This is a genomic window from Corynebacterium sp. HMSC068G04 (genome assembly GCF_001814885.1).
Taxonomy (GTDB): Bacteria; Actinomycetota; Actinomycetes; order Mycobacteriales; family Mycobacteriaceae; genus Corynebacterium; species Corynebacterium hiratae.
In genome coordinates, this window is the sequence record NZ_KV818305.1 from 57,287 (window position 1) to 104,040 (window position 46,754).

Below are 46,754 nucleotides of genomic sequence, written 5' to 3' on the forward strand. Positions count from 1 at the left end.
AAGGCCCTCACCGCCGCAGCAGCAAAGGAGCATTCGAATGACTAGCCTGCAGATTGGCCTCATCCTCCCCGATATCCTGGGCACCTACGGCGATGACGGTAACGCCCTCGTGCTGCGCCAACGCGCCCGCATGCGCGGACTCGAGGCAGAGATCGTGCCCATCAAGCTGGGTGAGCCGGTGCCGGAGTCCCTCGACGTCTACACCCTGGGCGGCGGTGAGGACACCGCGCAGATTCTCGCCGCGGAGCACCTCATTGCTGACGGTGGCTTGACCCGCGCGGCGGCCGCTAAGCGCCCAATTCTGGCGATTTGCGCAGGCCTGCAGGTGCTCGGCGAATCCTTCCGTGCGTCCGGCCGCGTGGTGGATGGCGTGGGGCTTATCGACGCCACCACGGCCTCCATGACCGAGCGCGCCATCGGTGAGGTAGCCACCGAACCCACCAAGGCCGGCATCACCGCTGAGCTCACCGAGCCTCTCACCGGTTTTGAAAACCATATGGGTGCCACCATCCTGGGCCCCGCCGCCCAGCCGCTGGGAACGCTCACGCGCGGAACCGGCAATGCGGATACCGCTGCCATCCTGGACCTCTCCGACAGGGCCGTCCAGCGCGGCGCCGAGGGCGCGGTGCAGGGCAGCGTCATCGCTACCTACATGCACGGTCCGGTCTTGGCGCGCAACCCGCAACTGGCTGATCTGCTGCTGGCCAAGGCCATGGGAGTCGCACTCAGCGAACTCGAGCCCTTAGACATTCCGGCTATTGACCAGCTACGCACCGAGCGCTTTAACGCCTCGGAGCCGCCGCGCTCGCAGCGCTAGATATCAACAGAAGTAACTAACTGAACCTATTGACCAGAATCTTCGGTACACGGTACAGTAAGCAACGGACGCACCAAGGTGCTCCACTTCCGAAGCTCGTGTGAACAACACGAGCTTTCGCGTATCCAGGGGGGAAGATGTACATCGGATACTTTGACGAATTTGGACATAACGGGGCTTATGGCTCCCGCAGTTGTTTTTCCACAACCGAAATCCCCATGAGTCCTACCGGCATGGAAGCTCTGGAGAAAAAGTTCAACGGTTAATTCTCTGTTTCCTGAAGCGCCGGTTTAAACCGTTAGGCGGCCGCTCAACGCACGCGAAAGCGTCAGCTCATCAACAAACTCAAGGTCGCCTCCCAGCGGCATGCCGGAGGCCAGGCGCGTGATCTTCAGTCCCGGGAAGTCGCGCAGCAAGCGCACGAGGTAGGCCGCGGTAGCCTCGCCCTCGGTGTTGGGATCGGTGGCGAGGATGACTTCGGTGATGTCCGGGGAGTCGTCGTACAGCGGCGCTTCCGGGGTGGAATCCGCGAGCTCTCGATCCGGTAGCACGCCGCCGAGGCGCTGCAGCAGCTGCGAGATGTTGAGGTCCTTCGGGCCCACATTCGCCAGCGGGTCGAGCGCGCCACCCAGCACATGGTAGCGGCCGTCATATTCGCCGGTGCGCTCGATAACCTGGATGTCCTTGGGCTCTTCCACCACGCAGATGGTGGAAGCATCGCGCTGCGAATTGATGCAAATGCGGCAGACTTCCTCGCGGGAAATATTGCAGCAGATGCGGCAGAACGTCACCCCATCACGCACTGCTCCCAGCGCCTTCTGGAGGCGGTCAATCTCCTCTGGGTCCTGATGCAACACGTGGAAGGCGATGCGCTGCGCTGACTTCGGGCCAATACCCGGCAGGCGCGAGAACTCATCGATGAGATCCTGCAGAGGTCCTTCAAACACGCAATGCTCCCCTCACTCAACAATCCCTCAGACCTCGACGGCCGGGGACACAATAAAAGGCCGCGCTGCTCTCCACGAAGAGAGCAACAACGGCCTTTAAGTCTAACGCGCGGCTTACTGGTTGCCGCCGAAGACATCCTGGAAGGACGGACCATCGTAGTTCTGCTGGGACTGGCCCATGCCCTGGGACAGCGGACCAATCTTCTCCTGGGCCAGGCGGCCAGCAGCAGCGTGGGCCTCCTTGAAGGCACCAACGATGAGGTCCTGGAGGGTATCGATGTCCTCCGGGTCGACCACGGACTTATCGATGGTAACGTTCTGCAGCTCAGCGCCACCGGTCATAGTGACCTTCACCAGGCCGTTGCCGGCGGTGCCTTCAACGGTGGAGGCCAGGATCTCTTCCTGTGCCTTCTGCAGTTCTGCCTGGACGCGGGCTGCCTGCGCCAGGATCTCGTTCATGTCATTTGCCTGCTGCATCGGGTCGTTCTCAGTCATGCTAAAAATCCTTTCACACGATTATTTTCACTACGCGCCAAGTGTACAGATGCCACGCTAGAGCCGCCGCGCTCCCAACTCCTGTGCGAGGAGCTCCATGGCCACCTCCGTGGCGTTGCGGTGGTCCATCTCGCCGGCATTCTGCGCGGCCTCCATCATCTCGCGCTCCTCATCCGCGCGGGTGTACTCCGGCTGCGGAGCGGGAGCTTGCTGAGGCACAGGCTGCTGCGGCGCGGCAGGCGCTTGGCCTGCGCTTTCCGACGCCCCACCCATCCCCGCCGGCGGACCGTACTCCTCCGGTGGGGCTTCGAATTCGCCTTCCTCCGGGCCTGGCTCCGGCGGCAGTGGAACGCCGTTGCCAAACTTGGGAACTTTGGAAAACTCTTCGTCCCGCTGGGCCGCTACTTGGCTCGCTTGCGCGATGCGTGATCGCCATTGGCTACCACGGGCCTCCCTCTTTGGGGGCACCATCGCCCCGCGCGGGGCGACGTCCGGACGTTGTGGTTCTGCCGGCGGCTGCGACTCAGCTGCCTCACGCGGCTGTTCCGTCGTCGTTTCAGACGACGGAGCCTGCTGCCCAATCTGGCGCGGCGCGCCCCACGGGTCATCGCTAGCGTTGCTGGGTTCCTTCGCCTCGGACTCGCTGGGCTTGTCTACTTCTTCAGATTCTGTTGCTGCCGCGGAAGCAGGCACAGTGTCGGAAGAGTGCGAATCAGTAGCGTTGTCCGGAGTCTCCGGACTCTCTGCCTCCTCGTCGGGCTCGGCGGCCTCGCGTGGTGGCTGGTTGGGGTTCCACTGGGTGCGCTGGGCTGGCTCAGCCACCGTGAAGCCGTGGGCCTTCGGGTCTGTGCCGATGACGCACGTGACCTTCAGGTTGCGGTTGAGCTCTTCCTTAAGGACGGTCACGATGACCTCGTTGGTGCCTGGCGAGTTGATGCGTTCCGCCAGCGCGCCGGTGGTGTGCCCAAGAACCAAGGTGTCATCACGCACGCCGAGGACACGGGCTTCGGCGAGCATGATTTCAGCGACCTTGTTCCGACGCCCAATCGTCGCCCGCAGGTCAGACCAACGCCCGCGAATTTCCGCGGCTGGGTCTTGAGGCTGCTCGGGCTCAGGCTGCTGTTCTTGTGGCTGTCCTTGAGCCTGTTCTTGCCGTTCTTGTTGTTCCGGCTGTTCCGCTTCCTGCGGTTGTTCGTGCTGCTCCTGTTGCTGGTGTTCCGGTCGCTCTTGGCGCTGTACAGGCTGCTCTGACTGCGGCTCAGGCTGCGCCTCCGGCTGTGCAGGGCGCTCCACCGGTGCCTGAGGCTGCGCAGCCTCAGGGGTTGGGGTCTGCTGCGTCTGCTGGGCTGCTTCTTGAGTCCTTTCGACCTGCTGTGGTTGCTGTTGCTGGGCCTCCTGTTTTGCAGCCTGACGGCTGCGACGCTGCGCGATGATAGCCGCGGCGGCGGCCGCGGGATCCTGGGCGCTAGCGACCGCAGATTGCTGGCGTTGCGCAGGCGGAGTTCCCTGCCCAGCGGGAGCGGAAGGCTGCACGCCCGCCCCCTGCGGGGCAGCAGTGGGCATCTGACCAGAGGCTGCCGCTGCAGGCCCCGAGCCAACGATGAGGTGCGCACACAGAATTTCTAGGAGCAGCCGTGGGGACGTCGCACCACGAAGGGAGGACACGCGCTCGTTGACGGTTTCCGCCAGGTAGGCCAGCTGTGGGCCGGAGAAGCGCTGCGCCTGGGCAGTGAGGATCTCACCGCGGTCAGTCGGCGCCGAGACTAACCCCTCCTCCAACGCTGAAGGGACGGCCTGCAGGATCATCAAATCCCGCAAACGATCCAAAAGGTCAATGGCAAAGCGGCGAGGGTCGTGGCCGGCCTCAATGACATCGTCGACAAGCCGGAAGAGCCCAGCCTTATCCTGGTTCGCCAGGGATTCAACCGTGTTATCCAGCAGGCCTACGTCCGTGACACCCAGAAGTGGACGGGCCACGTCGTAGGTCAGCCCATCGGGGCCTGCGCCCGCCAACAGCTGGTCCAGGATGGACAAGGTATCGCGGGGCGAACCGCCGCCGGCCTGGATGACCATGGGGTACACAGTGTCATCCACGTGGACGTTCTCCGAGGCCACGGTGCGCTCCAACAGCCCTTTCATCGCCGGCGGGGTCAGCAGGCGGAAGGGATAGTGATGGGTACGCGAACGGATGGTGCCGATGATCTTCTCCGGCTCCGTCGTGGCAAAAATGAAGATCACGTGCTCCGGTGGTTCCTCCACCACTTTGAGTAGAGCGTTCGCGCCGGAGGCGGAAATCATGTGGGCCTCATCGATGATGAAGATGCGGTAGCGCGACTCCGCCGGCGCGTAGTAGGCGCGGTCACGCAGCTCACGCATGTCCTCGACACCATTGTGAGAGGCGGCGTCGAGCTCCGTGACGTCGAGGTTGCCCGGCCCACCCGGGGCCAGCGAGACGCAAGAGTCACACTGCCCGCACGGCGTTGACGTTGGCCCCTGCTCACAGTTCAGCGAGCGGGCCATGATGCGCGCGGACGAGGTCTTTCCGCAGCCACGCGGGCCGGAAAAGAGGTACGCATGGTTAATGCGCCCTGCGTCGAGGGCAGCGGATAAAGGCGTGGTGACCTGCTCTTGGCCAACCACTTCCGCGAAGGTTGCTGGACGATATTTCCGGTAAAGAGCCACGGTTAGTCAGTGTAGCGTTTCATCCCGACACGTCACTCCGAGCGCTGCCAATCCAGCAGATCGATGCCTTGCTCTGCCACCGCCTGCTGCAGCGCCGGCACGCCTTCCTCGACGGCGTAGGCATACTCGGCGTCGCTCAGCATGAGCAGTTGGCACACCAGCGTTAGGCGGCCTTCCTCCGCCACCTGCGGGGTCTGGCCGCCCCACAGGTACGGGGCGATGAGCATGCCATGACGCACGCTCAAGTGAGCGAAGCGCTCATCGTCTTCGGCAAAGAGCTTGGGCAAGAGCAGGCCCGGTTGCGCGGGCAACAAGCCTGCAGCTTCCGTGAGCAACGCCGCCGCAGCACTCACTGCGGCAGCCACCTCCACCTGCCCGGTGCGGGCGACGGTGAGGAGCTCACAGCGCACGTCGATGCCTTGCTCGGCGTGCGCTAGCCCGGTGTCGACGGCGGCAAACTCACACGTGACGGCGAGGGACTGATCCCCCTCCAGTGAGGCTAAGCCCAGGCGCTGCCCCTCGACGTTTTTAAACTCGAGGTCAGTCGGGATGATCTGGTCAAGCCAATAGGCCGTCTCGTCGGAGTTGATTGCCTTATGCCCCCAGCTTCTCCAGTGCGGCGAGCAGCACACAGGTGGCCACGCCATCCATGGCTGCCTCAACTTCTTCCTGCGGGGGCAGGGACGGAGCCAAGCGAATGTTGTGGTCCTTGGCATCCTCGCCGTAAGGGAAGGCAGAGCCGGCCTGAGTCAGGAGAATGCCGGCATCGCGGGCCAGTTCCCAGACTCGGGTCGCGGTACCCTCCATCACGTTGAGGGAGATGAAGTAGCCGCCCTTGGGGTGGGTCCAGTCCGCGATCTCATGGTGGGTGAGGTTCTTATCCAGGATGCGAAGAACCGACTCGAACTTCGGCGCCAACAGCGCAGCGTGGCGGCGCATCACCGCGCGCACGCCCTCGGCGGAACCAAAGAACTCGTAGTGTGCCAGCTGGTTAATCTTGTTCGGGCCAATGCCGCGGATACCGGCGTGCTCCAGGTACCACTCGAGGTTGTCTTCGGAGGAGCCGAAGAAGCTCACGCCGGAGCCAGCGAAGGTGATCTTCGACGAAGAAGACATGGCCCAGAAGCGGTCCGGGTTTCCTTCCTGTTCCGCAATCTCCAGAATCGGCAGAATCTCCGGGAAGTCCTCAGTCAGCGTGTGCACGGCATAAGCGTTGTCCCACACGATGCGGAAGTCCGGTGCGCCGGTCTCCATCGCAGCAAGGCGGCGAGTCTTCTCTTCCGAGATGACGGCACCCGTGGGGTTGGAGAACATCGGCACAACCCACATACCCTTGACCTGCGGGTCCTTGGCCAGCTCCTCGACTGCTTCGATGTCCGGGCCATCTTCTTCCATCGGCACCGAAATCAGCTCGAAACCGAAGGACTCCGTGATGGCGAAGTGGCGGTCATATCCCGGGGTGGGGCAGATCCACTTGATGGTCTCCTCCTTGGACCACGGCTTCTCAGAGCTGTTAGTGCCAAAGGTGTAGGCCCACAGGATGAGGTCATACATGATGTTCAGGGAGGAAGAGTCCGCCGCAATGAGGAGCTCTGGGTCCATGTTGGTGAGCTTGCCCCACAGATCGCGCAGCTCCTTGATGCCCTTCTGGTTGCCATAGTTGCGCAGGTCATTACCCGCAGCATCGGTGTAGTGGCCGCGCCCCGGCAGAACGAGCAGATCGTTGGACAGATCAAGCTGCGCCTTGGACGGCTTACCGCGGGTCAAGTCAAGATCCAACCCCTCAGCCTTGAGGGCCTCGTAGTCCTTGCGCACCTGCGCGGCAAGCTCATCAAGCTCGGACTTTTCAAGATTAAGAAGAGACATCCGTCTTCCTTCCGGGACGTAGTGCGGACATATGGCAACCATACTAACGCCCCGTCACATCCCCCGTGTGAAAGCACACAAATAAAAAGGGGACCCCGCGCACCCGCCAGAGCCTCCTGACCCTTGCTGCATTCCTGCCCTGGGGGAGTTCAGAGGATGGACGCCACGCGGAATCCTGCGGTCTAGCCTAGCGCGCCTTGCTTGCCGACGCCAAACCGCTCCCCCACCACCCAGCTCCCCACTCCGCTTCCAAGCGCGCTTTCCGCCTCAAGCCACTACATCCTTAACTTTTTCGCCCTGACCTGGCGATTTTGCTTCATTAGGGGGATCATGTAATGTTTTCCAGCGGAGGATTCGACTAGCGGCCTATGTCACACGCCTGGAACGCGTGCGGGAGTCACATCCCTCAGGGGTTCAAATCCCCTATCCTCCGCCACTGGGAAGTCCCCCTGGATGTCATCATCCAGGGGGACTTCTTCTTTATCCGGAGCCAAGCCCCCGTTTCACCACGTATAGAACTCCAAGATGTTTCCGTCTGGATCCGAAATGTAGGCGGAATAAGAACCCCATGGCATTTTCTTCGGTGAGGCAGAAGCCTCGCGATAGGAATCTGGAAGTTGACTCCAGTACTCGTCGACGTCCTCGACAGAAAACTGGATTACTGCTCCGCCGGGGGTCGCCGGACTAGTGTTAGTGGCTGAAGCAAAAGCTGAAGAATCGAATACGCCAATTACGCTGCCATCAAACGACACTTCAAAATATCCTTCTTCAGCAGACAATGGCTTTGCTTCGGAGTTTGGAAGTTGATGGTAGAACTCCCATGAGGCTTCGATATTGCGGGTCAAGATGGTCAAATGATCGAATCGCATGATTGGCATAACCTTTCTCGCTGGGCCAAAGATTAGTCGCGATTATTCCAAATGCCCTTTGCCCGTGTGCGGTATTAGAAATCGAGGCTATTGGATTCTTCATGCGGTGGCTTGGAGCCTTCAAGCAAAGGAACCAAAGCAAAGGCACCATTTGCGGGGCCTAGGATGAAAAACCCCAGGTGGTTGCATGCAGATCTTTGCATAAGGTGCCAGTACTTTGGTTCCTTTGCGGTTGGGCACTCGAGCTGGGCGCCTCCATCGAACACCCACAGCTGCACACCCCTACTCGAACTCGGGGGCCTCGAAACCGTCTTCCTTGAGCCACTCCACGTGCGGCGGGGTGTTCATGCCCCACTCGGTGCGGGCAAGCAGAAAAGCCTCTTTCACCTCGGCCTCGCCATAGCCGCCATCGCGCAGGAACTGGCGGAAGCCGCGGGGACCAGGTTCTTTGATCCACAACCAGACGTAGTCTTCCAGGGTGTGGTCGCCCAAAATGTCTTCCATACCTTCTGGCAGCAGCTCACGCCCGGCGCGCACGCGCTCCTCCAAGTCAGCGTCGAAGAAGTCGTAGAGGTAATCCAGGCCGTCTTCCAGCTGGGCGTACTCATAGGCGTCCATTGATTCGCTCCTCTCGCCACCATTCTTAGTCACGGATCAGCACTCCCCCTCAACTGTGTTTCTTTGCGCCGAGGGACATCCGGTCAACGTCGGCAAGCACTTCATCCACAATCATCGGGTTGAATTCCCTATCGCGGCGCAGGCGCAGCAATTCTTGCTGGGCGCCTGCGAGGGCTGTTCGCCGTGCCGCGAGGGCCACCTCACGGGCCTCGATAGCCATGCGCAGACGCGTTGTAGCGTCCTCACCATCCTCGTCCTCACCGAGGCGGTCCTCAAACCATTGGGCAATATTTGCCGCAGTGTCGGGGTCCAGTTCCTCATACTTCGCGCGCATCGCAGCAATGCCGGCTTTACGCGCGCGGGAGGTAATGGTCGCGCGCATCTTATCCGTGGCTGCCTGCGAATACGTAGTGAGGTCGAGCTGACGCATAAGCCACGGCAGCAACAGGCCGGGAATCACCATGGTCATGAGCAGCACCACGAGGGCGATAACGGTCAACTCGTTATAGAAGCTCAAACCACTTGGAACAGACAGAACCAGCGCAAGAGTCACCAGACCGCGCATGCCGGACCACGTCATAAGCAGCACTTCTTGCAGGCGCAGCGGCGCCAGACGCGGCTTTCCGCGGCGCTTGTTAATGAGATAGAAGGCGTACATCCACACCAAGCGCACGAGGAAGGCAACAACGGACAGGATGACGCCGATGATGACCGCATGCCAGAGATCCGCGCCCGCGGCGTCGATGGCGCTGAACACGGTTAAGCCAATGAGGCCGAAGGCCACACCCGTGAAAAGCAGCTCGACGGTCTCCCAGAATGACTGACCGGAGAGTCGGTCCTCGGCTTGAATCGGTGCGCGGGAGTGCAGTTCCACCGCAGCAATCACCACAGCGATGACACCGGAGGCACCGAGCTCCTCCGCGGCGATGTACACGGCAAAAGGAATCACCCACGTCAACGCGTTGCGAGCGATAACCTCGTGAACCGCGCCGACGAACCACGAAGACACGCGCCCCACGACGAGCCCGAGAATGGTGGCTACCGCCGCGGAGTAGAGGAAACTCGTCACCGCTTCCCCGGCGTGCATCTCCCCCGAGCTCGTCACGGCTTCCAGGGCGAGGTGGAAGGCCACAATAGACGCAGCATCATTGAACAGGCCCTCAATCTGCAGCACGGAAATGATGCGCCGCGGGATACCGGCTGGTTCTGCCACGGCCTCGACGGCCACCGGATCTGGCGGGGCAATCGCGGCGCCGATAAGGATGGCGGCAGCGAGCCCCAAGCCCGGCATGAAAGCACGGGCGGTGAATCCCACCGCCAGGGTCGTAGCCACCACGAGCAGCACGGACAGAGCCAGGATGGTCATCCACTGCTCACGAATGACACCCCACGATGTTCTCCTTGCCAGCGCCCACAACAATGGCGGCAAGAAGATGGGAAGAATGAGGTCAGCAGGCACGGAGAATTCAAATGTGCCATTCGAGAAAGTGGCGTACACCGAAACCGCCACCGCCGTAAGGATAGTCAAAAGCGCCGGCCAGGGAAGTCCTATTTTGTCCCCTACCGCCTTGACGATGACGGTCAACAGCATCAGGCCAATAAGGACAAACAAAACTTCCATGCTGAGCTTCTCTCTCCGTTAAATTTTTTGTTCTCAGACTACCGCTGTACAGCCGGCGAGGGAGAGGAGTTACACAGCACCGTCCCAAACGAAGGCCTCTCGCGGCAGCTTCTCCGGCTGAAACTGATGGCGCAGTTCCTCTACTGAGGAAGCCTCATATCCCAAGGAACGAGCCAAGAGCTTGACGACGTCCCCCGCATCCCTACCGTGCCCATCGAGCAGCTGACGCAGGGTCACCGCCCCATCGCGCTTGGACAAACGCACACCCTCAGCGTTGAGCACGAGCGGCACGTGGACGAACTCCGGCTCCGGATAGCCCAGCTTGTGCGCCAGGTAGGCCTGGCGCGGGGCGGAAGACAGCAAGTCATCGCCGCGCACGATCTGATCTACGCCTTGGAAGGCATCATCAACAACAACCGCCAGGTTATAGGCCCAGTCCATGCCCTGGTTCGGGTCGGCCGGGGGCTGCCCGCCGCGACGCAAAATGAAATCGTCCACCTCCCCGGTGTACTCGCCGGCGAGGGCATCGTGGATGGTGAAGGAGGAGGCGTCGGCACGCAGGCGTATGGCTGGCACGCGGTTTTGAGCAGCCAGCTCGGCGCGCTTGGCGGCCCGTTCATCGTCGCTAAGCGCGCGGCAGGTGCCCGGGTACTGTCCTGGGATGGCGTGTGGGGCGCGGGAGGCTTCCTGGATGTCCTTGCGCGAGCAGTAGCACTCAAAGGTGGGAAGCTGGGCGAGTGCCTTCTCATAAGCCGCGTAGCGATCCTGCTGGTAGATGACCTCCCCATCCCAGTCCAAGCCGAGCGCGGCGAGGTCCTCCAGCTGGCGCTGCGCCGACTCCCGCGAGGAGCGCTGCGTGTCAATGTCCTCCACGCGCATAAGAAAGCGGCGCCCGCTGCTCCTGGCGTAGAGCCAAGCCAGCAACGCCGTGCGGAGGTTACCCAGATGCAGATCGCCGGACGGGCTCGGGGCATAGCGCCCGGCGGGGCTGAGAGAATCCATGCCCACCAGTCTACGAGGAGGCCCGCGCGCGTCGGAGTCCTCTACTAGAATCTCCCCCATGGCTTCTGACGCGACGTATCCCCTGCTTGATTCTGCCGACGCCGAGCGTATGCTCGCTTATGCGCGTGCCCAGGCGCCGGGGCTTTCTCTTCCCACCGTTGAGTCCGCCCACATTGACAAGCAGATCGACCGCGTGCTGTCCAACGACACGTTCCAAGGCTGTGCGGAGGATGCCGTCCCTGCCGCCCACTACTTGGAGGCGCGGGAGACACTTCGCGTGGCTGCTGGCACCATCGAGAACATCGACGATTCCCTCACCATTGCCTCGATTGGAGCGCTGACCGGGCAGCCGTCTCTCGTAGCTACTGGCTATACGCGTGTGGCCCGCGCATGGTTGGATAACGACAACACCGAAGAAGCAGAGAAATTTGCGGCCAAGGCAGCAGCGGCTGGTGACGACACCGCGCTGGGCGAGATCGCCGCAGCTCGCACCGCGGCCAGCCACAAGGATTTCTCCGAGTCCGCCCCCGCTAGCGAGAATGCATCAATCAGCCCCGGCAGCACGACGTCGCTCTCGGATCTGCAGGAACTTCTAGATTTCGCAAAGAACGGCGATGCAAAGGCGCATGCGGCCGACTTCGTGGCTGTCAACGACGCTGTGACCGGAGGCAAATTCGACGGAGCGGGTGCCACGATGGCCGCAATCCTTCAAGCCATCCTCGAATCGGCCGTGGGCGCACTCTGGGCATCCAACTCTGCCGCCGACTGTGAACGCGTGGCTGCGCAGTCCTTCACCATCCTCTCCAACGCACGCAGCGACGAGGATTACCAGCAGCTCCCAGCGCCCATGCTGGCCCGCTTCTACAGCGATGCCGCACAACACTCCCCTGACGATGTAGAGCAGCGCGTGGCCTGCTTTGCCGCCGCTGCCCGCGAGTACCAACGTTGCGGCGACCTCGACGGTGAGCTGCACGCCCTCCTCAAGACCGTGGCCCTCGATGTTCGCCACCGCGATCCGGAGGAGGCCTACGACATCCTGGCCTCACGCTATGTGGACTCCACGAAGCTCAAGAGCCTCCCCGTAGCCGCCAAGTGGACCGTTCTGTATTCCGAGAGCCTGCGCACGCAGGCTCAGGACATGTTTAAATCCACCCAGGTGTTGCTCGACTTCTTGGAGAAGCACCCCGCGTCCCAGGCCACCACGTCTTCGGAGCAAAACGCCATGGCGGAGGTAGCTGAGCTTCTTGGGGATCGCTACACCGCCGCCAACGCGGCAGACCGCGCGCGCAACATGTATCACTTTGCGTTTAACCTGTTTGCCGCAGCGGGCAATTCCCGCGCGCTCGAGGAGCTGCGCAAGAAGGCCTAGGTTTGTGGCGTTTGTCCACCGAACCACTGCCGGTTCGCCGGCAACCACAGCAGAACGATGACTGCCGCGGAGACGATCGACGCGGGCATCACCGAACTCAGTGGAATGAGCAATACCACGATGGCGCTGATAGCGGTCAAGGCAATCCGCGCCGACTGCTGCGCGTGCAGCACATAGGTCGTGATGACACACACGAGAAGGACCAGCACGCCCAGCAGCACGCCGAGCTCCGTGGAGAGCTGGTCCGTGCGGCTTACCGCCGCCGGGCTGTTTTCAAAGGCCACGAGCCGGCAGATGTTGTAGACGGCGTAGCTGGTGATGAAGATCTCCAGCACCGCTGCGACCTTCAGCGGCCACGGTGCCCACTGTGCCTTCATATCGGCGGCGCGGCGGGCCTGGCGGACGGTGTCGCTGACCTGCCCATAGCGATAGTCCGGCGCGGTCCCGGCAGGCGAGCCCGGCTGCGGTGCTCCTGGGGACTGCGGGCTGCCGAAAGTCATGACACGTCCTGCACAAAAACGCCGCGGCGGCTGAGCAGCCAGCGGATGGGATCCAGCACGCGATAGGGCGCAATGCCGCTGCGCGCCAGCTGGCGGCCCGTCGGGGCCTCCCCCAAGGCGGAGACCACGAAGAAGCTGCCATCGCGCGGCGCGGCTGAATAGAGCTTGTTGATCAGATCGTTGGCGCCCAAGAAGCGCAAGAGCGATTCCGCTTCGAGGTGAACCATCCAACGGTCCGAATCGCGGAAATTCCACCCGGTGTCGCGGCGGAAGGCAGCACCGCGGTTGGCCATGAGCTTCTTCCACCGCACGTCATCCACCTGCTCTAGCTTCTGCACCGTGTCAAACTTCGAGATGGTCACCGCGAGCGGCGGCGGGGTATCCGTATCGAGCAAATCCAGCAGGTTATCCAGGACCCGCAAAGAGTCCGCGCCCAGTTCACCAATGTTGGGAATCAGGCCGTGGATAAAATCCTGAATCTGCTGCACGCGGAGCGGATCGAAAAGGAAAATCACCAAATCCGCGTGCGAGAAGAACGCCAGGTTCTCCCGGTCCGCCTCGTTTTCCGGAGGGTTCTCCAAGTCCTCACCCGCCACGTCACGGAAGACCAGGTAATTCATGCGCTCGTGGCCCTGCTCATCCGGCCACTTGCCGAGTTCAAAAATCAGCGGATCGCGCTGGTAGGCGTCGGTAGCCACCGCACTTGGTGTGGGGTCCATGGCACGCATCTCCTCAAAGAGCGGCCGCTCATAGACCTCCGCGTAGCGCTCGCGCGTGGATTCATCCGCCGCTTGGACGGAGCGATTGTGCTTGTGCGCCAGCTGCTTGAGCTGCTTGATCATCACTGCGGTGTAGAGCGACTTACCGGAGTTACGCGCACCGGCCATGGCCACGCAATGCGTCACGGCGTCGGTCCATCCCTGCGGCAGCTCGCGGTTGGTGTACGGGCTCACCGTCACACCATCCTCGAGCGGTTTAAAGGTCCACGGACAACGTGCCTGGCTCATTAGTTCCTCTCTTTCAGCATGGCGGTGACGCGATCGGTCAGTTCCGAAAGCTCCGTGTTGGCGCCGGTATCGAGCTGCTTGACGACGTCCCCGTCGATCACCGCGTACGCCACATGAGCTGGGGTTCCGTTGATGTGCGCAAGCTCCAACTCCTGGCGCCCGATGGCGCTCGTGATGAGCACGACGGTGGGCACCTGGGTCTCCAGCATGGAAGCCACTGGGGAATCGGTGACGTAGATAGCAAGAGAGGCTGTGGAAGCCACCGTCGGCCCACGCCACGGGCGCTGTCCGACGCGCTCCGCTCCGTTATCGATAACGCCCGCGATGAAGCGCGTGAGCTCGTCTACCTTGTGGGTCTCGATGCTGTCCTGGCCGTCGGTGGCGCGGAAGTGCCGGAAGGCATCGGAGAGCGCATCGATGTATTTGGCGGCCGCCTCAACGATCTTCGGTGTGACGTTGACCTGCATGGAGGCGGAACCATCGACGACCACGGTAACGGCATCGAGGCCAGCGACGTCCAGCTCCGCGCGGCGCATCTTGGAGCGCACCTCGCGGGCGGAGTCGGTAATTCCGGCGCCCTCGGTCGTGCCGAATGCTTCCAGACGGTAGCTGCCGGATTCCGGGGTGACCTCGGCGAGGCGCTCGGCGGAGTCCTCGGCGGCGTCGATAAGCACGCGCGGGAACGTCACCGAGTCGCCCGCGTTGCTCACCGTCAGGCGCACCTCGCTGCGCAGGCCGAAGGTCCCATTCCCCTTCGGGCGCACAACGATGGTGGCGCGCTCGGGAAGGGAGTGCACCATGAGGGAGAGATCGTGGACGCGCACGGCGTCAACGCCCTCCCCCAGGATCGCCAGCTCCATCGAGGCGCCGCCGGTTCCCATCTCGAAGGCTTCGACGCGCAGGATGCCGTCTGAGCCGATGCGGCGGGACTCGCCGTCCCGCAGTGTGTATTTAGCCATGACGCTTCTTTCCTTCTCTTACCTTCCGTGGAATCCCGTGTTTCGCCCGTGCTCATTGGGAGCTGCGCCTCGGTGCTGCCACGCTGTGTTCTGTGCACGCTGCGCTGGACCCGGCCGTTGCTGCAGGGGAGCTGAGCGCTCCGCCAGCAACTGTGTCGTACCATCCAGCAACATGGCGACGCGCCCCGTGGCGTAGCGCTCGCAATGCTCCAGCGCGATGACTCCCGCAAAGTGCGTAGCGGTGAGGTATCCGATGTGCTCGAGCTCGCGGTTCTCCCAAGGCTGCAGTGCGTCCTCTGCCAGGAGGTTGAAGTCCCGCGGGAAGTAGAACACCCAGGAGGCCACTATCGCGGACATCAACACCTTGTCCAGCCCCTCCCCCAACGAAGATTTATCAAGGTAGGCCAACTGGATTGAGCGGCCGCGGTTGACATCAAGGTGCTCGATCCACCAGCGCGGATCGAATTCCCGAAGCTTGTGCCACTCCTCGGCGCTGAGCCCAGGAACGTTGGCATTGCCGCCGGCAGCTCCTTGTGGCTGCGCCTGGCCGGCGGATGCTTCTCCCCCGGGTTCTGGTGCGGCCTCCGGTGCGGCCTCCGGTGTGGTGGCGAAGGGGTTCTCCTGCGGTGTGTTCGGCGCAGGGTTATCAAGCGGATTCGGCGGAATGCCTGCCGGGGATTCGGCCGACGCCGCAAAAGGCGAGGAATCCGTCAGTGGTGCCCCGAAGTCCGCCGGGTCCTGGCCCCAGGAATCATCAAATCTCGGTGTGGTGGCCTGCTCGAGCGTGCTGCTGGCCGCAGCACCCTGCTCGGCCTGCTCCTCCTGTGGCTCCGGGGCCACAGCCTCAGCTTCTTCCGCAGCACGTGCTTCATAAGCGCTGACGTCTGGTAGGGCTTCATCGAGCGCAAACACGACTGGATTGCCGGGGATCGCTGTCTCCGCTAGACGCTGCTTTTCACTCGGCGGCACCACGAGCATGGTGGATGTGCTCAGCGGGAACTCGTTGATGGCAGCTGCCTTCTCAAACGTGGAGAACCCGAAACCGTCCTCTCCCACCTCGCGGGCGGTGGCAGCAATCCACAACGCAGCTTGGTTGTCGGGCGCGACGAGAATAACTAAGCCATTGCGGGAGTTCAACACCGTCGCCATGGCAGAGACCAGCGCGCGGTTGAAGGTTGGGTTCGGGTTCGGGCTCACCGCTTTGAACGGCGCGGGAAGCTTGTCTGGGTGGCGGAACTCCCCATCCAGGAATTCCTCCAGCAGCACATCCGAGTGCAGCGGGCCGCGCGCCGAGATCTCCTCCGGTATCTGCACCTTATCCACCTCATAGATGGAAAAGGGCGCTGGAACGTCGGGAGAAAACAGGACCGTCGCCGGTGCCGGCGGGGTTCCCGTGCGCGAAATCGACGTGTACGTAAAGACGTTGCCACCGCGGCCGGTCGCATCCAGCCCGGCAGGGACAGACACCATGGTGACCCACTTTTCTGCCTCAGGAGTCAACGCGAAAACCGCGGTACGGCGGACCAGCTCCGCGCGCTGCTGGGCGGAGGGAAAATCCGGGATCGTCGTGCCGTTGTTGAGTGATGTCGGTACGAAGGACACCAGCTCGGCCAACTCCTCCTGGGTGATATCGCCGGTTTTCTGCCCTACTCCCCAGCCGCCGGCGCGGCCGTTGGCGCGGGAGAATGATGCATAGCTAAATGCGCCGCCCATACCTACTGGCCCCCTTGGTAGTACTGGTCCTGGCTGTAATCTAGACCGTAATTCTGCTGGTCATAGCTCTGCTGTTCATACTGTTGCTGACCGTAGTTCTGGTCATAGTGGGGAGTCTGATTCTGCATTGGTGGGTACAGCACCAGCCTGTAGGACACATCGCCTTCCACCACCACGGCTTTATCCAGTGCGCTCAGCGTGGGGGCGGGGTCGCTGTAGCTTTCGGAGAAACTGCTGAAGGCATCCTGCCCGCCGAAGCTATCGAAAGAACTATCAACGTGGCTGTCAAAGCCCTCAACCGCAAAGAGGCGGATAAACCCCCCGCGCTGGACGTGCTCACCAATTGACACCGTGAAATCCGGATGCTGCCCACGCATCGGGCCTAAACCATGAGCAACGTGCGTGGCGCTCTGCAGGTTGGTCTCCACGATGCCGAGTGCCTCACCGTCTTCGGGGAAAAGCGGCAGACGGTCAGCACGGTAGACCACCTGGCAGGAGAACTGGCGCTTATCACCGTTACCCAAACTCCACAGGAACACCCGGACCTGGCCTTGGGAGTAATCGACCTCGAAGTCATACGTCACCGGGCGCAGACCCTCGTACTGAATCACACGTTCATCGCCCTCGGTGCGCTTACCAGCGAAGACCGCATAGGGCCGCAGCCGCACGGTATCGCCATGCTGATCCAAGTGCAGGCGGATGCCTCCCTGGAGGTCGTAGTCCTCTTCGCGAATCTGGTCGTGCTCGCGGTTGGTGGAGTACTCCACGGCGGTCGCGCCCTTCGGCCAGTCGAAGGTAACAAGCTGGCTATCCACGCGCTCAATGAGACGGAACTGATCATCTCCAATGGACTGCACGCGCTGCAACACCTTGGATTCGCCGACCCAGGCATCAGCGTCGTTGAAGTTCACTGGGGTGATGTAAACCTCGTACCAATCCGGCGGCCACGGCACCGTCGTGGTTTGGAAGGAGCCCGGCTCAGACACGCCGCGGGTCTCGCTGATAGCACTCGACAACGCACTTTCGACATACGTCTTCGGCACCGCCGACGTACGCAGATCCGCCTGCGGGGCGGTCGGCGTGAGATAGATCTTTACCTCACCGGTCTTGGGCGAATACCAGTCCACCTCAATGGAATCTTGGCCATAGTCACTGCGCCGCTCGCAGCGTGAAAGCTCCAGCTTTTCAAGCTCGCTAGCCAGCTTCACCGAACGCTGAACGGCAACCTCGTCCTGGCTCTGCTCGGTAGCGCCGTGAAACTCCGCTTGGCCCAGCAGGGAAATGACCACGGTCTGCCCGGCTTCCTGCACCGGAATGGTGGCCTTGCGCCCGCTGCTGTCCACGTCTTGTTCGAAGCGCGGTGACAGCTTTTCCTTCTCACTATCCCGGCACGCATAAACCATGGCGCTCGAGTGTCCCGGCAGCAGGTCCCAGGACACTTGGATAGCACCCTTGATAGTGGAAACCTGGACGTTGACCGGTGGGAAAACCACGCCGGTGTCTCCCATAAAGACTGGCTGGCTGTTGATGAGCTCACGAAGGTCTCGGCCCTTGTAGGCCCACACCGCGTAGTGGCGCAGACCTGCCTCGCCCGGGGTGTGGTCACGGTAGGCGGTTCCCTTGGTGTAGACGAGGGTGTCGCCCGCGTCGGGTGAGGCAACCATCTCAGAATCATCGGCTACCACTCGGTAGAAGACCACCTCATCCGGCGTGTGGTCCAGCTCAGGCCACCACAAGCGCACCGGATGGCGCTGGTCGGTGTCCTCTGGAACCGGTTCTGGTTCCACGCCATAGCCAGGCTCTTCTTGAGAATCCTGTTCCGGCTGTGCCTCAAGCGGTACCTCAACCTCGAAGTTGATGCCCGGTGGAACCCAGTCTGGTTCTTGGCGGTACTGATACTCCGCCCGGATACCGAAGCCCGGGATAGTGATGTAGTCCTCTTCGTTGACCTGAGTCTTTTGCTCCTCCTCAGCCTGCAGTGCTTCCCACTCAGCGAAGAAGTCGCGAGGACCTGCCGACACAGACTGTGCCTTCTGTGTCTGCTGTGGCTGGGGGAATGCCGGGGCTGCCTCCACTCGTGCCGCTTCTTCTCGCGCCGCCTCTTGTTGTGCAGCGCGTTCACGCGCGACTTCTTCTTGTGCCGCGCGCTCGCGCGCGGCACGTTCACGCGCGGCACGTTCTTCCTGCGTCACCGCAGCGTTGCGCGCCTCCGCGCTCAGCTCCGGATGCGTTACCTCTTCGCCGTTGAACGTGGCGGCGATCTGTTCAGCGAACTGCCTAAACGGTGCTGATACGGCGTCGCGCACATCATCGGCGCTCACGCGCTTGAGCTCGTGCAGCGTCCTCAGCTCACTCAGCGGTACGTCCGCAATCGAAGGTTTCGGGTTGTGTGTCATCAACGTTCCTTAAAGAGGTTCCGTCAGAAGGTTTCGTCGAGGTCTGAGAGGTCCGGGGCTGCCGGCTGACCAAAGAATGGCCGCGCGGCTGAGCCCTCGTTGTTCTCCTGCACCGGCGACTTAAAGTCCATGTGATTCGTGTCATCCAGCTCATCCAAGGACAGATCCGAGGACTGAGCAAAGGGCTGTGCGCTAGACGACGCATCCGGAATCAAGTACTTGAAATCCGTAATCTTTCCGTACTGCACTACCGTCACAGAACGTGAAAGCTGGCTGGTCAGCGCGGTCTGGCTGTCGACCTCCACGATGCGCGTGCGGGAGCCATCAATTTCGGTATAACCTTCAGCGCCGCCAGCGCTGGTGAGTGCGTTGGAGCTAAAGGCCTGGAGGGCTCCCTTTTCCTGGTTCATTCCGGCGAGGAACTCGGAGGTGCTCTGCACGCGGCTGCCGCCCTCCTCGCGGAAGGTCACGCGGCTTAGGTAGCGCTGCAGGCTGCGGGTCATCCGCGGGTCCGTGATGACCTTCTGCCATTCCTGTTGCTTCAGGTCACGGTCCTGCATGTACGCGTGATCGAGGTTGCGCGACAGGTTATCCAAGGCAGTGCTGGACCCCAGTCCAGCCATGCCCCACATCTCATTGAGCGCCACGGCCGAGTGGCCAGTGCGGTTGCGCTCGAAGGTGTTATTCATGTCGTCGAGCAGCGACTTAAGCGAACGGTGCGCCCATTCGGTCTGGAAGATGTAAGAGCGGATTTCATCCGTCATGCGCACAGCATCGTCGCGGTTGAGCACGGCCTGGGCGATGCGAGCGTTTTCTGGAAGACCCGCTTGCGGTGTCCGCAACCGATCGCTCGACGTCTCCTTGCGGCCGAAAGGTGCGTAGATCGCACGGCCCAGCAGCGCCGACCAGCTCAGGAACTGGTTATAGGCATTAGAGATGCGCGAGATCTCCGCGGAGGAGGTTGCCAGATTCTGGGCGGCAATTTCCTGATTGCGGTTGAGCAGCTTTCGTCTCTGCACGTAGTCAAAGATTTCACGCTGCGCCTTAGTAAAGACCGCCCAGGAGCAGACGAGGAAAAGCACGACCGCCAAAATGATGCCCACGACGTACCACGGCCAGTCGAACCACTGTAGGTACTCACCCAGCGGCAAGTCTGGATTGTAGCGCCCGGCCACCATGTAGGTCATGAGGGCAAGCGCCACGAAGAGCACGATCCACATCGTGCGCAGCTTCCGGGTCAGTGCTTTGTTTTCCGCGTTGAAATCACGCGCTTGGAAGTTATTGGCCAGCTCTTGCAGCTCGCGTGCTTTGGCGTGCGCGTCGCGGTACTTCTGCTGGGCATGCCCCAGCTTCTCCCATAGGCCCTGGCCCACCTTCCAGGCGAAGGTGGTGCTGTTCTTTGCTCGCCACGACGCAAACTCGTGCTTCTTGCGGCTCACCGCCTCGTTGCGGGTTTGCTGGCTGGTGTACTCGATGTCTGCGGCAAAACGCTCGGCACCTACCGGATCGAAAGGCGCGACGGTTGCTTGGGACTCGTGTGTATAGCCCAGCGTGCTGGTCATCAGCGGGTGGAAGCCTTGGAAGGAAGCGCTGACATCCTGCACAGACTGGCCACCGTATTGCACGATGTACATGTTGCCCTGGTTATTGCGCAGCCCCTTGGTGTCGATGCTCTCGCGCCACGAGCCATCGACCAAGCCGAGTGCATAGTCGTGGTATGCCTCCCACGTGCGCGACAACTGCGGTTCTTGTCCCAGAGAAAAGTGCTGCTCCCGGGCGACCCGCATGGTGTGCTCGCTGGCTTGGCGCAGCTCTTCGACGCTCGTCGCGCCGCTGCCCTTGCCGGAGTGCCCCGCCAAGACGACCTCCACGCTGGAGTCCTCACCGTAGAGCATCTTCTGCAAGAAGGTAGCCGCGTTCTTGTTCATCGCACCGCGCTGGCCCTCAACCCAATCCTGGGGCTTGCCGACCACCGTGGACCAGTACAAACGCAAGTTATCCTTCAGTGCTGCCCAGCCGCTGACCTTGTGGGACTGCAGCTCCTCATAGCCGGTCGGGGCGCTCACCAACGGAGTAATCTCCTGGTTGATGAACATCTGTGCGCACTGCTCCGTGAGTTGCTCCGGGTTGGCATAATGCACGGCGCGCGAAATGTTGTTGACCTGCGGCTGCGGCAGGCGCTGGGCGGGATCGAAGACAGCCTTTTTTACCTTGTCCTCGATGTCATTGGCATCGATGGTGCGGTGGAAAGCGCGCACGAGACGGAAGCGTTGCCGGTCACCGGTTTCGATGACGCGGTGCGTCTCCGGATCCAACACCGCCGGTTCCGGCATGCCGCGCCACAGACCGAAAATGCTGGCCACGGCCGGGGCTGCGAACTGTGCCAACTCGAAGCCGTCCGCGGTGCGCTTAATGGGACGGATACGCGACGACGCCGGGGTTCCGCCCTCCTCCGGGGAGAGCACGAGGTTGCTCCAGCCCTGCAACGGGGCAATGTCCACGCTTTCGCGCGGGAGGGCGGAAAGCAACAGGCGCACGCGCAGATTGGAGGCCTGGATGAGCCGCTGATCGACGGCGCTGACCCACTCCGTGAGCTTGTCGACGTCCTGCGGTTGTTCCGCGTCCATCGGGTCAATGGTGGCGAGGAGGACGTCCCCGCTGAAGCTGCGGAGGGCCTCGTCGAGTGTCGACAAGCGCGCCGTTCCCTCTTCCGTAAAGGAGCGCACGACGGCCCCACTGGTGGGGTGGGCATAGTCGATCCAGAGGAAGTTCTGCAGGAGACCAACCGCACGCAGATCGCTCAGGCGGGAGCGGATGTCATCCGCGGTAGCGCCGTGTCCAAAGATAATTACGTTCGTCATTAGAAGGTGTCATCCAGGTCGTTGAGGTTGAATTCCGGCGCGGTGGGCTGGGCGAAGCCTGACTCGGAGCTACGCACCTGCGGCTCCGGCTGGGCCACGGGATTCTCCGCCACCGTCTTAGCCTGATCCAGGTAGTTGCGGATGACCGGAACCATCGCGATGACGTCCAGCGCCAAGTCACGGTAGTACGGCGTTATCGAGGCAACTTCGCGGGAACGGATCTCAGCGAAAGGCTTTTCCTTCCGGCCCTGGCCCGGCAGAGCATTGGAGTGCCCCGGCACGAAGTGGTCTGCGCCGCGAGCAAACTTGTCCAGCTCGTTGACGAAAGTTTCGTAGCGATCCTGAATAGAAGTGCCTACAACTCCGCGGTTCGGGACGTCACCGTTAGCCAGGAACTGTGCCAGGCGATGCACCACTGGGTGCGTCGAGGCGCCAGAGTGGGCGAAGTCGAGGCCGTCGTCGAAAAGCCCACGCAACAGTTGGTACGGGTACAGCGAGGAGGCGAAACCATAACGCCCGGTTTCCTGAACCTTGGCGTAGGCGATGAAGATGGATTCCAGCACCGAGGACATCCAGTCCGACTTCTTGATCATGCGGCGTGGTGAGATGAGCAGCGGGTTCGGGAAGTCCACCCAATCGTTGACGCCGCCATCCGTGTCATCGAAAATGTGGGCCGCAGCGTTGGCGGCATCCGGGTTCGAAATGTAGACGCGGCCGGTGATACGCCCGATGATCCAGCCAGCCACCATGGCCTGGCGTTCCGTGTTCGTCAAAGGCAGTGCTGCCGGCAACGGGCGGGTGCGGCGCTCAGACCACCAGGAGCCGTCGAAATTGTCCTGCTTCTCAATGTCCTTGGCAATGTAGTTGAACATGGAGGAGAAGACGATCGGCGAGTAGTTCGGGTAGGAACCAAAGATCTCAATGTGCTGGACGTGGTCCGACATGTTGAGCGAATTGCGCAAAGCCACGGAAGAAGGACCATCAATCTCAGGGCGGCTCAGCACTGACTCCAGCTGAGCGGCAATGCCGGTCTCCGCAGAGCCCAGCTCCGCAAACGGGATATCGGAGAAGGAATAGGTGTACTGCACCGACTTGCCGTGGATACGCTGGACCATCTCATCGTTGACGGCAGCCAGCGGGCGGGCATAGCTCAGGGCCAGCTGGAAAGCCTCGATGAAGCGACGCTGACGCTCCGCGTGCTCGACCTCGTTGATGTCTGGGGTGAGCGTGAGATAGCGGCGCAAGTCCACCGAATTGAACTTCTGGAACTCGTAGTCGCGGCGATTAATCCACTGACGCGAGCGCTCAAGCAGATCAGTTGGGCGAATCTTCGCCCGGTAGTGTGCGCGCTGTGATTCGCGGGTTTCGCCGTTTTGCGGATGGCGCGAGAGGTACTTGGATACCCAGCCGGCCCGGTTGGAGTAGGCATCGTTGGTGCGCTTCTGCGGCGCCAACGTGTCATTCGGCGCCTGGGCCGCATCGAGCGATTCCCATTCGCCGCGGATGACGGCACGCACGGCAAAGGGGTAGGCCTGCTCGTAGTTGGTGACATCCGCGGTGGACTGTTGGCCCTGGATGGTGCGCAGCATCTGGTCCCGGTAGTCCGAGATGAAGGAGTTGACGTCGGTCAACATGATTTCGTTCTCTGCGCCCTTGAAGCGGGATTCCACGACCTCATCGAGCTCCGTCGGCCACGAGTTGACCTCATCGGTGCGGACGTCAGCAAGCTTGTTGGTTTCTGGGCGCTTCGACACGGCTTTCTCCAACACCGCGTGGGCATCCCCTAGCTCGCGCTTGAGGTGGAAGAGGTTCTCATCGGCATAGTCCTGAAGGACGTCCTTGAGCAGGTGCGCAATCGCCATGAGGGCGTAGCTGTAGAACTGGTTGAAGTACAGGCCCATGAGCGCATTGACGGTGGGGGTCGGATCCGTCATCTGTCCCTTACCGGTCAATGGGCTGAGGATGGGATCCGCGCCTTCCGGCTTCGTCAGCACGCGGGTGTTTTGGTAGTAGCCGGAGTACTCCGCCAGGCACGGCAGGAGGCGGTCGGAGTTGGTGAGAACATCCGTGATCTTGGAGAGCATCTCGCGCACATAAGGCACGCCCACCGCGGCCAGCTCCGCCTCCACGGCGGCGAGCACGCTATCGCTGAAGAAGTTGGCGTAGCGGTAGACGATGTCATAGGCGGCATTGTTAAGAACAGATGCGATGGCCTGCTCGTTGCGCGGATCCGCCATGTTGCCCTCGAACTCTTCACGCCATTCGTTGACGTTGCGGCCCTGGCCTACGGGGATGAAGCTCTGCAGGTACTTCGTGGCGCTGTCTGCGGCCTGCTGGGCTTGACCGCCAAACACGCTGTTGAGCCAGTTCCACACGCTGCCGCTGTCGATCTGCCCGCCCTGCGCCCAAGAAGGATCGAGCGTGATGGAGCCGAAAGCATTGGGCAGCCGCTCCTCCAGCTTCTTGGCAATCTGCATCTCGCCGGCCTCGGGGTTTTGCGGGTCGAGGTGCCCGTTGAAGAGGCGCTCGAAGGCACTGCGCGCAAGGCGCTGGGAGGAGTACTCGGCGAAGCGATCGCGGCCCATCGACACCTGGGCATAACCCAGCGAACCCCAAGGCAGGCGACCCCACGGGGTTCCACCCGTCGGGCTATCCCAGCCGAAGAAGCGGCGGCCGCCGTCACCGGCCGGAGTGTTAGTCATTGCATAGGACACCAAGTTATCGCTGGCCTTGGTGGAGGCCATCAGTCCTGCCAAGGCTCGTCCCAGGCCACGGTAGATGGACATGGCGGAGCCGTCACCAAAGCGGGCGCTGGTGGTACCCATCTTGGAGCCGATCGGGAAAATACGGCTGAAGATCTGGCCCTCCGGCGGGGTACCCATGTCGAAGGCCTCAAACACAGCGCGGTCGTGGTCACTGGAGTTGCCCATCTGCGCGGCGACGACTTCACCGAACATGGCGAGCGAGTTCGGCCACGCGCCGGCCATGTCATCCGCCTTGTTATCGGAGAAGATCTCCGGGGTGTACATGAAGACGAGCGTGCCCTGCGGGTTCACGTTCGGAATGGTGGTGAGCACGCGGCACACGTCGAGGAACATCGAAGCACCTGCACCACCCGCCATGGAGGACACCACGAGGACAACCGGTTGTGAATCGCCGGTATCAGAGTCCAGCTTGGTCTGCTTGTAATTAAGGCGGTTGAGCTCCTGGATCGCCTCCTGCGTGAACATCTCATCCACCGCATCCTTGAGGGCCTGGCGAATCTCCTTCAGGTGCGGAAGGGTCAGCATGCGACCGATCGCACGGTACTGGCCGGCACCATCAGCCAGCTTCACGTCATTGGTGGCGGGGTTGCGGGTGGCCCACGTTGCGATCTCCCCAAGCTTGCCGGAGCGGCCCAGGATGCTGGATACGCCTTCATCGAAGGTGTTGTAGTTCTGGCGCGAACCAATGCCAACGTAGTGGCCACCGTTCTGCGTAACGTTCGGCAGCTTTTGTGGGCCGGCTTCCTCTTCGAGCGGCACGTCGATGTTGACGAACTGCCAAGCCTTGGGCAGCTCGGTTAAGTCCGGGTCGATGCTTCGCAGCTCGGCCTTGAGCTGGTCCATCATGAACGCCAGTGTCTTGGCGCCGGAGCCACCGCAACCGACGACGAGGAACTTCTTCATCTCTAATTACCTTTCGAAGGGGAGGTTCGCTTCTGTTCTATTTAGGTTTGGTGTGTGCTGCTCAACCGGCTTAGCCCTGGGATCCGAATCCCGGGCTCGGGGGCCAGCCGCCATTGTTACCAGGGTTACCAGGATTGTTCGGTCGCTGCTGGCCTGGCTGGCCGAAACCGGGGCCTCCACCGAAGCCGGATCCGCCACCAACGTTGGGGCCACCGCCAAAGCCGGGGCGCCCTGGCCCGCCTGTGGGCCCTGGCTGGCCGTGATTCGGTGGACCGGATGGCTGGGACGGCCCAAAGCCTCCGTGCTGCGGCGGTTGCTGCTGCGCACCATTGCGGGGAGCACTCTGCGGGCCGCGCTGCGGCGTAGGTGGTTGGCCAGGGTGTGGACCGCTCTGCGGGGCATTCGGCGGCTGCGGGCCAGGCTGGCCCGCCTGCGGCGGCGTCTGCGGCGGTGTCTGCGACTGTGACTTCTCGGCGGGGAATTCCACTTGGTCGAAGAGCTGCAGGGCCTGGCGGCTGATCTCCTTGGACATCTCGTCGTACGCGCTGGCCTGCGCCAACGTATCGACAGTCAGGACGATCTCTCCGGAGTTGCGGTCCTTCGCGTTGCCCACGAAGAACCACGTGTTCTGCACAGCAAGTGGCAGCACTGCGCGGTATCCGGACTTCTTGCCCTTACCGGAGATAGTGCCATCGCGCTGAACCTCCACGTGGGCGGCGGTAAAGGGGCTCAGGCCCATCTTTACCTTGGCGTCGTTGCCACCCAGGCGAACAGAGCGTGCAGAGGTCTCCACCGGAACAGCCCCCTGGAATTCATCCTTGGACACCGCAAATGGGCGGCCATTATCGGTGCGTATGAGGTTCGCGCCATCGCGCTTGACCGGGATGGTCTTCGCAAACATGCGCGGCTTCTCCGGAATGCGGCCGCTAATCCACTTCATCAAGTACAGAATTCCCAGGGGGATCAGCAACGCGAGCACAACCGCAAGGACGAAGGACAGACCGAACGCGGACTTGTTCAATGGCGCGCTCATGGAGCCCTGGAGCGTCAGCGGTAGCTCCAGCTGTTGGTTATCCTCAGCCGACTGCAGGTTAATCACCGGCTCCACGCGCAGCGGACCATCCGCCATCTCCTCAACGCTCACCGTCACCGGGATGGTCGTCTTCTCATCCTTGGAAAGCTCCAGCGCGGAATCCTCAGAGTTGTGCTTGGAGCTCACGGAAACGGAAGGTACTCCTGCGGGAAGCATGCCGTCAGCGGAATCCACAGTCTGGTCTGCTACCCAGACCTTGCCGGGACCGGTCACGGGGACATCGACGGTAATTTCTTTCTCCGTCATGGTGATCGTCTGCGCCGAGCCCACCGTCGGCATATTAACCGGGGTAACGGTCAGCGGCGTTTCCGCGTTGATGGGATCCAGCTTCGATCCTGGGCGCTCATCGGTGCCCTTGGTGGTGATCTCCACGCGCGTCACCAGCTGACCGGATGCCGCGTTTTCCACTTGGTCCAGCGGAATGTCGACTGGCTGCCCATCCGTGATGGGCGCATTGTCCACGAGGGTAACCGGGGAGCCGTCCTCCGGTACGAACTCGGCGTGGAGGGTGCCTTCACCCTCCAGCGTGCGCGGCTCGCCTTGGCCATCGACCAACTGCCCCTTCAGGACCTGGTCCGAGTTGATGCCGCCTTCCACCTTGGAGCCGTCTTCCGTCTTGAGGTCTAGGTTGAGGCCCGGCACCATAACGACGGACGCGAGGTACTCACCGTCAGTCCCTTCAGCCACCTTGTAGCCAAAAGTCCAGGCGCCTGCCCAGGGGTCGCCGTCCTTCTCCATCGCGATATCAACCATGCCTGGAAGCTTGCTGTTCTCCGTCACGGAGACCTTCGCGCCGGCTACGTGAGTGGTATCAGGCTTGAGCTCAACGGTTTCACCATCGGGCCCAGTCAGAGTCGGGATGAGCTCTCCTTCCCCAACCGAGCTCTTCGGCACCGCCGACAATCGCACTGGGGACACGGAGTTATCGAGGACGAAATCGAATTGGTCCTTGAGGTTTCCCTCCTTGGTCACACCACCCGAGGTGGGGATGAGGTTACGGAAGGCAGCGAACAGCGCCGCTGGATCCTCACCCGCGTCGAAGAAAGCACCGTTAGGGGCGCCCTGGCCGCAGTCTTCGCCCTCCGCCATGCGGGTGAGCTGGCGGACCTGATCTTGTGCTTCTGCAGCCGGCACGAGGCCCACGTTAAAGAGGCGGATATTGGAGTTGCGGAACGCGGTGACAGAGGAATTAACCTCACAGAGCTTGTCCTGCGCTCCCTGGAGATCATGAGCCTCGGCATCGGTGTAGTACTTGCCATCGGTAAAGAACACGATGGCGCGGCAGCTGCTGCCCTGGTGGGAAGCCAGTTCCTTGAGTGCTCCCTTGTAGGCCGCGCCATAGTTGGTCTCTAGATCCGCAACACGGTCCTCCTGTCGGAACTTGTCCAGTTCGCCTTTGAGAGCATCCCCGTTGCCGGAGACATTGGTCCACCCGCCATAGTCAGCCGGATCGCTGTAGTACTCGGAGCCGAAACCGGCGAGCTTGACGTTGATGTCTGCGCCATTGTCCTCCCCGAGGTTGGCCAGCTGCTTGACGATGTCCGCCGTGGCATCAACGCGGAAAAAATCAGCATCCGTCGGCTTCGAACCCTCATAGCCCACCAGCGAGGCCGACTGGTCAAGAACGAACAACAGGTCCGCAGATTTTTCGCTGGCGATGCAGGAGCCAAAATCAGAGAGGTTCTTTTGCGAGACCTCAGAAAGCACCGACTCGGAGCCGATTCCCTCAACGTGCTCCTGTGGCGGCTGATTCTCTCCGCCGTGGTCTTCTGGGTTCTCCCCGTTTTGTTCTTCCGGCTGACCTTCCGGTCCCTCTGGTGCAGGAGCCTCCGGCGCGGGGGCATCTGGGGCCGGAGGAGCTTCCTGCGCCACCGCTCCCAAACTGCCGCCGAATCCGGCGAGTGCCATCGCCGCGGACAGGGCAAGTACACGAGTGAGATTCTTCATTAGACGCCAACCGCCTTTCCTACGTAGAAGGCGATTTCCACCGCAGCGACAATGACAAGGACAAAGCTCCCACCCATGATGAGGCGGTACAGCAAGGTTTGCGTGGTGTCCTCTACATAAAACGTCTCAGCCTGGCGCTGCGTGTTCTTCAACGTGTAAATACCCAAGAGAATAAAGGACACGATTCCAGCCAGAAGCCAGCCGCCAATAGCCAGGCCAAAGAACAGGACCTGCGTAGGGGCCGCCACGAGCGGCGCGACAATCAACAGGATCAGCGCAATGACCGCAGATACGCCCGCTGCGATGAGAAGCGGCCATGGTCCCTTCGTGGGGCCCGTGGGTGTTGCCACCTGGCGGCGGTAGTCCGGCGCCGGGGAAGACTGGCCGAAGCCATCCGGCGAGCCCGGCGCGCCGAAGGAGCCACTGGCACCCGAATCGGAACCTTGGCCAAACCCAGAACCCGAGGAAGGCTTCTGTACGGGATTCTGCGCAGGATTCGGTGCGCCAAAGCCACCGAATCCGCCAGGTCCACCGGGCGCGCCAAACCCAGAGCCAGAACTGTTTCCGGACCCTGTGCCTGGCTGGGGAGCCCCCTGTGGCGGGCGCCCGCCGAACTGTGGTGACGAGCCTGGGGAACCAAACGTCATATCGATGACCTTCCCTAATGCGAAGTTATGCCACCGACTAGCCTCTACCTACTCCATCGCAAGGCGCAGAAGGCGAAAAGACCAGCCGGAGGCTTAAGGACTAGAACCAAGGTAGCCGTGCCCCCTGACACGGCCTGCCCTTCAGTGGCCCGAAATTCGAACGCGCCCGAATCTCTTCGAGCGCGCCGTGGCACAGTAGACAGGTAACGTGCAGGGAACACAAAAACACTGCAAGCAAAAGAATGCCACACTAGGAGCGTTTTTTCTGCCCACTTCACAGATCTTTATGGGTGGACAACCGGAACTACTTCCCAGAAAGGTGCAGCTCAACTGCTCTTTCTTAAGGAACGAGGTGGAATGGGAGCACTCCCCGCCTGACGGGAATCAATTTCCTCATTTCTGCTTCCCCCAGTTTCGTGGAAAGATGCTGTTCCATGACAACTCAATCGGCAACCGCAACCACCGCAAAGGGTGGCGAGAGCATCCGATTCATCCCGGTACATTCCACTTTGTACCCGTGGCTGGTCGCGGTGTTCGTCGTTACCTTCCTCATCTCGAACATCAACGCCACGAAGGGCGTCCAGCTCGGCCCGCTTATCACCGATGGCGCCTTCTTCCTCTTCCCCATCGCCTACATCGTGGGCGACGTTCTCTCTGAATGCTATGGCTTCAAGTCCACCCGCCGAGCCGTGTACATCGGTTTCGCCATGGCGCTTCTAGCCGCAGTTTCCTTTTATATTGCAATCTGGCTGCCCGCGGCTGATTTTTACGAAGGCCAGGAAGCCTTCGCCGCCACGCTCGGCCTGGTTCCGCAGATCCTGCTGGCTTCCCTCGTCGGCTACGTCGTGGGCCAGCTGCTCAATTCCTTCACCCTGGTGAAGATGAAGGCCCGCTCGGGCGAGAAGGGCCTCATCGCCCGCCTTGTTGCTTCCACCGTCGTCGGCGAATTCGGCGATACCCTGCTGTTCTGCGCCATCGCAGCGCCTGTCATCGGTATCGATTCCTTCAGCGGCTTCCTGAACTACGTCATCGTGGGCTTCTTGTGGAAGACCGCCTGCGAGGTCATCATGCTTCCACTGACCACGCTGGTTATCTCTTGGGTCAAGCGCCGCGAGGACTACGTGCCTATCGACGAGGCCGACACCCCTACGTCAGCGCCGTCTAAGTAGCAGCGACCCGCCCCGATCTTTCACCCCCTTAGCACGCACTGTGCTGAGGGGGACTTTTCACTCTTCCCTTCACTTGCCCCAATGAATACAATGTATTCACGATGGTTAAGGAGGAAATATGGCTACTTTGACAATTCGCATGGATGATAACGACGCGGAACTCGTTCGGAATTTAGCCGCCTTTGAAGGCCGGACGATATCTGATTTTGCCCGAGCAGCACTTTTAGAACGGGTCGAAGACTACTACGACCTTCAGGAACTGCGCGCAGCAATGGCAGAAGATTCTGGCGAACGGTTTAGCCTTGATGAGGTCCTCGAGGATCTCTAAAGATGTCGGAGGGAATCACTTCATATCACGTCGAATTCACTTCGAAAGCCCGGAAACAGCTAAAGAAGTTTGACCGATTCGATGCGCGAATCATCGTGACGTGGATCCAAAAGAACCTCGAGGGCTGCGAAGACCCTCGAGCTCTCGGAAAAGGATTGACTTCAAACCGTTCAGGTGAATGGCGCTATCGGGTCGGTTCTTACCGCATTCTGGCGTACATCCACGACCAGAAAGTAACGATTGAGGTATTCGCTATTGGCCACCGGAAGGACATCTACGATGCATAAGCATCTACGAGGTTCCCTCCTCCCCATCCTTGGCCTGGCTACAGCCTTCAACCTTGCGGCATGCTCGGGTACAGAGGAAGTCACCACGTCGTCTGAAACGACGAGCCACGCGGCACCGGAAACGACGGCGGTGAGCAGTGAGGCGTCGTCAAGCGCAGCACCCAGCACCACCCCTCCCCCGCTCAACCAAGGCCCAGCACCCGCTCTGACCGGCACGTTTGAGATGGATGGCCCAGCCACCATCACGGGCGCGACCTATGATTCGATGCCCTTCGTCCTGCCTCTCAACCCGGCCGGACCACAGGAGACCATGGTGCGCTGGGTGCAAGACTGGGGCGAGTCCCCCGCCACGGCAGAGCACGGCACCACCTACGTTTTGGGACACGCCTGGGGCCAGCAGAAGCTGGTATTCAACCCCTTCTCCGAGGTGGTCACCGCCAACGTGGACCTGAACAACCCCATCACCGTGGAGGGCCTCGAGGGTATGGAGGTGCAGCGCTTTGCGACGCCCATCCTCAACGGCTCCCACATCCGCATGACCTCTGAAGGTGATGCCGGGCGCGAGTGGATTGTCGATAACGCTTTCCTGGTGAGCAAGGAACAGCTAGGAAGCGACGCGGACCTGATGAATACCGAGGTTCCCGGGCGCATCGTACTCATTGCCTGCGCTGTCGACGGCGCTACTGACTTGGAGTACAACGTCATCGTCACCGGTCACTTGGCGTAATAGCGCCCCAGGAATTCATCGCGGTAGGCCTCGTAATAGCCGCCGTCGATCGACGCCCGGATGTTATCCACCAAGCGGATCATGAACTCCAGGTTGTGGATGGTGCACAGCGTGCCCGCCAAGAATTCCTTGGCCTTGAGCAGGTGGTGGATGTAGGCGCGGGAATAGTTCTCCGAGACGTAACCGCCGAATTCCTCGTCCACGCCAGCAAAGTCCCGCTTGAAACGCGCATTAGTGAGGTTGAGGCGTCCATCGAGGGTGTACACACCACCGCGGCGTGCTAGGCGGGTCGGCGCCACACAGTCAAAAGTATCGGCACCAGCCTCAACGGCGGTAAAAATATCATCCGGTTCAGAGATACCCAGCAGGTGCCGGGGCTTATCGACGGGCAACTCATCGCATACCCAGCCCACAATCGTGCCCAGGTTCTCCTTCTCCAATGCGCCACCGATGCCGAAGCCACCGAAACCGCGCCGGCCATTCGCCTCAGCGCGATCGGAAAGCTCCACCAGCCCTCGCGCGGCCTGGCGGCGCAGGTCCTCGTATTGCGCACCCTGCACCACTCCCCACAGGGACTGGCGCGGCTTCTGCGGGCCGCGGGCAAGCGTCAAGCGGTCGTGCTCATCCAGGCAGCGCTGCGCCCAGCGGCGCGTGCGTTCGACAGATTCCTCCTGGTAAGTGCGGGTATCTACGAGCGTGGTGAGCTCGTCGAAGGCAAACATGATGTCCGCGCCCAAGCCATGCTGGATCTGCATGGAGACCTCCGGGGTGAAGCGGTGCGTGGAGCCGTCGATGAAGGACTTGAAATCCACACCGTCCTCATCCACGTGCGCCATGCGCTCTTTCTTGGCCGCGCGGATATCGGAGTCCGTCAGCTCCGCCACGTCCATGGCGAGGACCTTTTTGAAACCCACGCCGAGGGACATGACTTGGAATCCGCCCGAGTCGGTATAGGTCGGCCCATGCCAGTTCTCGAAGGTAGCCACGCCGCCGGCCTCGTCCACGATGTCGTGGCCCGGCTGCAGATAAAGGTGGTAGGCGTTGGACAAAATGGCTTGGGCGCCGGTCAGGCGAATCTGCTCCGGGGTCAGCGTCTTCACCGTGGCCTTGGTGGCCACCGGAATAAACGCCGGGGTTTGGATGTCACCGTGCGGGGTATGGATAACACCGGTGCGGCCGTGCTTTCCCGGTTGTGCTGGACCGCCTAAGTCCAGCTCCTTCTTCACGTCGAAGGAAAGGTCGGTCTCCAGCAGCGGCTTAGGGTGAGTCATAGGGAACTATTCTACGGGCTGCGCTGCCTTATCCTCTGCTTCACGGGATGCTGCTGCGTGTTTGCGCTCCCATTCTTCCTCGAGTGCGGTGCCCTCGATGTCCAGCTGCGGGATCAGCTTGTCCAGCCACTTCGGCATCCACCACGTGGTATGCCCCATGAGGAACATGGTGGCGGGGACAAGCGACATGCGGACTAGGAAGGCGTCGAAAAGTACGCCCGCCGCCAGCGCGAAGCCGAAGATCTGGATGAAGGGTAGGGGCTGGCTGATGAAGGCCACGAAGACGGAAATCATGATGATGGCCGCAGCGGTGACCACGCGGGCGCCGGCGGTAAAGCCGGCGATAGTCGCCTCATCGTTGGCGTTGTACTTGCTGTACGTGCCACCGCTGCCCTGTGGGTAGCGGGAGAAGTGCTCGCGCATGCGGGTGACCAGGAAGACCTGATAGTCCATGGCTAGGCCGAAGGTCACGCCGATGAGGAAGATGGGCATGAAGGAAATCAGCGGGCCCGGCGCGGGCACCAGTCCGGTGAGGCCGTCCTGCCACACCAAAACGGTCAGGCCAAAGGCGCCGCCGACGGAGAGCAGGAAGCCTAAGCCGGCCACCAGCGGCACCAAGATGGAGCGGAATACCGCCAGCAGCAGGAAGATGGCCAGGCCCACCACGATGGCGAGGTAAGGCCCCATAGCTTCCTCGAGGCGCTCGGTAATGTCGAGCTGCACCGCGGTCAGACCCGTCATGCCGATCTCGGCGCCGGTAGCATCCTCCAGCTCCGCGCTAGCCGTGCGTAAGGCGGAGGCGGTGCCAATCGTGGCCTCATCCGTTGGCGCTGTGGTGGGGCTGACCATGATCTGCGCAGCCTTCATGTCTTTGCTCATGCCCACCAGCTGGGCGTGCTTAACGCCGCCGACCTGGTTCAGGCGCTGCACGGAGTAGATGAAGGAGGAAAGAGCGGCCTTCTTCTGCTCATCTTCTTCGCCTTCTTGGCCCTGGATATAGGGCTGCAATGCCGCGGATTCCGGGTTGGCGTTGGCGCCATCCACGATCACCAGGAAGGGGCCGTTGATGCCGGGACCGAAGCCCTCGGAAAGCAGGTCCGCCGCCTTGCGCTGGGTGGTATCCGGGTTGGAGGTGGTATCCGCCGGCAGGGCCAGCTCCATGTGCAGGACCGGGGCGGTCAAAGCTCCCAGGCCGAGCACCACCAGCGCCATGACGATGCCTGGGACACGCTGGACCGTGCGCACCCAACGGTTGCCCATCGTTGGCTTCGTGCGGCGAGGGCGGCGCTTCGTGGGGTTGCCGGCTACGCCAGGGATGCGCCCGGCGAAGGCCTTATCACCGAGCAGTCCCAGCATCGCGGGCACCAAGGTCAGCGCCACGAGCACGGCCATGAAGACCGTGCCCGCAGCGGCCAGGCCCATGGCGGTGAGGAAGCTAATGCGCGCCACGAGCAGCGCGAAGAGCGCGATGAAGACCGTCGCGCCGGCAAAGACCACCGAGGAACCCGCCGTGCCAACGGCCATGCCGGCGGCATCCGGCCCATCCATGCGGGAGCGCTCCTGCCGGTAGCGCGACATGATGAACAGCGCATAGTCGATGCCCACGGCCAGGCCAATCATGACGGCCAGCACCGGGGTGAGGTTGTTGAGCTCCATCCAGTGGGTCGCGATCATGACGCCCATCGCACCCAGGCCCACGCCCACGACCGCGGAGATAAGCGGCATGCCTGCGGAGGCCAGCGAACCAAAAGTAATAATGAGGACGATAAACGCCACGGCTAGGCCGATGACCTCAGAAATCGAATTGACCTGGATCTCATCACCGAAGCCCGCGCCGCCGGCCTCTACTTCCAGACCCGCCGCGCGGCCGATATCCATGGCCTCATGGACCACGTCTTTATCCGCGGGGTCTACCGAATAGGGGCTTTCCGCATCGAAGTCGAAGGTGGTGTAGGCGATGGTCTCATCGGCATTGACCATGGCCAGGTTGTCGGCATCCGCCCGCGCGGTCTCCTCCGGCAATCCCATGGAGGTGAACTGCTCGATGACCTGCTGCTGAAGTGCTGGCGATACCTCAAGCGGGTTACCCCAACGCTGCTGGCTGCCCTCTGGGATATCAAGGCCTTCAGCAATGTGGTGCACCACGTCCTCGACAGCTTCTTTGTTCTGCGGATCGCTGAGCTTCTGCCCTTCCGGGGCCTTGAAGACGAGGTTGACCGACGGCGCATTGGCCGGGTTACCGTTCTCCGGGAAGAGCTCCACCGCGCGGCGGGTGGCATCAATAGCGGGCGTGCCGCTGATGGAGTACTCCGTGGTCATCGGCTTCATCAAGCTCAAGGTCGCTCCGCCCGCAGCCGCCACGATGAAGATCCAGGCGATGATGACCTTCCATCGGTTGATGTAAGACCAGCGGCCTAGGTGGTAAAGCAGCTTTGCCACGGAAATTCCCCTTCACATGCGCGATTATTGCTCGCGGAAGCTTTGGTGGTGGACACGAATGTGCACCAGTTTAACCAGTTGGACTGTGAAGCCCTAACGACATCACGCGCCCCAGCAAAGCACCACCACGTGGCCGAGAGTTAAGCAATCTCCGCTACGCCTGAGCCATATCTGCAGTACGCGGCGAACGCGCCACGGGCAAGGACGACGCAACAGCTGCAACTACCAACGCAGCTGCCAAGGCAACCGCCGCAACACCAGGATGAGAAGAAAGTGCCGCGAAAAGAATCATTCCAAGTGGGGTACCGGCGGTAAAGACCAGCTGATCCTTCGTAGCGAACTGATGCACCAGACCATCATCCCCCAAAGACTGCCCGAGAGAATCCCACGCAATGCCTGCCGCAGTCATCAACAAGGACGCAGCAGCAGCAACTGCGGCGATGAGCACGAAGACAGAGGAGAATGCCAAAGCCAGGATCTGCCCGGCCAGAAGAATCAGCATCAGGATTTGCAAGGTGCTAAAGCGCACCCGATCTAATGCCTTCAGAATTGTTGCGGCTGAGCCAATCAGCGAACCGACCGCAAGCGCAGTTGCCATAAACCCCCACGACTTTTCGTCGAAAGTATTCATAATCCATGTAGGTCCAGCACTTCCCAGGAAGCCGTTGACAATTGCCGCGACCAGCCAAGTGCCGAGCCCTACCCGCACCCAGCTCGGGAGTGTTGGGGCCGCAAGAGGCTTGTTCGGGCTCGATGAACCTGCGCTGTCCGGTTCTGGTTCAGCCGCTGCGACATTAGAGCTTTCGCCTGCTGGTTCCCTGCGCACTGAGAGAAACGGAAGAACAAAGAGCATGGCCACGAGGAAAGTGGCGCCGTCGATAAGCAATACCGTGTTGAATCCCAAGGTGAGCACTGCCGCTGTACCGATGAGTGGGCCGGCGATAAACAGCACATCACCGAGCATCGACAGGGTTCCATTGACGCGGGTGCGCTGCTCATCGGAAAACAGCTGCGACAAGAGACTAAACCTTGCTGGCCCAAAGAATGACGAGGCACAACCGTACACGCAGCTTGAGAGCGCGAACGCAGCAATGGAATCGCCGCGAGCCACCACCCACGCCACGGGTCCCCACTGCGCCAACATCCGAACGACATCACTACCCAGAATCCAGGTCACCGGCCGGTGAGGTGGCGGCAGCTTTCGGACCACTAAAGAACTAAGGAAACGGCCCGCCCACAGTGCGATAAGCACCACCGTCAAGCCGCGCCCCGACGGATCTACTCGGTGTGCCTGAAGCGCAAAAGCAATCGGGATGAGGCCGTCACCTAACCCGGAAACGACAGCGGCTGCGAAGACGAGCGAGAACGTAGCTTTAAAAGAAAGACTATTCATCAACCTCAACATTTTATAGTGTTACACTTCATAGTATTGATCTATAGAGAGCCAGAATACATCCCCCCCTGTCCAGTCAAAGTTTTAACCCCTGAAGTGCTCTAGGAGACCCCATGTCCACTTTCGTCATCGTTGCCGTCGCGGCCATCCTTCTCATTGCCATCCCAGCAGGCATGATGAACCGACGGATTCACAAACGTACGGAAGACCACGACCCCGAGGCGCGCCAGGCCGCGCTGGATTTCCAAAGAGATGTTGATAGAGGGCGGGCTGGCTTCTAAAAATAAAAAGACCGGCACCCCAGAGCTAAGAACTGGAGTGCCGGATCTGGCGGTGGCGGCGGGATTTGAACCCGCGGTTGGGGGTTACCCAACAATCGCTTTCGAGGCGATCACCTTCGGCCGCTCGGACACGCCACCGCGTTCCAGATTACGGGAGTCATCCCGAGCGACAAAATCGCTGCCCACACCACGCGGCGCGGACAGCGATTCAGCTAGATGAGGCTAGGAATTAGTCCTTGAGGTTTCCGATGACCTCGTTGGCCTTATCCTTGACGCCCTCAACGGCGTCGGAAGCCTTCTGCTTTGCCTCAGAGGTAACCTGGTCGGCCTTGCCCTCGTTCTCCAGCTTCTCGTTATCGGTCAAGCCGCCAGCGGCTTCCTTAGCCTTGCCAACGAACTCGTCCTTCTTGTTCTCAAAATCACCCATGATTTTCTCCTTACTCTCTACTTCTCTCACGTGGACCACCCAGCCTACACGCGAATCGGAAGGTGGCTCCGGGGCCACTAACCATTTCAAGGGCTAAGCGCCGCTGCCGCGCAGACCCCCGAAGAAGCCCGTGAGCAGCTCCGCGCATTCTTCCTCCAGCACACCGCCGCGTACCTCGGGAACGTGGAGGGCGCCCGGGGCGCGCAATACCTCCACCAGCGAGCCGCACGCCCCCGTCTTCGGCTCAAAGGCCCCGAAGACCACCGAAGACACCCGGGAAGCCTGAATCGCGCCCGCACACATCGCGCAGGGTTCCAAGGTGACAACCAGCTCGCAGCCTTCCAGACGCCAGCCATCGCCATGCACGCGTACCGCCTGGCGGATAGCTTCCACCTCTGCGTGCGCGGTGGGATCATTCAGCTGCTCGCGGCGGTTAACGCCGGTGGCGAGTTCGTTGCCGGAGGCGTCGTAAAGCACGGCACCCACAGGGATATCCCCCGCCGGCGTGGTGCGCGCAACCTCCAGGGCGCGGCGCATGCGGGCCTCTGCGCGCACCAGCCCCGCTGCTGGTTTAAGAGTCATCCGAGTCGAGGCCGTCGATGAAATCCTCCAGCTCATCGCCAAAGCCCAGCTCGCCGGCGATGCGCAGGAGCATATCGGAAGGCCAGTCCTCATCGTTGTCGATGATGTAACCCAGCTGGTCCTCATCGAGGCCGAGGTCCGCGAAGATATCGAAATCGCCATCACCGTACGGGTCGGCGTCCTCCCACTCGTCCTCGTCCAGATCCGGGATCTCGAGATCGCGCAAGTCCAGGAAATCCGCGGCGAAGTCGTCCTCGGAGGCGTAGGTGGCGTCGGAAAGCAGCATGCGCACATCCCCCGGAACCGGGCGCACGACGACGAAATAGTCATCCTCCACGCACAGCAGCGCGAATGCCGCCCCCTCGGAACGCAGGTTGCGCACCGCTTTGATGGAGGTGTTGACGTCGGTGAAGTCATCCTTGAAAGGGCGAATCACCCAGCCGCCGTCGGCACTGGCGACGGTGATGGCAAAGGACAAATCGTCGTGGCTCATACCTCGTCAGATTAGTCGGGTTGTGCCACAATTGTCACCGTGAGTTCTCAAGATGTTCAACGCCCCGTCTGCATTATCGGCCTCGGTCTCATTGGAGGTTCCCTCCTGCGAGACCTAGCTGCTGCACGCCACTCCGTGTACGGCTACAACCACTCCACCTCTGGTGCGCGAACGGCCATTAAGCAGGGCTACGACGTCACCGATGATCTGCCGGCCATCCTGCACCGGGCCGAGGAAGACAACGCGCTTATCGTCGTCGCGGTGCCCATGGATGCGGTTGCCTCGGTCCTCGACTCCATCCAGGAACACGCCCCGAGCTGCGGTTTGACGGACGTGGTCTCGGTCAAGACCGAGGTGCGCCAGCTCATCGTGGAGCGCAACATGCAGGCGCGCTACGTGGGCGGCCACCCCATGGCCGGTACCTCCAAGTCCGGCTGGGAGAACTCCCACACCGGATTGTTCAACCGCGCTGCCTGGGTTATCACCTATGACTATGCCGCCGAGTGCGAGGCCCGCGGCGAGCGCATCCCCGCCGAGTGGGAGAACATTTTTGCGGACGTGGTCCGCATGACCCAGATGGTTCACGCGGAGGCGGTTCCGGTGCGCGTGGCTAACCACGATGCCGCGGTTGCCCGCATTTCGCATCTGCCTCACGTGCTGGCGGAGACCCTCGCGGTGGTCGGCGATAATGGCGGCATCCTGGCACAGTCCCTGGCGGCTGGCTCCTTCAAGGACGGAACCCGCGTGGCAGGCACTCGCCCGGACCTGGTTCGACAGATGTGCGAGACCAATGCACCCGCACTGGTCCAGGCTCTCGACGAGGCCCTCGAGTTGCTGCAGGATGCCCGCGAATCGCTGGCCTCGGAAAAGCCTTCCATCGCCGCGCTTGCCGACGCTGGCTTCCGCGCCCGCACCCGCATCGAAGCCCGATCCGGTGCTCGAAAGGAATCGGTCTCCCCGGTGAAGATTTCTTCCCGCCCGGTCTTGCGGCTGCACCCGGGTGCGCCGAACTGGGTGGCGCAGCTGCGCCAGACGGAGTCTTTGGGCGGGCGCATCGAAATCTTCTAGCCCGCTGGTCGGCTTCTAGGCCTGGCTTTCTTTCCTAGCAGGCGGTTCTCAACGGGTTCCCCTCACCTGGTTCCAGTCAAAAGGTTTCTTTGCCCCCAAACGAACCTTCTACCTGGTTAAAGATGGTTTACTTGCCTCCAAGGGAACCTTTTGACTAATGACTTCTGAGTGGAACCTTTTGCGTGCTGCTGGGCATGGGGCAGTTTCCAAAAGGCGTCTTGCAAATGGCATTTTGCAGATGGCATCTGTCAAAAGGCGTTTTCTCGCCTGAAAACGCCTTTTGGGGCGTGCAGATGGCGTTTTCAGCCCCAAAGATGCCTTTTAGTGGATGTCTTTTGTGGGGCGCCATTTGGCGACGGTTTGTGGGGTGCCATCTAGCGACCGACCGTCGAGGAGCGTGCGTGGTGGCGGGCGGGCGGCGTAGTGCGGTGGCGTGGGGCGGTGCGGGACGCTTAGTCGCGGAAGGTGTCGTCGCGACGTTTGCGGGCTTGGGACTCATCGCGCGTGATGCCGAGCAGCGGGTAGCCCGCGAGGCCCGCCGCTAGGCCCACCGGCAACATCCAGAGCATGCCGGAGGCCAGCCACAGCACCACACCAAGGATGGCACCGGCAATCAGACACGGAACGAGTTTCTCCTTCATGAAGAAACAGCCTAGTTGCTACCCCGCTCAGCGCCAGACTTGCGGCGAAGCAAACGTGAAGCGATGGCTAGCACGATCAGGCCCACCACCCCAGTCACGCCAGCGGACAGAGCTACGGGCGCGCTGACCTGCATCGTTGTCGGCGGTGCCGGGGAGTTATCAGCGTTGAGAACGCCGTCGGTATCGCGGCCGCTGGTGACGTCCTCGATCCAGTCGCGGACTTCAACCACGGACGTAATCGCCGCGGTCGGGGAAGGCAGATCCGGGTCCGCATTAGACGTTCCAGCCGTGGCCACGCCGACGAGGCGACCGTCGACGAAGAATGGTCCGCCTGAGTCGCCGCCTTGCATGCCCTCACCATTAAGGGACTTCACGTCCATGATGGCGGCGGCAATCATCGGGCCTACTCCCCCGAGTTCACCGGCCGGGATACTTTCCGCGCCGTCGGGTCCAACGGCGATCTCTGGCATGTCGCCGCCTTCCATCACCTGGGGCGCGTCGGATGCGTCGGGGGCGGGAGCGACCATTCCGCCGGGGGCAGGCACAGCCATGTCGCCAGGAGCCATGGCCCCGGAATCGCCCGGCGCCACCGGCGTCATCTTCTCGCCGGATTCATCTGGGCTGGCCGGCGGGGTGCCACCGGATAGCAGTTCGCCTACTTCCATCTCAGCCATCGGCAGTTGGCCCTTGCGGGCCATGCGGGAGCTGCTGCTCCAGCCGTAGAAGTGGCCTTTCTCGCCGGCGGTGGGGACAGCGTCCGCGAGCTTGGCTGACTTTATGCCCTTGACGGGCTCGGTCAGGTGCATGAGGCCGGCGTCGATAGTCGGTGAAACAGCCCAGGAGTCCACGTCATAGACGCGGGTGTCCTTGCCCTGGCCAAAGCGAGCTTGTGAGCCCTCGTTGTTGACGGACTCCAAGCAGTGGCGGGCGGTGAGTACCCATTGCTCGGCAACCAGCGTGCCGGTGCAATCGCCGAAGTTTCCAATCTTGCCCATACGTAGCGCAGCCACGACGGCGCTTTCCTCCGAGTGGGGTGCAGGCTGGGCGAATTCCAAGGCCATGGCCGGCGCAGCGCCTAGCCCCACGACCAGAGAGCTGGCCACAACAGCAGTTATCTTTCGTGCCACCATTACGCGGCCACCTCCTTGATTGCCCAAGCCACGGCCCTCTCGGCCGGACCCTTTCCACAGAACTTCTTCCACAGCGCGCTCAACAGAAGGAACGCGAGCACAAAGCCTAGTGCCGCCATGGTGTTGTGCAGCGAGACGTGTGCTTGCCAGTAGCGTGCGGTGAAAATGTGCAGGATATAGATGGTTAACGACATCGAGCCCAATGCCGCGAAGGGGAAGGTCAAGCGCGGCAGCTGGCGGCCGATGATCAGGCACAGGTGCAGCACCACCGCAGTGACCGCCACGGAGAGAAGGATTTCACCGAGCACACCTGTATGCCCGGTAAAGCGCAGCCAGCCGGCGATATCAGGGTTAAAGCGCTGCCACAGGCCGATGCCGGTAACGACGACGGCCACCGCGCTCGTGACGATCTGGGTGCGGGTGGGGCGGGTGAGGTAGACGTCGTAAAGCAGCATGCCTGCCACCATGTACGCCAGGAATGCCACGAGGGGGTAAACCTGCGGGAGGGTATAGGGAGCGTAGAGCACCGTGGCGCCCGCGGTGGCCAGCGCGAAGAGCAGGATCTTCCAGACAGTGGCGAGCGGCGGCACCCACGCGGTGAGAGCCATGGCCGCGCCCATCACGACGAGCACGACCTGAATCTCACCGCCCACGGGAAGCAAGGCCACGCCGATGAGCATGACTATCAGGCCGCGGGCGACCAGCTTGAGGAAGACCCGCAGCGAGTAGTCGCGGGCAAGAATCATCATCGTGGTACCTGCAATGATGGCAAAGCCCGCCGCCGGCAGCCCAGAGAGCACCACTTTGGCGCCCCAGACCAGATTGGCCATGTGCAGAATAATCATCCCGATGATGGCCAAGGAACGAGCAATATCGAGGCCCACTATTCGGGCGCGCGCTGACACCTATTCATCTCCTTGCAGTTGAAAACGTCGAAAGACCGACCAATGGCTCTGGCCGGTCTTCCTATTTGTGTGCGTTTTCAGCTCTGCATTTCACTCAGCGCTGCGTGATATGCGTCTCAGCGGCTAAGGGCGATGGCTTTGCCATCGCGCACGAAGTAAATGCGCTCAGGGGTTGCGGATGCATCGGGGTCCACCATCACCGTTACTGGACCTGCAAGAAGTTTCATGATGGCCCCGTCAGGTTGCGCGCCGAAGCAGATTTTGTCCAACCTCAAATCCCGAGTGATTTCTAGCTGACCATCTCCGTTGCTCTCAAAGTGGAAACTGAGGATATCGCAGGAGAACTGCACGACCCGATCCCTAAAGTTCACGCGAAAGGAATCCGGCTGCTGCGCGGACTCCCACTCGGAATTCACCACGAACTCCATCTGCTGCGCATTGGCGGTGACCAGGCCTGCGGGCACGCCAGTAACAATGTTGCGCTGCGAGGATCCAGCTTCAGCTATGCCCGAGCTCCCCGGCAGCTCCGAGGAGCCGGCAAAAGAGAAGAGGGAGGAAATGAAAAGCAGGATAGCGGAGAGAATCGCTTGAATCATGGGCACCATTATATCCGCCCCAACCGACCAACCATTGGCTCTGGCCGGTCTTCTCATTTCTGTTTGTTGTCAGCTCTGCGTTTCACTCAGCGCTGCGCGATATGCGTCTCAGCGGCTAAGCGCAATGGCCTTTCCATCCCGCACGAGGTAAATGCGCTCAGGGGTTGCGGAGGCATCGGGGTCCACCTTCACCTTCGCCGGTTCGGACAGGAACATGATGAAGGGAAGGTCGACTTTTCCTCTAGGGCAGGCCTTATCCGTCAACATGCTGAGCTCCACGCCGCCATCAACCAAGGTGAAGTCACCGCCGTTACAGGGCAGCCACGCCGTCTGGTTCTGGAAATTCAGGGAGAAGTCCTCTGGGCTCGCCGCAGACTCCCACCTGAAAGCAGTGATATGTTCCATCTGCTCATCGTTTGCTTCGACTAGTCCCCCGGGTGCGTCCGTGATGATGCCGTGCTGGGCGACGTTTAGCCCCCACGCCTCCGAGCTCCCCGCCAGCTCCGAGGAGCCCGCGCTAGAAAACAGCGAGGAGATGAATAACAGGATGGCGGAGAGAATCGCTTTGATCATATTTCAGGACATTACCGGGTTTGCCCAACCCACGGAGTCGAAAACGAGAAAAGCCGCCCGAAGGCGGCTGAGATTTGGTGCGCCCGGAGGGATTCGAACCCCCAACCTTCTGATCCGTAGTCAGATGCTCTATCCGTTGAGCTACGGGCGCAGTCCGTTGGTTCGCAGTGCTTAACGCCGGAGCGTGTGTGCTCTGCTGTGCAACGAGGAATAACTATACCCACACTCCAGAGAACTAACAAATCCCGATGTCAATGCATGTTTTCAACCCAAGAAATGGGCATAGCAATTCACCCCGTGTTCACCTTAAGAAGGGGCTAGATGAGGGCGGCCACTTCGACGTCGGAAAGCACGGCGTCACGGAAGGACTGAAGCGTGGACTCGTGGTCGAAGTCGATGCCAATGAGCACGAGCTCGGTGCCGGGCGTAACCCCATTGGCCGCCCACAGGGAGGCCGGCATGATCTGTAAGTTAGGTCCGGCCTGCTGCCAGGCGTGGGCGACGCGCAGATCGGCATCAATCCAGCAATAGCCCTTCGAGCGCACCAGGCCTGTGCTGGCACGCAAGGCCTTGAGCAGACGCTCGCGGTTGAAAGGACGGTCAGCGCGGAAGACCACCGAAGAGATGCCATATTCCTCGGTTTCGGGGGTGTGCGGGTTGGCCAGTTCCTCGGCGTAGCCGTGGTAGGTCGCGGCGGTAGCGACGTCGTAAAGGTGGGCATCAAGAACCAGCGTGGGATCAATAACTCCGTTGGTCACCGGCACGACGCGAGCGCGGGGGTTCATGGCGCGCACGGTGGCGATGACGCGTTCGGTTTCGGCGGCCTCCACCAGGTCGGTCTTGGTGATGAGGATGAGATCGGCGAACTCAACTTGGTCCACGAGGAGATCAGCGATAGTCCGGTCATCGTCGGGCGTGGCCTCGATATTCTCGGAAACCAAGCTGCGGCCGCGGCGAAGGTTAGTCAGGAACGTGGAGGCATCGACGAGGGAGACCATGGTGTCGATAGGGGCGACGTCGGCAAGCGTGGTGCCATCTTCAAACCCCCACTCGAAAGTGGCAGCAACAGGCATGGGCTCAGAGATGCCGGTGGACTCGATGACAATCTGATCGAAGCGGCCGGAACGAGCCAGCTTGCCGACGGACTCGATAAGGTCCTCGCGCAACGTGCAACAAATGCAGCCGTTGGAGAGCTCGACGAAGCGGTCTTCGCCGCGCTCAAGATGGCCCTCGCCGGCGACGAGGGCGGCATCGATGTTGATTTCGGAAAAGTCATTAACCACAACCGCCAGCTTGCGCCCCTCGCGGTTAGCAAGCAGGTGGTTGAGAAGGGTGGTCTTTCCGCTGCCTAGAAATCCGGACAGCACGGTAACGGGTGTAGCCATCCCGTAATGATAACGTTTTTCATTAATTGAGGGCTACAGGACCAACCCAAAGACCGGAACGGCAAGCAGGTAGACGGTGATGGTGATGAGCACGCAGCCAATCAGGTTGAGGCCGATGCCGCCCTTGATCATGTCGCCGATCTTGACGTAGCCAGAGCCATAGGCGATAGCGTTCGGCGGGGTCGCCACCGGCAGCATGAAGGCACAGGTTGCAGCGAGTGCCACTGGGATGGTGAGCAGCAGAACGTTGATGTCGCCATTCTGGGTCAGGCCGATACCCACGGCCACACCGCCCATAATCGGCAGGAAGGTCGCAGCCGTTGCGGTGTTGGAGGTGATCTCCGTCAGGAAGAGCACGAGCAGTGCCACCGAAGCGATCAGCAGGATGGTCGGCAGACCACCCAGCCCCTTGGCCATCTCACCAATCCACAGAGACAGGCCGGACTTGTTGAACATCGAAGACAGGGACAGGCCACCACCGAAGAGCAGGAGCACATCCCACGGCATTTCATTTGCAGTCTTCCAGTCCAGAAGGCGCACACCGGTCTTGGCATCAGCCGGGATAGTAAACAGCAGCAGACCAGCAGCGATACCCACGATGGCATCGTCGTAGTTCGACTCCTTGCCCACCAGGAGGGGGATAATCACCCAAGCCAGGGCCGCACCCAGGAAGATAATGCCCGTCATGATCTGCGGGCCGGTCCATGGGCCAAGCTTTTCAATCTCGGAATCAATGAGCTCGCGGCCGCCTGGAATCTTGTCCATCTCCGGCTTGAACACGGTGATCAGCATGAACCAGGCAATGAACAGGAAGATGAATGCCAGCGGCATGCCCACCATCATCCACTTGCCAAAGCCGAGGACGATGCCGTGAGTTTCCTTCATGTAGCCCGACAGCAGGGTGTTCGGCGGGGTGCCGATGAGCGTGCCCAGCGAGCCAATCGACGCCGAATACGCAATACCGAGCATGAGCGCAGTGGCAAACTTCTTCTGGTTAGCCATGCCACCGACGGCGTCGGCAGTCAGCGAAAGCACCGAAATACCAATCGGCAGCATGACCACTGCGGTAGCGGTGTTGGACACCCACATGGACAAGAAGCCGGTGGCCAGCATGAAGCCGAGGATCAGCTGCTTCGGCGAGGTACCAACAACCTTCACCACGAACAGCGCCATGCGGCGGTGCAAGTTCCAGCGTTGCAGAGCCAAAGCGATGAGGAAGCCACCCATGAACAAGAAAATGGTGGATGAGGCATAGGGTGCGCCCACATCCTTGATGATGCCCACACCGGCCAGTGGGAAAATGACCAGCGGCAAAAGCGCGGTGGCGGCCAGCGGGATGGCCTCCGTCATCCACCACACACCCATGAGAATCGTCACGGCGGCTACGGCGCGCAGCGCACCCTGGGTGTATTCGGCGTCTTCCTTAGCGCCGGGTGATTGCAACACCGTTTCCACGGCGTTGCTGGGAAAGAGAAACCACACAAGAGCGGCCAAAACGAGACCGAGGATGAGGCCAATGGCCATGCGGCGCCATTCGCGCGTATCGACGCCGCGGTCGTCCTCGCCCTCCGTGTGCGAAGTTGAGACGTGAGTTTGCGGGGTAGTCATCTGCCCCCTCCTTTTCCTGGTTAACCAGCCCCCATTCAGCTGAGAGAGTTATTGAAATCACTGAATGGGCCTACACGTTCAGGCTATCGAGACCACAGACAGCCAACAAACACTTTCGCCCCATTACCCCCACTCAAGCCGAAGATTCACCCCTGTTAGCAAAATCTTTTGCAGATTAGCTGCAAAGAATGCTCACCAATGTGTGGGCATTCCTTACTCAATTCCCCGCCTCCGTAGATCCCCAGACCTCGATCCCGCAACCTGCAGGTGGGCGTCGCCAAGCGCTTGCCGACGCCCCACCACCCACCCGGGAGTTTCGGGATCGAGGTCTGGGGGTTTAGCGGCCCTTCCGGTTTTAGAGTGCGTTGATTTTG

General features: G+C 61.4%; 40 protein-coding genes, 3 tRNA genes and 1 other RNA gene (1 of these 44 cut by a window edge). 10 read left to right on the plus strand and 34 right to left on the minus strand.

The genetic code is table 11. From position 1 onward, the window contains the following. Window positions 1–45, plus strand: partial view of a Mur ligase family protein gene (locus tag HMPREF2993_RS04565; RefSeq protein WP_070701262.1) — the 3' portion only. 1,245 nt of this gene lie to the left of the window's left edge; only the last 45 of its 1,290 coding nucleotides appear in the window; its start codon lies beyond the left edge, outside the window; it ends in the stop codon at window positions 43–45. Then, on the plus strand, window positions 38–817 hold the full coding sequence (locus HMPREF2993_RS04570; protein WP_070701264.1) for a type 1 glutamine amidotransferase: 780 nt from the start codon (window positions 38–40) through the stop codon (window positions 815–817). The genes HMPREF2993_RS04565 and HMPREF2993_RS04570 overlap by 8 nt, the downstream gene beginning before the upstream one ends. Before the next feature lie 290 nt (window positions 818–1,107). Here HMPREF2993_RS04570 and recR read toward each other — a convergent pair whose 3' ends face one another. The 6 genes from recR to ffs all read right to left on the minus strand — a co-directional run bounded on the left by recR (window position 1,108) and on the right by ffs (window position 6,987). After that, window positions 1,108–1,764, minus strand: coding sequence for a recombination mediator RecR (gene recR, locus HMPREF2993_RS04575; protein WP_070701266.1), 657 nt, complete (start codon window positions 1,762–1,764; stop codon window positions 1,108–1,110). Window positions 1,765–1,878: 114 nt separating this feature from the next. After that, window positions 1,879–2,259, minus strand: a complete 381-nt coding sequence (locus HMPREF2993_RS04580) for a YbaB/EbfC family nucleoid-associated protein (RefSeq protein WP_046648833.1) — start codon at window positions 2,257–2,259, stop codon at window positions 1,879–1,881. A 57-nt stretch (window positions 2,260–2,316) separates the two neighbouring features. Further along, window positions 2,317–4,941 carry a DNA polymerase III subunit gamma and tau gene (locus HMPREF2993_RS04585; RefSeq protein ID WP_070701268.1) on the minus strand — a complete coding sequence of 875 codons (2,625 nt, stop codon included), beginning with the start codon at window positions 4,939–4,941 and terminating at the stop codon, window positions 2,317–2,319. A gap of 32 nt (window positions 4,942–4,973) precedes the next feature. Further along, window positions 4,974–5,588: a suppressor of fused domain protein gene (locus HMPREF2993_RS04590; protein ID WP_246822353.1), complete on the minus strand. Its 615-nt coding sequence runs from the start codon at window positions 5,586–5,588 to the stop codon at window positions 4,974–4,976. Further along, window positions 5,536–6,807, minus strand: a complete 1,272-nt coding sequence (locus HMPREF2993_RS04595) for an aspartate aminotransferase type Ic (RefSeq protein WP_070701270.1) — start codon at window positions 6,805–6,807, stop codon at window positions 5,536–5,538. Before HMPREF2993_RS04595 ends, HMPREF2993_RS04590 begins: the two co-directional genes overlap by 53 nt. Before the next feature lie 81 nt (window positions 6,808–6,888). Beyond that, an RNA gene (ffs, locus tag HMPREF2993_RS04600) (signal recognition particle sRNA small type) lies at window positions 6,889–6,987 on the minus strand. A 167-nt stretch (window positions 6,988–7,154) separates the two neighbouring features. On the opposite strand from ffs, the gene HMPREF2993_RS04605 reads away from it, so the two are divergent. Beyond that, window positions 7,155–7,243, plus strand: a tRNA-Ser gene (locus HMPREF2993_RS04605). Between the two features lie 67 nt (window positions 7,244–7,310). On the opposite strand, the gene HMPREF2993_RS04610 is transcribed toward HMPREF2993_RS04605, so the two are convergent. From HMPREF2993_RS04610 to gluQRS, 4 genes are all read right to left on the minus strand, one after another. Next, complete coding sequence (locus HMPREF2993_RS04610) at window positions 7,311–7,676, minus strand: VOC family protein (RefSeq protein WP_070701272.1); 366 nt, start codon at window positions 7,674–7,676, stop codon at window positions 7,311–7,313. Between the two features lie 282 nt (window positions 7,677–7,958). Then, entirely contained in the window at window positions 7,959–8,294 is a 336-nt protein-coding gene (locus HMPREF2993_RS04620; RefSeq protein WP_070701276.1) for a hypothetical protein, read from the minus strand. 49 nt (window positions 8,295–8,343) lie between these two features. Next, window positions 8,344–9,915 carry a cation:proton antiporter gene (locus HMPREF2993_RS04625; protein WP_046648841.1) on the minus strand — a complete coding sequence of 524 codons (1,572 nt, stop codon included), beginning with the start codon at window positions 9,913–9,915 and terminating at the stop codon, window positions 8,344–8,346. A 69-nt stretch (window positions 9,916–9,984) separates the two neighbouring features. After that, window positions 9,985–10,917, minus strand: a complete 933-nt coding sequence (gene gluQRS, locus HMPREF2993_RS04630; RefSeq protein ID WP_049157808.1) for a tRNA glutamyl-Q(34) synthetase GluQRS — start codon at window positions 10,915–10,917, stop codon at window positions 9,985–9,987. Window positions 10,918–10,975: 58 nt separating this feature from the next. Here gluQRS and HMPREF2993_RS04635 point away from each other — a divergent pair, with 58 nt between their 5' ends. After that, window positions 10,976–12,286 (plus strand): hypothetical protein, encoded by a 1,311-nt coding sequence (locus HMPREF2993_RS04635; RefSeq protein WP_070701278.1) that lies wholly within the window; start codon window positions 10,976–10,978, stop codon window positions 12,284–12,286. Here the strand turns inward: HMPREF2993_RS04635 and HMPREF2993_RS04640 are convergent. From HMPREF2993_RS04640 to HMPREF2993_RS13840, 9 genes are all read right to left on the minus strand, one after another. After that, window positions 12,283–12,786, minus strand: coding sequence for a hypothetical protein (locus HMPREF2993_RS04640; protein WP_049157805.1), 504 nt, complete (start codon window positions 12,784–12,786; stop codon window positions 12,283–12,285). The two genes, HMPREF2993_RS04635 and HMPREF2993_RS04640, sit on opposite strands and share 4 nt — an antisense overlap. Further along, on the minus strand, window positions 12,783–13,793 hold the full coding sequence (locus HMPREF2993_RS04645; RefSeq protein WP_070701280.1) for a TRAFAC clade GTPase domain-containing protein: 1,011 nt from the start codon (window positions 13,791–13,793) through the stop codon (window positions 12,783–12,785). The genes HMPREF2993_RS04640 and HMPREF2993_RS04645 overlap by 4 nt, the downstream gene beginning before the upstream one ends. Next, window positions 13,793–14,752: a hypothetical protein gene (locus HMPREF2993_RS04650; protein ID WP_070509676.1), complete on the minus strand. Its 960-nt coding sequence runs from the start codon at window positions 14,750–14,752 to the stop codon at window positions 13,793–13,795. Before HMPREF2993_RS04650 ends, HMPREF2993_RS04645 begins: the two co-directional genes overlap by 1 nt. A gap of 18 nt (window positions 14,753–14,770) precedes the next feature. Then, on the minus strand, window positions 14,771–16,465 hold the full coding sequence (locus HMPREF2993_RS04655) for a GAP1-N2 domain-containing protein (RefSeq protein WP_070701282.1): 1,695 nt from the start codon (window positions 16,463–16,465) through the stop codon (window positions 14,771–14,773). 2 nt (window positions 16,466–16,467) lie between these two features. Next, entirely contained in the window at window positions 16,468–18,861 is a 2,394-nt protein-coding gene (locus tag HMPREF2993_RS04660; RefSeq protein ID WP_070701284.1) for a SaeA-related protein, read from the minus strand. A gap of 23 nt (window positions 18,862–18,884) precedes the next feature. Then, window positions 18,885–21,722, minus strand: coding sequence for a hypothetical protein (locus HMPREF2993_RS04665; RefSeq protein WP_070701286.1), 2,838 nt, complete (start codon window positions 21,720–21,722; stop codon window positions 18,885–18,887). Continuing rightward, on the minus strand, window positions 21,722–25,390 hold the full coding sequence (locus tag HMPREF2993_RS04670; protein ID WP_070701288.1) for a tubulin-like doman-containing protein: 3,669 nt from the start codon (window positions 25,388–25,390) through the stop codon (window positions 21,722–21,724). The genes HMPREF2993_RS04665 and HMPREF2993_RS04670 overlap by 1 nt, the downstream gene beginning before the upstream one ends. 70 nt (window positions 25,391–25,460) lie before the next feature. Further along, a complete protein-coding gene (locus HMPREF2993_RS04675; protein WP_070701290.1) occupies window positions 25,461–28,430 on the minus strand; it encodes a VWA domain-containing protein in 2,970 nt (989 codons plus the stop codon). After that, window positions 28,430–29,077 carry a hypothetical protein gene (locus HMPREF2993_RS13840; protein WP_232751584.1) on the minus strand — a complete coding sequence of 216 codons (648 nt, stop codon included), beginning with the start codon at window positions 29,075–29,077 and terminating at the stop codon, window positions 28,430–28,432. The genes HMPREF2993_RS04675 and HMPREF2993_RS13840 overlap by 1 nt, the downstream gene beginning before the upstream one ends. A gap of 434 nt (window positions 29,078–29,511) precedes the next feature. On the opposite strand from HMPREF2993_RS13840, the gene HMPREF2993_RS04685 reads away from it, so the two are divergent. The 4 genes from HMPREF2993_RS04685 to HMPREF2993_RS04700 all read left to right on the plus strand — a co-directional run bounded on the left by HMPREF2993_RS04685 (window position 29,512) and on the right by HMPREF2993_RS04700 (window position 31,588). Beyond that, a complete protein-coding gene (locus HMPREF2993_RS04685; protein WP_070546933.1) occupies window positions 29,512–30,246 on the plus strand; it encodes a queuosine precursor transporter in 735 nt (244 codons plus the stop codon). Between the two features lie 118 nt (window positions 30,247–30,364). Then, window positions 30,365–30,574, plus strand: a complete 210-nt coding sequence (gene relB / locus HMPREF2993_RS04690) for a type II toxin-antitoxin system RelB family antitoxin (protein ID WP_042528872.1) — start codon at window positions 30,365–30,367, stop codon at window positions 30,572–30,574. A gap of 2 nt (window positions 30,575–30,576) precedes the next feature. Beyond that, complete coding sequence (locus HMPREF2993_RS04695; protein ID WP_046648850.1) at window positions 30,577–30,861, plus strand: type II toxin-antitoxin system RelE family toxin; 285 nt, start codon at window positions 30,577–30,579, stop codon at window positions 30,859–30,861. Next, window positions 30,854–31,588, plus strand: a complete 735-nt coding sequence (locus HMPREF2993_RS04700; RefSeq protein WP_070701292.1) for a sortase family protein — start codon at window positions 30,854–30,856, stop codon at window positions 31,586–31,588. The genes HMPREF2993_RS04695 and HMPREF2993_RS04700 overlap by 8 nt, the downstream gene beginning before the upstream one ends. Here the strand turns inward: HMPREF2993_RS04700 and tgt are convergent. The 3 genes from tgt to HMPREF2993_RS04715 form a co-directional block, all read right to left on the minus strand. Continuing rightward, on the minus strand, window positions 31,576–32,859 hold the full coding sequence (gene tgt, locus HMPREF2993_RS04705) for a tRNA guanosine(34) transglycosylase Tgt (RefSeq protein ID WP_070701294.1): 1,284 nt from the start codon (window positions 32,857–32,859) through the stop codon (window positions 31,576–31,578). The two genes, HMPREF2993_RS04700 and tgt, sit on opposite strands and share 13 nt — an antisense overlap. 6 nt (window positions 32,860–32,865) lie before the next feature. After that, complete coding sequence (locus HMPREF2993_RS04710) at window positions 32,866–35,298, minus strand: MMPL family transporter (RefSeq protein ID WP_070701296.1); 2,433 nt, start codon at window positions 35,296–35,298, stop codon at window positions 32,866–32,868. A gap of 154 nt (window positions 35,299–35,452) precedes the next feature. Then, entirely contained in the window at window positions 35,453–36,691 is a 1,239-nt protein-coding gene (locus HMPREF2993_RS04715; protein ID WP_070701318.1) for an MFS transporter, read from the minus strand. Between the two features lie 113 nt (window positions 36,692–36,804). Between HMPREF2993_RS04715 and HMPREF2993_RS13590 the strand changes: the two genes are divergently transcribed. After that, window positions 36,805–36,972 (plus strand): hypothetical protein, encoded by a 168-nt coding sequence (locus HMPREF2993_RS13590; RefSeq protein ID WP_168166763.1) that lies wholly within the window; start codon window positions 36,805–36,807, stop codon window positions 36,970–36,972. Window positions 36,973–37,019: 47 nt separating this feature from the next. Here the strand turns inward: HMPREF2993_RS13590 and HMPREF2993_RS04720 are convergent. From HMPREF2993_RS04720 to HMPREF2993_RS04735, 4 genes are all read right to left on the minus strand, one after another. After that, window positions 37,020–37,110: transfer RNA gene (locus tag HMPREF2993_RS04720), tRNA-Ser, on the minus strand. 91 nt (window positions 37,111–37,201) lie between these two features. Beyond that, window positions 37,202–37,399 carry a CsbD family protein gene (locus HMPREF2993_RS04725; RefSeq protein ID WP_046648854.1) on the minus strand — a complete coding sequence of 66 codons (198 nt, stop codon included), beginning with the start codon at window positions 37,397–37,399 and terminating at the stop codon, window positions 37,202–37,204. A gap of 93 nt (window positions 37,400–37,492) precedes the next feature. After that, window positions 37,493–37,936 carry a nucleoside deaminase gene (locus tag HMPREF2993_RS04730; RefSeq protein WP_046648879.1) on the minus strand — a complete coding sequence of 148 codons (444 nt, stop codon included), beginning with the start codon at window positions 37,934–37,936 and terminating at the stop codon, window positions 37,493–37,495. A gap of 34 nt (window positions 37,937–37,970) precedes the next feature. Beyond that, window positions 37,971–38,474, minus strand: coding sequence for a tRNA adenosine deaminase-associated protein (locus tag HMPREF2993_RS04735; protein ID WP_070701298.1), 504 nt, complete (start codon window positions 38,472–38,474; stop codon window positions 37,971–37,973). Between the two features lie 39 nt (window positions 38,475–38,513). Here HMPREF2993_RS04735 and HMPREF2993_RS04740 point away from each other — a divergent pair, with 39 nt between their 5' ends. Beyond that, on the plus strand, window positions 38,514–39,542 hold the full coding sequence (locus tag HMPREF2993_RS04740; protein WP_070701300.1) for a prephenate dehydrogenase: 1,029 nt from the start codon (window positions 38,514–38,516) through the stop codon (window positions 39,540–39,542). A 452-nt stretch (window positions 39,543–39,994) separates the two neighbouring features. Here HMPREF2993_RS04740 and HMPREF2993_RS04745 read toward each other — a convergent pair whose 3' ends face one another. The 8 genes from HMPREF2993_RS04745 to HMPREF2993_RS04780 form a co-directional block, all read right to left on the minus strand. Then, window positions 39,995–40,183 carry a hypothetical protein gene (locus HMPREF2993_RS04745; RefSeq protein ID WP_046648858.1) on the minus strand — a complete coding sequence of 63 codons (189 nt, stop codon included), beginning with the start codon at window positions 40,181–40,183 and terminating at the stop codon, window positions 39,995–39,997. An 11-nt stretch (window positions 40,184–40,194) separates the two neighbouring features. After that, complete coding sequence (locus HMPREF2993_RS04750; protein ID WP_070701302.1) at window positions 40,195–41,313, minus strand: trypsin-like serine protease; 1,119 nt, start codon at window positions 41,311–41,313, stop codon at window positions 40,195–40,197. Further along, window positions 41,313–42,218, minus strand: coding sequence for a DUF418 domain-containing protein (locus HMPREF2993_RS04755; RefSeq protein ID WP_070701304.1), 906 nt, complete (start codon window positions 42,216–42,218; stop codon window positions 41,313–41,315). The genes HMPREF2993_RS04750 and HMPREF2993_RS04755 overlap by 1 nt, the downstream gene beginning before the upstream one ends. Before the next feature lie 116 nt (window positions 42,219–42,334). Continuing rightward, window positions 42,335–42,814: a hypothetical protein gene (locus HMPREF2993_RS04760; protein ID WP_046648880.1), complete on the minus strand. Its 480-nt coding sequence runs from the start codon at window positions 42,812–42,814 to the stop codon at window positions 42,335–42,337. 108 nt (window positions 42,815–42,922) lie between these two features. Then, window positions 42,923–43,387 carry a hypothetical protein gene (locus HMPREF2993_RS04765; protein ID WP_070701306.1) on the minus strand — a complete coding sequence of 155 codons (465 nt, stop codon included), beginning with the start codon at window positions 43,385–43,387 and terminating at the stop codon, window positions 42,923–42,925. Between the two features lie 75 nt (window positions 43,388–43,462). Next, a tRNA-Arg gene (locus HMPREF2993_RS04770) sits at window positions 43,463–43,538 on the minus strand. Window positions 43,539–43,704: 166 nt separating this feature from the next. Continuing rightward, window positions 43,705–44,772, minus strand: a complete 1,068-nt coding sequence (locus HMPREF2993_RS04775) for a GTP-binding protein (protein WP_070701308.1) — start codon at window positions 44,770–44,772, stop codon at window positions 43,705–43,707. Between the two features lie 33 nt (window positions 44,773–44,805). Further along, the gene (locus HMPREF2993_RS04780) at window positions 44,806–46,380 is read right to left on the minus strand and encodes an SLC13 family permease (protein WP_070701310.1); all 1,575 of its coding nucleotides are present in this window, start codon (window positions 46,378–46,380) and stop codon (window positions 44,806–44,808) included. Window positions 46,381–46,754: the final 374 nt, after the last annotated feature.

Bases quoted from the DNA above. Each gene is read 5' to 3' on its own strand.
- HMPREF2993_RS04570 (WP_070701264.1), top strand. From the start codon at position 38: ATGACTAGCCTGCAGATTGGCCTCATCCTCCCCGATATCCTGGGCACC.
- HMPREF2993_RS04580 (WP_046648833.1), bottom strand. From the start codon at position 2,259: ATGACTGAGAACGACCCGATGCAGCAGGCAAATGACATGAACGAGATC.
- HMPREF2993_RS04590 (WP_246822353.1), bottom strand. From the start codon at position 5,588: ATGGCGTGGCCACCTGTGTGCTGCTCGCCGCACTGGAGAAGCTGGGGG.
- HMPREF2993_RS04595 (WP_070701270.1), bottom strand. From the start codon at position 6,807: ATGTCTCTTCTTAATCTTGAAAAGTCCGAGCTTGATGAGCTTGCCGCG.
- HMPREF2993_RS04610 (WP_070701272.1), bottom strand. From the start codon at position 7,676: ATGCGATTCGATCATTTGACCATCTTGACCCGCAATATCGAAGCCTCA.
- HMPREF2993_RS04620 (WP_070701276.1), bottom strand. From the start codon at position 8,294: ATGGACGCCTATGAGTACGCCCAGCTGGAAGACGGCCTGGATTACCTC.
- HMPREF2993_RS04625 (WP_046648841.1), bottom strand. From the start codon at position 9,915: ATGGAAGTTTTGTTTGTCCTTATTGGCCTGATGCTGTTGACCGTCATC.
- gluQRS (WP_049157808.1), bottom strand. From the start codon at position 10,917: ATGGATTCTCTCAGCCCCGCCGGGCGCTATGCCCCGAGCCCGTCCGGC.
- HMPREF2993_RS04635 (WP_070701278.1), top strand. From the start codon at position 10,976: ATGGCTTCTGACGCGACGTATCCCCTGCTTGATTCTGCCGACGCCGAG.
- HMPREF2993_RS04640 (WP_049157805.1), bottom strand. From the start codon at position 12,786: ATGACTTTCGGCAGCCCGCAGTCCCCAGGAGCACCGCAGCCGGGCTCG.
- HMPREF2993_RS04645 (WP_070701280.1), bottom strand. From the start codon at position 13,793: ATGAGCCAGGCACGTTGTCCGTGGACCTTTAAACCGCTCGAGGATGGT.
- HMPREF2993_RS04650 (WP_070509676.1), bottom strand. From the start codon at position 14,752: ATGGCTAAATACACACTGCGGGACGGCGAGTCCCGCCGCATCGGCTCA.
- HMPREF2993_RS04655 (WP_070701282.1), bottom strand. From the start codon at position 16,465: ATGGGCGGCGCATTTAGCTATGCATCATTCTCCCGCGCCAACGGCCGC.
- HMPREF2993_RS04660 (WP_070701284.1), bottom strand. From the start codon at position 18,861: ATGACACACAACCCGAAACCTTCGATTGCGGACGTACCGCTGAGTGAG.
- HMPREF2993_RS04665 (WP_070701286.1), bottom strand. From the start codon at position 21,722: ATGACGAACGTAATTATCTTTGGACACGGCGCTACCGCGGATGACATC.
- HMPREF2993_RS04670 (WP_070701288.1), bottom strand. From the start codon at position 25,390: ATGAAGAAGTTCCTCGTCGTCGGTTGCGGTGGCTCCGGCGCCAAGACA.
- HMPREF2993_RS04675 (WP_070701290.1), bottom strand. From the start codon at position 28,430: ATGAAGAATCTCACTCGTGTACTTGCCCTGTCCGCGGCGATGGCACTC.
- HMPREF2993_RS13840 (WP_232751584.1), bottom strand. From the start codon at position 29,077: ATGACGTTTGGTTCCCCAGGCTCGTCACCACAGTTCGGCGGGCGCCCG.
- HMPREF2993_RS04685 (WP_070546933.1), top strand. From the start codon at position 29,512: ATGACAACTCAATCGGCAACCGCAACCACCGCAAAGGGTGGCGAGAGC.
- relB (WP_042528872.1), top strand. From the start codon at position 30,365: ATGGCTACTTTGACAATTCGCATGGATGATAACGACGCGGAACTCGTT.
- HMPREF2993_RS04695 (WP_046648850.1), top strand. From the start codon at position 30,577: ATGTCGGAGGGAATCACTTCATATCACGTCGAATTCACTTCGAAAGCC.
- HMPREF2993_RS04700 (WP_070701292.1), top strand. From the start codon at position 30,854: ATGCATAAGCATCTACGAGGTTCCCTCCTCCCCATCCTTGGCCTGGCT.
- tgt (WP_070701294.1), bottom strand. From the start codon at position 32,859: ATGACTCACCCTAAGCCGCTGCTGGAGACCGACCTTTCCTTCGACGTG.
- HMPREF2993_RS04715 (WP_070701318.1), bottom strand. From the start codon at position 36,691: ATGAATAGTCTTTCTTTTAAAGCTACGTTCTCGCTCGTCTTCGCAGCC.
- HMPREF2993_RS13590 (WP_168166763.1), top strand. From the start codon at position 36,805: ATGTCCACTTTCGTCATCGTTGCCGTCGCGGCCATCCTTCTCATTGCC.
- HMPREF2993_RS04725 (WP_046648854.1), bottom strand. From the start codon at position 37,399: ATGGGTGATTTTGAGAACAAGAAGGACGAGTTCGTTGGCAAGGCTAAG.
- HMPREF2993_RS04730 (WP_046648879.1), bottom strand. From the start codon at position 37,936: ATGCGCCGCGCCCTGGAGGTTGCGCGCACCACGCCGGCGGGGGATATC.
- HMPREF2993_RS04735 (WP_070701298.1), bottom strand. From the start codon at position 38,474: ATGAGCCACGACGATTTGTCCTTTGCCATCACCGTCGCCAGTGCCGAC.
- HMPREF2993_RS04745 (WP_046648858.1), bottom strand. From the start codon at position 40,183: ATGAAGGAGAAACTCGTTCCGTGTCTGATTGCCGGTGCCATCCTTGGT.
- HMPREF2993_RS04750 (WP_070701302.1), bottom strand. From the start codon at position 41,313: ATGGTGGCACGAAAGATAACTGCTGTTGTGGCCAGCTCTCTGGTCGTG.
- HMPREF2993_RS04760 (WP_046648880.1), bottom strand. From the start codon at position 42,814: ATGATTCAAGCGATTCTCTCCGCTATCCTGCTTTTCATTTCCTCCCTC.
- HMPREF2993_RS04765 (WP_070701306.1), bottom strand. From the start codon at position 43,387: ATGATCAAAGCGATTCTCTCCGCCATCCTGTTATTCATCTCCTCGCTG.
- HMPREF2993_RS04775 (WP_070701308.1), bottom strand. From the start codon at position 44,772: ATGGCTACACCCGTTACCGTGCTGTCCGGATTTCTAGGCAGCGGAAAG.
- HMPREF2993_RS04780 (WP_070701310.1), bottom strand. From the start codon at position 46,380: ATGACTACCCCGCAAACTCACGTCTCAACTTCGCACACGGAGGGCGAG.